Below are 52,186 nucleotides of genomic sequence, written 5' to 3'. Positions count from 1 at the left end.
CTGATCTCTTTTACAAGAATAGGGTGGTCACTTTAAACCGGAATCAACTGATCTCTTTTACCGGAATGGCATGCTCACTTTTGCCAGAATTTGCACTAAAAAATGATAAAAAATTTAGTATTGTTGATTTAAGAGATTTTTCTGTTGCTTTAAGAGTAATTACTAATTTTTTTGATAAATCCAATTTTGATAGCAAGCTAATTGTGAGTTATATGGAGAATATCCTAGAGACATATAAAAACAATGATTATGATGCCAAAATAAGGTGGTAATTAAGCGCCAGCAACTAAAATTTCAAATAAAATTATTGATGATTTAAATAAATAATAAAGTGAAAAATTTAGTTGTAAAAATAATGTTTCTATTGATTTTAGGGACATATTATGTAAATGCTCAAGTAGTGTCAGACTCGATTAAAATTACCAATGATAACTGTGCTACAAGATTAGCAAAGGAGTATATGCTCAAAATGGGTACAATAGAACAAGACCAAAAACAAAATCCTTTATTAAGGTCTTCTGAATTACTAAAGGGGACTGATTTTGAAAAAGAAGCAAACGGTGTTTTTCTAATATCAACATTTAATACACATCGTCGCAAATTAATTGTTTTAAAGAAAGGAAATCAAATTAAGTTACTAACCTTTAGCAATTTGAGAGAATCGTTAATAGAATTGGTTGCATTTCTTGATGATATTAAGTCTAGCAGTGATGAATTATTGAATTATGTAGACGCTATTCAGACCTATCTAAAATACTCTAAAAAGACAATCAAAGCCAATAATAAAATAGGCGATAGTGATTGGCTCAATTGTAATTAGAATCTAAACAACCAACTAATAATTCAAATGGGATTTTTTATGAAACTATAGAACTTTTTTTGTTCCTATTTATTCAATATCTAAAAACTAACTATTTAAATTATTTTGAGTTAGTTATATTTCCAAATACCACAATTTGGTCCCAACCAGTCTTATAGACTGGTTTTTTTTAAAGGCAAATTCTCCAAACTGACCCGTATTTATGTGTCTATTTGTCATTTTACGGCTTCCTTCCTATTGCCTTAGAACAAAAAACGCTTTTGTAAATCAAAGCGTTTTTTTATTCCCAAATGTGACGCCAGATGATTACCTGAAATTCACTCCTTGATTTATAAAAATTTATTTACTGCTCAAAATTTACTCCCTATATGGCCATTGAAAGCCAAATATCCACTCTATGTGCCATTTTAATATGGTGACAAGAAATGCTACAGAACTTCGCACTGGCATTTAACGAGATATGATATATGAAGATGATGAAAGATGATATAAACGAAAAGATAAGCCCAGAAAAAGCAAAACAGCTTCTTCACGAGGATGGGTTTGAGGTTACAATTGACCAAGCTGTGATGATACTTGATTTTTTTTATTTAATGAGTGAAATAGTAGTTGATCAATACCTAGATACCAATGATTCTTTGTAATTTTGTAGCTATAATATTGTTAATTAAATGCTTAGCATAGATGTTTTATGAATTTAAATCTATTTAATAATGAATATAGCAGATTTATATATTAGAGTAAGTACTGATGAGCAAGCCGATAGAGGATACTCACAACGTGACCAAGAAGAACGTCTTCGCAAATATTGTGAACTAAATAATTTACAAGTACGCAAAGTTATTTACGAAGATCATTCTGCAAAAACTTTTAAACGTCCCGCATGGAATACGTTGCTTCAAGAATTGAGAAGATTAAAAGGACATTCTCACCTCGTTTTATTTACTAAATGGGATAGGTTTAGCAGAAATGCCGGTGATGCTTATCAAATGATAAGCACTTTACGCAGATTAGGTGTCGATCCTCAGGCAGTGGAGCAACCATTAGATCTGTCAATACCTGAAAACAAAATGATGCTAGCATTTTACCTTGCTGCACCAGAGGTTGAAAATGATCGTAGGGCATTAAATGTTTTCCACGGAATGCGAAGAGCTAAAAAGGAAGGTCGATATATGGGATTAGCTCCATTAGGATATATTAATAAGGTTTCAGAAGATGGTAAAAAATACATAGCCATTAAAGATGACGAAGCTAAAATTATGAAATGGGCTTTTACAGAGCTTGGCCGTGGAAATTTAAATACTGAGCAGATATGGAAAATAGTACGAGAAAAAGGTATTAAATCGAGCAAGAGCAATTTTTGGTATACCATTCGGAACCCCATGTATTGCGGAAAAATATTTATCCCAAAGTACAAAGATGAGGATAGTTATCTAGTACCAGGGCAGCACGAGCCATTAATAACTGAAGAACTATATTACACTGTACAAGATATTCTAGATGGTCGAAAAAAAATAATGAGAACTAAGATATTTGTGGATAGTAACCTCCCGCTTAGAGGCTTCCTTCTTTGTTCCAATTGTGGAAAATTGCTCACTGGAAGTGCATCGAAGGGACGTAATCAATACTATCGTTATTACCATTGTACTTCTGCATGTGGGGTGAGGTTTAAAGCAGAGATCGCAAATGAAACAATTATTGAAGAAATCAGAAGATACGTTAGACCTTTAGCTGGATTAAAACTGTATAAAGAGACAATTTTGTCAGTTTATAAAAGTAGAACGAAAGGCCAAAAGTCAAGAGTTCAAGAATTAAGATCACGGCTGGAAGATGCTAACACTAGATTAAATAAAGCCCGAGATCTATTACTTTCTGGTGCTATTGAAGCTGACGACTATCGTATTATGAAAGCAGATATCGATTCAAAAATACAAAGAGATGAAGCAGCACTGACTAGTAATTCAACTCCGGATGTTAATATTGAACCACTTCTAAGTCTTGCTATTTCGAATATTTCCCAACTTGATAGTTTATACGAAAATGGCACGGTAATACAGCAAAGAAAGATAATTGGTTCGATGTTCCCTGAAAAATTGACATTCGACGGATTTGCATATCGAACCGCCCGTATCAATGAAGCGTTAACTCTAATGATCTTGATAAGCAAGGAATTATCCTCAAAAAAAAAGGGACAAGTCAATCATTTGATGACTTGTCCCAAAAGGTGCGGATAATAGGACTCGAACCTACACGCCTTGCGGCACCAGATCCTAAGTCTGGCATGTCTACCAATTTCACCATATCCGCTCAATTGTGGGTGCAAAGATAAGCATAAGTTCCAATTTTCAAAGTAATTTTGAAAAAAAATATTAATTCTATTTTTTGTATTTTTGAAATTCTATAAAAATTATTTAAATGGAAACTATTAAGTCGTACGTTCAACAACATAAAGATCGGTTTATCAATGAATTGATCGAATTATTAAAAATTCCTTCGGTAAGTGCCGATACTGCATATTCGCAAGATGTTATCGATACTGCCGAGGCTGTAAAAGAAAGTTTATCAAAAGCAGGCTGCGATTTAGTCGAAGTTTGCGATACTCCGGGTTATCCAATTATTTATGGAGAGAAAATAATCGACCCAAATTTACCAACGGTTCTTGTTTACGGACATTATGATGTTCAGCCACCAGACCCAATGGAATTATGGACTTCACCACCTTTTGAACCTGTTATTAAAAATACTGAAATTCACCCTGAAGGCGCAATTTTTGCTCGTGGCGCCTGCGATGATAAAGGTCAAATGTATATGCACGTAAAAGCTTTAGAGCTTATGATACAAACGAATACTTTACCTTGTAATGTAAAATTCATGATCGAAGGTGAAGAAGAAGTTGGTTCAAAAAGTTTAGGCTGGTTTGTAGAACGTAATCAGGAAAAACTGAAAAACGACGTTATTTTAATTTCAGATACGGGAATGATCTCAAATCAACAACCATCAATTACGACAGGTTTACGTGGTTTGAGTTATGTTGAGGTAGAAGTTACAGGTCCAAATCGTGATTTGCATTCCGGTTTATACGGTGGAGCAGTTGCAAACCCAATAAATGTTTTGGCAAAAATGATCGCTTCACTTCACGACGAAGACAATCATATTACGATTCCTGGTTTCTACGATAAGGTTCAGGAATTATCTACAGAAGAAAGAGCTGAAATGGCAAAAGCGCCTTTTAGTTTAGAAAAATATAAAAATGCCTTAGCCTTAAATGATGTTTATGGCGAAAAAGGATATGTAACCAACGAACGCAACTCCATTCGTCCGACTTTAGACGTAAACGGAATTTGGGGTGGCTATCAGGGTGAAGGAGCAAAAACGGTTATTGCGAGCAAAGCTTTTGCTAAAATCTCAATGCGTTTGGTTCCAAATCAGGATTGGGAAGAAATCACAGAGCTTTTCAGCAAACATTTCGTAAGTATTGCACCAGCCGGAGTTACTGTAAAAGTAACGCCGCATCATGGAGGTCAGGGTTATGTAACACCAATTGATAGTATTGGTTATAAAGCAGCAAATATGGCGTATACAGAAACTTTTGGAGTTCCGGCAATTCCCGTTCGTTCAGGTGGAAGTATTCCTATTGTAGCTTTATTTGAGAAAGAACTAAAAAGCAAAACGATTTTAATGGGATTCGGTTTGGATTCTGATGCAATTCACTCTCCAAATGAGCATTTCGGAATTTTTAATTACTTAAAAGGTATTGAAACTATTCCGTTGTTTTACAAGTATTTTGTTGAATTAAGTAAATAAGATTTTGGCACTAAGGCGCGAGGGCGCAAAGTTTAAATAAATACAATCCGTTCAGAAATGAGCGGATTTTTTTATGGGCGTTCCCTCCGGTCGGGCTTTCGGCTATATCTTTCATTCCGTTCCACTTCATAAAAGGATACCGCCTCAATCCCTAACGCAAAAATAACTTAGCCGATTACTATTTTAAAAACTATGAAGCTTTTTTCTTGTTTTTAAAAAAAAATAACTCTACATTTGTAGAGCAACATCTATAGATGTAGAGTTAAATGCTTATGAAAAACTTTATCTTTTTTCTTTTATGTGCCCTACTGATTTCTGGATGCAAAAGCAAACCGATCAATCAGAAAATCGATAAGAAAAAAGAAGGTGTTTGGATAGACGATTATACGCAAGACAATGTCAATTATAAATCGTTTGAATATTATAAACACGATCAACCCGTCAAAAAATGGAAATCTTACATCAACGGTAAAATCTATAAAACAGAAAAATACAAAAACGGAATCTGTGTTGTAAAATATTACTATGAAAATGGGAAAGTGCAATCAAAAGGAAAAACAAAATTAGAAGTCAACTCAATAGAAACACATTGGTTTTATTATGGAGATTGGAAATTCTATTCGGATAAAGGAAAACTAACCGAAATTAAAAATTATAGTAATGGCGAATTGATTTCGGAACAAAAAATAAAATAACCACTAATACATTTAAATCTATGAAAAAACTGATTGCTTTCTTTTTGATTACATTGAATGTTGGTTTAATGCAAGCACAAAACTATAAAGATTATGTTGCAAAAGCCAATAGTTATTATACAAATAAGGATTATAAAAGCGCTGTCGAACATTATGAAAAGGCATTTAAAATCGAACACAAATCATCTTCAGATTTATACAATGCAGCTTGTGCGGCAGCTCTAAATAATGAAGATAAAAAAGCTTTTAAGTGGTTGGACTTGGCAATTGACAACGGATACGAAAATATTGCTCACATAAAAATCGATAGTGATTTAAAATCTTTGCATGATAAAAAAGAATGGAAATTGACAATTGATAAACTCCAGAAGAGAATGGATATATTGAGTGCTAATTACGATAAACCGCTGCAAAAAGAACTTTTGGATATCTATACAGAGGATCAAGGTATTCGCGGACAATTCATGAAAATTTACAGAGACCCTAATTCGGATAAAAAGAAAATCGACAGCATTGGTAAATTAATGGCAAAAAAAGACAGCATTAATCTAATTAAGGTGATAAAGATTTTAGACGAAAAAGGATGGGTTGGAAAAGATATTGTTGGAGCGCAGGCTAATCAAACGTTGTTTTTGGTTATTCAGCACTCTGATTTAAAATATCAGCAAAAATATTTGCCAATGATGAGAGAGGCAGTTAAGAAAGGTAATGCAAATCCGGGAAACCTGGCATATCTTGAAGATAGAGTAGCCTTAAGAGAAGGAAGAAGACAAATTTATGGAAGCCAGTCTTCGAGAAATAAAACGACTAATAAATTGTACATATCGCCGATGATAGATCCGGATAACGTAGATAAGAGACGTGCTGAAGTTGGGCTTGGCACTATGGCCGAATATGCGGCAAAAATGAATATTGAATGGAATTTAGAAGTTTATAAGAAAGAGTTACCTGAAATTGAAAAACTTGAAAACATCAAATAATGGCACAACTATCAAACTCAGAGGAACAATTAATGGAACATCTTTGGAAGCTTGAAAAAGCTTTTATGAAAGATTTGCTCGAAGCATATCCGGAACCAAAGCCTGCAACAACAACTGTTGCAACGCTTCTAAAGCGTATGATTGATAAGAAATTTGTGGCTTATAACGAATTCGGAAATTCAAGGGAGTACTATCCGTTAGTCAAAAAAACGGTTTATTTTTCTAAACACGTCAACGGATTAATTAGCAGTTTTTTTAATAATTCGGCCTCCCAATTTGCTTCCTTTTTTACGACGGAAACTAATTTGTCAACTTCGGAACTGGAAGAACTTAAGAAAATAATCGATTCAGAAATTCAAAAAAAGAAATAATGATCAACTACCTTTTAAAATCAGGAATACTGCTGTTGGTTTTTTATGCAGTTTATAAATTATGGTTAGAAAACGAAAAAATGTTTCGTTTCAATCGTGCTTATTTACTTGGAAGTTTAATTTTTAGCTTTATTGTTCCGTTGCAATTGTTTTCATTTAAATCTTTATTTGAAAATAAATTGATTACAATTCAATTAGAAGGAATTATGATTAAAACGAGCGATACGGTTTTAGATAAAAACAATATAGACCAAGCGATATCTTTTGTTTTAATTGGAATCTACGTTGCTGTTACGTTGCTTTTAATTTGTCGTTTTTTTTTGAATTTATATTCATTTCATAAAAAATCAAAGCGCAACGAAATGCAACTCATAAATGGAGAAAAAGTGATCCTGATTCAGGAAGCTATTTTACCGCATTCATTTTGGAAATCTATTTTTATCAATAAAAATGAATTTAAAAATGGTAAAATTCCATTAGAATTATTAGCGCACGAAAAAGCGCATTTGCAGCAAAAACACACTTTAGATATTCTTTTTATAGAAGTGTTGCAAATTGTTTTTTGGTTTAATCCGTTAATTCTATTCTACAAAAAAGCTATAAAGCTTAACCACGAATTTTTGGCAGATGAAGCGGTAAATAAGCAATTTGATTCTGTAAAAAGTTATCAGAAACTTCTACTGGATTTCGCGTCGCAAAAAACTACGATTCCTCTTGCTAGTAACATTAATTATTTAATCACTAAAAAACGTTTACTGATGATGACGAAAAAAGAATCTCCGATTAAAATGGGGCTAAAAATAATTGCAGTAACAACAGTTTACATTTTATCATTATTTATTTTTAGCACTGAAAGTATAGCACAAACCAACGATGCTGAAAAAAATATATTAACCAATAATAATGCAATTGCAACGACACCTGAATTTCCGGGAGGAATTGAACAATTTTACATGTTTGTTGGTCAACGTTTTAAAATACCGGCAGAAGCGTCAAAGAATAAATTGGAAGGAAACCTTCTTATGGAATTTATGGTCGAAAAAGATGGAAGCTTGTCTGAAATCAAAGTTTTAAAAGATTTAGGATATGGATTAGGAGACGAGGCAATTAGAGTTCTGAAACTTTCTCCAAAATGGAATCCTGCGTCTGAAAATGGCCAGCCAGTTCGTGTAAAGTATAGTTTACCAATAACCATTCAGACTGATAAATAAGTTTTAAGAAGGTACAAAGGAGCAAAGGTATAAAGCGACAAAGATTTAAACCTATGCGCCTTTGCAACTCTGCACCTTTCAAAAAAAAAAAAATCCGCTTCTCGTAAAAGAAGCGGATCAATTAAAAACTAAAAAAAATTCTCAAAAAAAAACTAAATCAGAACTAAAATAGGTCTGGATTGTAACCAAAATAGGGAACGGTTTGCTCGTTAAAAATTACCCCATATTCTTCTAACTCTTTTAAAATGGGAACATACACTTCTTTATTTATCGGAAGCTGTACGCCCGGAGTTGTGATTTTTTTATTTAATATTAATAAAGTCGCCATTGCAACTGGTAAGCCAACAGTTTTTGCCATTGCGGTATAGGTCTGATCGTCGCCAATGCAAACCATTTTAGAGTCTATTTGTGCTTTTTTACCATCAAGCACATATCCAAATTTATGATACATTACAATCATATCTTTATCGTCAGGTTCAAGCGACCAACTGTCAGAAAGTATTTTTTCTAATATTTGCGCAGGAGTAGCATTCGGTAAATTCACTTTTTTATCAGGATTGAATAAATCCAGTTCTAAAAGTTTATCCCACATAATATCATCCTGATCGATTTTTAAAATCAAACGCATTTTAATCTCCACAGAATCTGTTGGATGATAAGGCAAAAATGAGTTTGTAAACTGACGGTAACTCATTTCTTCAGAATCTTCCATAATATAACTGTCATCCGTCATTCCGAGTTGAACAAACATATTCCAGGCTTTCGAAAAACCAACTCTTCTGATCGTTCCTCTGTACAAGGTCAGAATGTCATCTAAACCATAAATAGAACGGTATTTTAACGAATCACGATTAGAATAAGCTTCGAATTTTCCGTAATCTTCAACTTCCAGAAATTCAGTTCTGCGAAATACGGTTCCGTACGGAATATATTTATAAGTACCTTCCTGAATGAATTTTGCCGCGCCGCCTTGTCCCGCTAAAACAACATTTCGCGGAGCCCAGGTAAATTTATAATTCCACAAATTATTATCAGATTCCGGAGCTACAAGACCGCCGCAAAAAGATTCAAAAAGAAGCATTTTGCCGCCTTTCGATCTAATTTCATCAATTACTTTCATTGCGCTCATATGATCGATTCCCGGATCAAGACCAATTTCGTTCATGAAAATTAGATTGTTTTTCTTCGCTTCTTCATCAAGTGCCTGCATTTCATCGCTTATATAAGAAGCCGTGACAAGATGTTTTTTGAATTCTAAGCAATCTTTGGCAATCTCGATATGCATATAAGCCGGCAACATCGAAATAACAATTGATGCTTTTTCTATAACCCACCTTCTTTCTTCTGTATCAAAAATATTTAAAGCAATAGGAGTTGCATTCGGATGTTTTTGCGTTTTTTTCTCGGCTAAAGCCAAAGATAAATCGGCTACAACAAGATGTAGATTTTCACTTTCTGATTTTGATAGTAAATAACGTATCAATGAAGATGCTGATCTTCCGGCTCCGATAATTAAAACGCTTCTCATATTTTAAATATATAACACAAATGTATTAAAATGTTATAAATATAACAACGTAAATGATTCAAAAAAATGAAATCTTTTTTAATTCAGATAAAAATGTAAAGATTTCCTTTTCCCGAAAAGATTTTTAGAAAGTAAAATGCATTTTAAATAGTTTGAAGTATTTTTGTTTTCAAATTGAAAGTATAGAAATTATGAAAAAAAGAATTATCCTTACTGGTGTCTTTATCGGAATGTTCGCTATTATTTTAGGTGCCTTTGGAGCGCATTTGCTAAAGAAATGGTTATCGGTTGAGCAGCTTGTCACTTTCGAAACCGGAGTTCGTTATCAAATGTATCATGCTTTCTTTTTATTTTTTCTTTCAACCAGAAAAGAGCTTGCACCAAAAACAGTAAAAACAATTTATAACCTGGCAGTTGCAGGTGTCATTTTATTTAGCGGTTCGATCTATTTATTAGCGACAAAAAATCTTACAGTTTTTGATTCTAAAATTATCGTATTCGCAACACCTTTGGGTGGTTTGTTATTAATTCTTGCTTGGTTGGTGTTATTTGTTAGTATTTTGAAACAAAAATCATAAAATCCCGAATAAAAAATTTTATCTAAAAATTAATCTTTAATTTTGTCTCATAAATAACATATAACATTGGTTATGTGAATTTTTATTGGATTTTATCTGTATTGATAAAAAATATAACAATTCATAATTTAAGAGTAAGAGCTTAAAAATCAAAGTTTAATGTTTGTTCACTAAAAAACTAAAAACATACACAACAACAAATTTATGGACACTAACACACTTTTCACGCAATCGATTTCGCTAAAAGATTTAGGAATTGAAAATGCCAAGGTTCGCTACCAGTTATCAGCAGACGAATTGCATGCGATTACGGTGCAATCAGGACAAGGTGTTGAGAACTCTACAGGAGCATTAGCAATTAATACGGGTGAGTTTACAGGACGTTCTCCACAAGATCGTTTTATTGTAAAAGACAGTATTACAGAAGATAAAGTTTGGTGGGGAAATGTAAATATTCCGTTTTCATCTGAAGCTTTTGAAAAACTATATAATAAAGTAACACAGTTTTTATCAAATAAAGAAGTTTTCGTTCGTGATTCTTACGTTTGCTCTGATGCAAATTACAGATTAAACGTTCGCGTTGTAACAGAGACGGCCTGGTCGAATTTGTTTTGTTACAATATGTTTTTAAGACCAGAAGAATCTGAGTTAGCTAATTTTACTCCGGAATGGACAGTAATTTGTGCACCAAGTTTTATGGCAGATCCTGCTGTAGACGGAACACGTCAGTCTAATTTTGCTATTCTAGATTTTACTAAAAAAGTAGCTCTTGTTGGTGGAACAGGATATACAGGAGAGATGAAAAAAGGAATTTTTTCTGCTCTGAATTTTATTTTACCGGTTTTCGAAAATACATTACCAATGCACTGTAGTGCTAATGTTGGTGAAGCTGGAGATACTGCGATTTTCTTTGGTTTATCAGGAACAGGAAAAACAACTTTATCTGCAGACCCTGCACGTAAATTAATTGGTGACGACGAACACGGTTGGACAGCAGAAAACACAGTATTTAATTTTGAAGGTGGTTGTTACGCAAAAGTGATTAATTTATCAGAAGAAAATGAACCGGATATTTTTAGAGCAATTAAAAAAGGAGCTCTTTTAGAAAATGTAGTTTTTAAAGCAGGAACAAACGAAGTTGATTATGATGATGTTTCTATCACGCAAAATACACGTGTAAGTTACCCAATTTCTCATATTGATAATATTCAACCGGGTTCTATCGGACATAATCCTAAAAATATTTTCTTTTTAACAGCAGATTCTTTCGGAATTTTGCCTCCAATCTCTAAATTAACTCCAGGTCAGGCAGCTTACCATTTTATCTCAGGATATACAGCGAAAGTTGCAGGAACAGAAGCAGGAGTTACAGAACCACAGCCTAATTTTTCAGCCTGTTTTGGTGCGCCATTTATGCCTTTGCACCCAACACGTTATGCAGAAATGCTAACTAAAAAAATGAAAGATGCAGATGTAAAAGTTTGGTTAATCAACACTGGTTGGACAGGTGGTGCTTACGGAACAGGAACTCGTATGAAACTAAAATACACTCGTGCCATGATTACCGCTGCATTAAACGGTGAACTGGATAACGTAGAATATAAAAATCATGCAGTATTTGGAATTGCAAAACCGCAATCTTGTCCAAATGTTCCAACAGAAATTTTAAATCCACGAAATACTTGGGAAGATCCTGCGTTATATGATATAAAAGCAATTGAATTGGCTCAGAAATTTAAAGCTAATTTTGCCAAATTTGAAGAGTTTGCCAATGCTGAAATTTTAGCTGGTGCGCCAAAAACAGAATAAAGGAAGTTACTAATTCAAATTTAAAAAAGCTGTTCATCACTGAACAGCTTTTTTGTTGTTTAAAGTTTTAAAGTTTGAAGTTTAGTGTGTCAGGCTGAGCGAAGTCGAAGCCCACGCAAAGGACTTCGACTTTTTTTTTGACGTATTGAAATGTTATTAGTTTGTGGCTGCTCTTTTGCGTGGGCTTCGACTTCGCTCAGCCTGACAATCTCGTGTCTAAAGTTGAATGTGAAACTTGAAACCTGAAACTAAAAAACTTATTTCTTCGCTTGGTCTATACGTTTCTGCATTAAATCCCAGGCATAATAATGAAATGTCATTCCGTTGCTCATGGCTACGAAAAGTCCGTTTTTATATGATCCGCCTAAATTAATGCTGGTAACATCGGCACCATCGCATTCGATGGTTGAAGTTGGTATTTCGGCTAATAAAGGGTAATTGTTTGGATTACCGTTGGTGCCTTCTCTCGGATAAACCATAAATGTATTCGCTTGTTGATTCGATACCAAAATATAACCCGTAGAATCTGTTTTTTTGTAAATCGCGATTCCTTCGTTATCAGCCTTAAAACCGGTTTTTCCGAAAAGAGCGATTTCTTTGTTGTCATTTAAAGCCGGATCTGCTTTGTATTTTCTAATGCCGAATTGTTCGTCGCAATATAAAATGGTTCCCAATTCGTTATCAACTGCAATGGCTTCGATTTCTTTCTTTCCGCTGTAAGCACCGAATTTTCTAACTACTTTTCCGACAGCAAATTTTCCTGAACCATAAAGCTCATATTGCCATAAATAAGTGCCAGAAGGCCCTGATTTTCTTCCTACAATAGCAAAAATTTTACCGTCGCTTTTTCTTGTATATAGCGCAATTCCCATTGGGTCGCGTAGTTCTTCGCCTTCAAAAACAGCAATTCCGCCATTATCAATAGCTTTTAAATCCGGTAAACTAAAGATTCTTATTTTGTTGCTTTCGCGTTCTGTGGTTACGGCAACGTCTGTTTTTTTTCCATCAATTACTAATCCGTAAGCGATATCAACATTGTTCGGACGTTTTAGAACTTCTGATTTAGCAACAATTTTTCCTTTTAAATCAAAAGCATACAGACCTCCGTCTGTGTCTTTATCAGTTCCCACAATAATACTTTTTGAAGCATCAGTTGCGTGAATCCAAATAGAAGGATCATCAGTATCGTGAGGCAAAGCTTCGGTAACCGTTGTTGGTTTCACTGCATTTGCGGCAATAGGAGCTAGTTTATCATCTTTACAAGCACTGAATAAAACGCCTAAAAGTAAAAAAGCCAATATAGAATTATTTTTCATTCTGATTTTCATTTTAATAAAATTAGACAGAACCGTTAAGTTCTGTCTAATTTAAGAATTTTATAATTTGATTATTACAAGTCAAACTTCAAACCGAAATTATATCTCGCCTGATAGAATTCTGCTTGCTTGGTATGCGCTTCAATTCCTTGATAATAACGCAATGGTTGGTTGGTTAAATTGTTGGCTTCGGCAAAAATGCGAAGATGTTTTGTAATTTTAAAAGAAGCATTTGCATCTAAGAAAAATTGCTTGTCATAATAACTGTCTTTATAAGATTCTGAACCTAATTCATCTAAATAATCTGAAGTGAAATTAGTCGAGATTCTAGCAGAAAAACGTTTGTTTTCCCAAGATAAAGATCCGTTAAACATATGTGGAGTCGTTCCCGGAAGGCTGATGTCGTTTCTTTCGTTTCCGTCTTCATCAGCAATTCCTTTTGCTTTTGATTTAGTGTAAGTATAGTTCAAATAAATACCAAATCCTTTCAAAAATTTACCTGGCAAGAAATCTAGCTGACGTTGAAAAGCAACTTCAAAACCATAAACATCAACGGTATCTCCGTTTCTTGATTGAATGAACGACCAGTTTTCTCCTGCCGGAATTGGGTTTGCCTGATTTGGGAAATCATTTGCAAACTTGGCATCAGTATATTGATTGTCGCTGTAATTATAAATAAAGTCGTTTAATCTTTTGTAGAAAACACCACCCGAAATTAATCCAACAGATTTGAAATAATTCTCAGCCATAAAATCATAGTTGTATGAATAAGTTACGTCAAGATCCGGATTTCCTGCTGTAATTTCTTTATCAGCAGCAATGTTATTTACATAAGGCGCTAATGCATAATAGTTTGGTCTTGCCAAAGCAGTTGTTGCAGCCGCTCTTAAGACTAAATCTTTGGTTGCATTATATTGAAATGAAATGCTTGGTAAAACATTCGTGTAAGCATTCGTAGTGTTGATTTTGCTTTCTAATTCTTCTTCATCCAAAACGCGATTTCCTGTATAATCAATATGCGTGTTCTCTACACGGAAACCTAAAACCATCGAAAGTTTATCATTAAAGTCCTGATCCCATCTTACGTAAGCAGCATAAATATTTTCTTTGGCATTATAATTTACAGCTAAAAATTCTGCTGGATTTGCTTCTTTATCAAATAATGCTGAATTATTCAAATCAAGGCTTCCTAAAAAGCTTGCAGATGCAAAACTTCCCGGAACATATTTGCTGCCCGGATTAAAATCTTTCCCGTCAAAAGAACTTGTAGAAATGTCAGATAGTAAATCCATTCCGCCATTTACCGATTCGTAAGAGAAGAAATTATTGTTTCTTTCTTTTTCTTTCATTCTTAAACGAAGTCCGGTTCTGATTCTTCCTTTTTCAGCAGGAATAATAGAGAACGGAAAACGGATGTTTATTTTAGCGCCAAATTCACTTTCGCTTGTTTCGTCTGTATTTTCGGTAACTGAATCAAATTCGAATTGATCTACAGCTTCTCCGGTTGTTGTAACCAAAGGAAATCTCAAATCAGATAAATCCTGAGTCATTTCTAAACCTGTCTGACGGTATTCGATATAACGTTCTCCCGGACGATATTCTCTCGCTTTTGCATAGTTTGCAGACCAGTCTAAATCTAGTTTTGAGTTGATTAAATGTTCTCCGCGAAGCGAATAATTCTGAACTCTTTGATCTTCTAATCTTCTGTTTTTGTTTCTGCTATTATCAACTCCGCCTTTAGTCTGACGTTTTACACGACCTTCAAATCCTGTAATGTTTTCACCGTCATAAATCGCTTCAATATCATCATAAGTCGTTCTAAAGCGGTTTTCTCTATCATCTCTCCAGTTGTAAATGGCATTGGCAAAAACCGTATTATTTTCATCAAATTTATAATCTAAAGCTACAGATCCGCTGCGGCGAATACGCTGTACATCATATTTTCTAACTTCAGATGCCTGAACAAATTCATTTCCGAATTCATCTTTTACCCATTCGTTTTCTACATCATCAGAACCATAATCTACATTATTATAAGATCCGCTAAAAACAGCTCCTAATTTATTATCGAAGAAACGATTTCCGTATACAAAACCAGCTGTGTAAGTTGCATTTTCGCGAATTGGCATATAACCTCCGGCAAGTGTTGCCGAGATTCTTTCCCCATTTGGTGTTGCTCTGGTTACTAAATTTACAGAACCACCAATGGCATCAGCATCCATGTCAGATGTCAATGTTTTATTAACTTCGATAGTCGAAATCATATCAGACGGAATTAAATCCATTTGTACATTTCTGTTATCACCTTCTGCAGACGGAATTCGGTCACCATTTAAAGTCACCGAGTTCAATGACGGAGCCAAACCTCTAATGATGATATTACGCGCTTCTCCCTGATCGTTTTGCATTGTAACACCTGGAACACGTTTTAAAGCATCACCCACGTTAGCATCCGGAAAACGCCCCACCTGATCTGATGAAATCACGTTTCCTATATTTTTATTATTTTTTTGTTGATTTAATGCTTTGGCCTGACCTTTTAAGATGTCTCCAACAACAACTTCATTCAACTCAGTTCCTGAAGTTTTAAGAGCAAAATCCAAAACATTATTTTTTCCTTGTTCAACCGTTATTTCGTGAGTTATTGCAGTATATCCAATATACTTTACTTCAACTTTGTAAGTTCCAACATTTATATTTAATAATTCAAAGCGGCCATTATAGTCAGAAACAGTGTATTTGTTTTCTCCAACAATCTGAATCATTGCTCCAGGTAATGGAAGTTTATCATCTACATCAAGCACTTTTCCGGATATTATCGCTTTTTGCGCATAACCCGAAAAGGCTAATAAAAAGAATGTTACTACTAAATAAATTTTTTTCATTGTGTTTTGGTTTGATTTAGCTGCGAAACTAGAACCTGTGTGTTATTAAACGCATTAAAAAAAATTAACATAGTGTTATGATTCCTACATTAAAATCAAAAGTGAATAATGTTTTAATAACATCTAGATAGCAAATAATTGATACACAAGTAAAAACAAATCAACTATTTACATCAGAATTAAATTTTTGGCGCTAAATTTGCCTTATCAATCACAATCAAAAATCATCAATCATGTTAAAACAATTTTTTATCCTGTGTTCCGGCGCAGACCGCGATCTTCTTGAAGGCTGCTCAGAAGGCGAACAAACCAAATATGTTGGTATTGGCGCCACCGTTTTTTTTACCGCAGTTATGGCTTTTCTTGCCAGTGCTTATGCGCTTTTTACTGTTTTTGATTCTATTTATCCGGCTTTAATTTTTGGATTTGTATGGAGTTTGTTAATCTTCAACTTAGACCGATTTATTGTTTCGACTATTAAAAAGAGAGATCGTTTTATGGATGAATTCCTGCAAGCGACTCCCAGAATTATGCTGGCAGTTATTATTGCGATCGTAATTTCGAAACCATTAGAAATCAAAATCTTCGAAAAAGAAATCAATACTGTTTTATTGAAAGAAAAAAATGAAATGGAATTAGCCAATAAAAAACAAGTTGGTAATTATTTCAAATCTGATTTAGATAAAAATAAAGGAGAGATTGCTTCTTTAAAAGCTGATATTCTGAAGAAAGAAAAAGAAGTAAATGCGCTTTATTCGACTTATATTACCGAAGCCGAAGGAACTGCAGGAACTAAAAAACTAGGAAAAGGTCCGGTTTATAAAGAAAAACGTGAAAAGCACGATGCATCTCTAAAAGAACTGGCAGCTTTAAAAACAGCCAACGAAGCTAAAATTGCTGAAAAAGAAAAAACAGGCAAACAATTACAAGCCGACTTAGATAAAAAAGTATCGCAAACGCAACCTATTATCGAAGGTTTTGATGGTTTAATGGCGCGTATTAATGCATTAGATAAATTGCCTTGGCTGCCTTCATTTTTTATTATGTTGTTGTTTTTAGCCATAGAAACTTCTCCAATTATTGCCAAATTACTGGCTCCAAAAGGTGAATTTGATTTTAAACAAGAAGAAGCCGAAACAGCAATGAAAGCAACTTTAGCACAAAATAAATACCAACGTGATTTATTAGTAAAAACCAGTGCCGAAATGCACGATAAAGTTTATGCTGACATAGCAGAAGATAAAAACCTTTACGATCTACAGCGTAAAAAAGCAACCGAATTATTGGAACTACAAGCGCATAATTTCGTAGAAAAACAGAAAGCGACGTTTTAGTCTTAAAGTTGGAAAGTCCAAAGTCCAAATTCAATTAATTAGATTCTATAAAACTAAAAGCCAGAATAGTATTTCTATTCTGGCTTTTTTATTTGACTTTATGACTTTCGACTTTCCAACTTTAAGACTTAAATTACATATAACTTAAAATCTCTTTCTTATAAGCATCATATTCGCCTTGCATGATTAATCCGTTATCAAGGAGTTTTTTGTAATTCTGTAATTTATCAAAAAGCTCTTCTTTAGATAATTCGCTTAGTTTACGATCTCCGGTTGAAGTAGAAGTTTGAGTTGGCTGAATTGGCTCATAAGTTTCATATGAAGAAGTTGTAGCCGGTAAAATTTCAGCATAATTGGTTACTTCTTCCGTTTCAACTTCTTCAATTTCATCTTCAATATCATCAACTGGCTGAGCAGTTTCTATTGTTGGAGCTGATATTGTAACCGGATTTTTAAGTAAATCTAATTGCTCTTTAGCGTAAGTATAAATTTTTCTCGCTTGAATTTTCGGGATATAATCAATCGAAATTGATAAATCAGTATTCGTATTAAATGAGAATTCAGAACCCAGAATATTTTCTTTTACAAATGCACCTGCAATATCATCCCAGGTATAATCTGTAAAATCCATAGAAAGACCTAAATTTTTAGGTTTACAGATAATAATTCGTTTGTTTGTTAAAACTATACTATCTGGAAAAACAGTAATTGCAGGTTTTTTTTGCACTGCTATATATCCAATTTCTTCGCCTTTCATCAATAAATCGTTGAGTTTTGAAGTGATTTTTTCAATCGCTTTTGGATCTTGTTCTTCGTTCAGAAATTTTTTAAATTGTTCTTTCATGGTTCTATAAGTTGCTAAGTTGCAAATTAATTGAGTTGTTAAGTTTTTATCTTACCGTGCAAATGTAATGCCTAATTTTCTAATTCGATAATTTCATTCTGAATTTTCTTTGTCAAACTTTTGAACACCAATTCATACGAATGATCAATCAGTTCTTTTACGAATTTCGCCGGTAAATTTCCGTTTAATGCGATTGTATTCCAATGCACTTTACTCATATGAAATCCGGGTTTTATCTCGTCATATTCGGCTCTGAGTTCCTGTGCGCGGTCCGGATCACATTTAAGATTTACCGAAGCTTCATTTTTTTCCCATTGTGATAAAGACGATAAAGCAAACATTTTTCCGCCCACTTTAAAAACCAAAGTATCTTCATCAAATGGAAAATGCTCACTCACGCCTTTTTTTGAAAGACAATATTCGTAAAATGTTTCTAAATTCATATCATTATATTATTTACCAACTTCACCTAAATGTGTGTATTTAAAGCCTTTTTCATACTTTAAACCGTAACCAAAGATTCGATCCATTGCAGAATGTGAAAATAAAATAATTCCGGCTAATTGCAATAGTTCATTGTTTAAATAAGAACCTAAAATATATAATGAAACAGCAATTCCTTTATGATGAAATACATTATAAAAAAACGCACCGCTTTTATTCCCAAATAAATACCCAAGCATTGACAAATCAGGCGCTAAAATTAAAACTAAAAACCACCACCATTCAAAATTCAAAAGGCTGAATAAATAAATTCCGAGAAAAAACAAAGCTGTTTCTTCGAGCTTAATAATTGTTTTCATAATACTATTTTTTCCATCATTTTTTCAGGATGATTTAATTTTGTAAAACCGAATTTCTCATATAAAAAGTGCGCATCACTTGTCGCCAATCTCCAAATTTTGATATTTTTAAGCTGTGGCTCGTTCATCATATTTTCAATTAAAATCGATGAATAACCTTTTCCGCGATGTTCTTCAGTAATAAAAACATCCATTAAATAAGCAAACACTACATAATCTGTAATAACACGCGCAAAGCCAATTTGTTTGTCATTTAAATAAATTCCAAAACAAACCGAAGCATCAATTGTAGTCTGCACTTCTTCCATAGTTCGTCCCGCCGCCCAATAAATGTCTTTCAAAAAGTTTTGTATAAACGGAACGTCAAGTTTAGTTTTATCGGTTGAAACGTTAATCATTTTAATTTTAGATTTTTGATTTCAGATTTCAGATTTTTGATTTTCGAAGTAGTAGAAATCTAAAATCTACATTCTAAAATCTAAAATTCTATATAATATTGGTTTGCTTGGACTTGCGTCATTTTCAAACGAAGCGATTTGAAGGTTTAATATATAATTTCCGTCTTCAATTTCGTCTGGAACATAAATCATTTCGGTAATTGTTGCATTCAATCTTGCATCAGGATTTAAATTCACGATGTCTTTTACATTCCAAAAAGCTTTGTGTGCCAATAATTTACCTTCGTCGTGTTCTTTGTCAACACTAGGTAAATCTATTAATAAATGTTGAATTTCGCTTTCGCGGATGAAAATCGCAGCTTCTTCAGACAAATATGGCGGATTTGTATTAGAGTATTTTCTAGATTTTTTTTCCTTTTGATTTGGAAGTGTTTTGATTATTAAAGCTTCAGTTTTTCCATTAATTAAAGTCGAAATGCTTTCTTTAGTAATCACAAAATCATCTCCAATTTTTTCAGGTTTAACTGTAATCAATTTTGCAAAAAAGAAAAACTGTTTTAAAGATTGATTGATGCTGTAAAAATCATTTGTAATATGACCTAAACATTCCGTGTGCGTGCCATGCCCATGCGGATTGAAAAAAATATTATTGAAGTTGGTTGATGATTTTCCTTCCGAAACTTTCCCAATCCAATCGCCAAAAACAACAGGTTCAATAACCGGTTTTTCGATATACCAAGCAATTGGGTTTTCGTCTGTATTCGTTAATGGAATCGAAATATCAATGGGTTTAGATAAGTCGATTTCGAAGTTGTTGATTTTAGCTAGCACAAATTTGGGTTTTATGCCGCAAAGACGCTAAGTCGCAAAGTTTAAATAATTTGCGCCTTTGAGCCTTCGTGGCTAATTTTATTCTTCCAAATTTAAATAAAATAAGTCTGAAGCAATTCCATCTGTTAAAAATTTTCCTTTTGGAGTTGGTTTTAAGATGTTATTTTCAATAAAAACCAATTCATCATCTAAGAATTTTTGAGATTGTTTTTTTAAATAATTCAAATAATCTAAACCAAATTCACTTTCAATTCGTTCTAAAGAAACACCCCAAATTGTTCGTAATCCCGTCATAATATATTCATTATAGCGATCAGATTTTGTTAGGATTTCAGTTTCAATTGGCAAAATATCTTCCTGAATCGATTTTAAATAAAGTGAATTATTTGCCACATTCCAGCCTCTTTTTTCGCCGTCATAACTATGTGCCGAAGGCCCGATTCCGATATATTTTTTGCCTAACCAATAAGCCGAATTGTTTTTCGAGAAATAATTCTCTTTCCCAAAATTCGATAATTCATAATGAATAAAACCATTTTGCTGAAGAGTTTCGACCAAAATCATAAAATGATTCGAAGCAACTTCATCCTGTGGTTCAGCAATTTTTCCGCTGTCAATAAGTTTTCTTAAAGCTGTTTTTGGTTCAACTGTCAAAGCATAACTCGAAATATGTGGAATACCAAAACTCAACGCCGTTTCTATATTTTGTTTCCACATTTCGTCAGTCAATCCGGGAATTCCGTAAATTAAATCGAGTGAAATATTATCAAAATATTTAGTTGCTTCTTGTAAACATTTTATGGCTTCCGCCGAATTATGAGCGCGGTTCATCATTTTCAAATCTTCTTCATAAAAAGACTGAATTCCGATGCTTAAACGGTTTATTGGACTTTTAGATAACTCATAAAGTCGCTCCGTAGATAAATCATCCGGATTCGCTTCGAGCGTAATTTCCGGGTTTTCGGCAACATTATAATTTTTATAAACTTCAGCAATTAAAAAGTTTATTTCTTCATTTGTTAGAACAGAAGGAGTTCCACCGCCAAAATATATTGTCTCGACAACCTCATTATCAATCTCATTTTTGCGCATGAAAATTTCTTTAGCTAAAGCCGAAACCATTTCGTCTTTCTTTTTCATCGAGGTCGAAAAATGAAAGTCGCAATAGTGGCAAGCCTGTTTGCAAAAGGGAATATGAATGTAGATACCTGACATAATAAAAAAAGAGCAAGATAAATCTTGCTCTTGAATAATCAATGTTAATTATTGATAATATTTCTTAAAATAATGGTGCTTTTTCTTTGAATGTACCAGCAGTAATTACAATTTTAGCTTTAGTTTCAGGGTGTGTTGCCGTTAAACTAAATGTACCAGCAACTACAGAACTTGTTAAAGTAGTATAAGTTACAGTCCCAGAAACTTCATAATCTATATAATCATGAGTCGCAACATCATATTTTTGGAAAGAAATTCTGTTAGCAGAAGTAGTTGTAAAAGTAAAAGTTCCGGTCTTTGCACCAGAATTAGGGTACACGATTTCAAACGTATATTCTCCGTCGTTTTCAGCATAAAGAATTTTTGATTCCAGATTTTCGATAGAGCCACTCATTACAATACCATGCCAGTCTTTTCCGTCTAATTTTGCAAAAGTTCCCTGTCCTTCGATTTCTGGAGTTATATCTTTATACTGAACTTTAAATGAACCGCTTACAACAACAAAATCTGATTCGGAATCGTATGCATCTTCATATACTTTTCCAGAAAATTTTACCTGAACTGTTTTGTTTGTAGTATTAATATTTTCTAAAGTAAAAGTAAAGGTATTAGCAGTAAAGTTTTCTGAAGCTTGTAATGCAGGAACATTACTGCCAGCTTTAGTAGGCACAGTAGATGCTTCGTATAAATTTCCATAAACATTAAATTTAAAATCGATTGCAACCCCATCTTCAGTTGTTCCAAGAACTTCTATGAAATCGCCTTGTTTGTTGGCTTCCCAAGATTTTACTTTTTTTACCTGATTGTCGTATGTTAGGTTAAAAGAAGTTTCTACTGATGGGTTTTCGTTACCGTTTCCATTTGTGTTATCATCCGTATTTTCGTCTGACGAACACGAAGAAATAAGAGCAGTAAAAAGTAAAAAGGCAATAAATTTAATTCTTGTCATTTGTTAAATTGTTAGGTTAATTTTTAACAAATATAATTATTTTCGTATCTTATCTTCATTTTGTTTTACAAAAGCATCCCAACCTGTATAACTTTTTCCGGCCACGATTTTTCCTGAATTAAAAAAATGACAAACCGCTGCTGCCAAACCATCTGTAGAATCTAGATTTTTAGGTAGTTCTTTTAAACCTAAAAGCTGTTGCAACATTTTGGCAACCTGTTCTTTACTAGCATTTCCGTTTCCGGTAATCGCCATTTTTATCTTTTTTGGTTCATATTCTGTAATCGGAATATCTCTTGAAAGTCCCGCAGCCATGGCAACGCCTTGTGCACGTCCAAGTTTTAACATCGATTGTACATTTTTACCAAAGAAAGGCGCTTCAATCGCAATTTCATCAGGATGATGTGTTTCTATTAATTCTATGGTACGTTCAAAAATTATTTTTAGTTTTTGGTAATGATTGTCATATTTGGACAATTGCAATTCATTTAATTGCAAAAATTCCATTTTTTTATTGATAACTTTTATCAATCCAAAACCCATAATTGTGGTTCCCGGGTCGATGCCTAATATGATGCGTTCTTTTGTCATTATTTTGTATGGTTACACAAAGCTGCGCTAAGTTAGCACAGAGATTCACAAAACTATTTTCAATCTCTTTGTGTGGCTTTGTGACTTCTTCGAGATTCTTTGTGAAATAGCTTTTTCGCAATAGTTTCCTTTACTTTGCAGCATGATTTCAATTCCTCACAAAGCTAAACAATTCCTAGTTCTTCTAGTCAAACTTTTGATTATTGGTGGTGCATTTTATTTTATTTACAACCAATTGGCTAACAACGATAAACTCGACTGGCATAAATTCATTACATTATTTCGTAAAAATCAATCGGTTTTAGGAATCAGTTTTATATTGCTTTTGAGTGTTTTAAATCGTTATTTCGAAATTTTGAAATGGCAAAATCTGGCTAAAGTAATTCAGGAAATTTCAGTTTATCAGGCTACAAAAGAAGTTTTGGCAGCTTTAACGGCTGGGATTTTTACACCAAACGGAGTAGGAGAGTACGCTGGAAAAGCATTGTATTATCCAAAATCTGAAGCCAAAAGAGTGGTTTTTCTGAATTTGATTTGCAACGGAATCCAAATGATCTTAACGGTTGTTTTTGGCATTTTCGGATTGTTGTACTTTAATGCAAAATTCAATGTTATTACAACCAAAACGGTCGGGATTTTATTTGCGCTTTTTGTTTTGATTTTTGTGATTTTCTTCTTTTTGAAAAAGATAAAAATCAAAGGATATTCTATCGAAAAACTATTTCATAAAATTAACGGAATTCCAAAACCAATTCATCAAAAAAACATCTTTTTAGGCACATTGCGTTACATTGTTTTTTCGCATCAATATTACTTTTTGTTTTTAGCTTTTGATGTCGATTTGCCTTATTTTACATTGATTGCAACAATTGCTGTGGTTTATTTTTTAGCTTCATCTTTGCCTACTTTTCAGTTTCTGGATTTTGCTGTAAAAGGAAGCGTAGCTATTTATTTCTTCGGAATTCTGGGTGTAAACGAATGGATTGTAGTTTTTATCAGCACTTTGATGTGGTTTTTAAATGTAGTTCTGCCTGTTATTTTAGGAAGCTATTTTGTGCTGAATTTCAAAACTAAACCAACAGCATGATTTTGGTTCTGTTCGTCATATTAAGCATTTATATCATTAGTATTGGCTTACTTATTTTCGGTTTTACTAAAGTAAAAATATACCTGAAAACAGATTTAAAACCTCAAACAAGTTTTACAATTATAGTTCCGTTTCGAAATGAAGCAGAAAATTTACCAGTGCTTCTTAAGAGTTTTTCAAACTTAAATTATCCAATTAATTTATTCGAAGTGATTTTGGTAAATGATTCTTCCAAAGAAAAATTTCATATCTCACATTTCGCATTTCACATTTCACAAATTAACAATATTCGGGTTTCGAATTCTCCTAAAAAAGATGCCATTTCAACAGCAATGCAGTACGCAAAATCTGATTGGGTAATTACGACGGATGCTGATTGTATAGTGCCAGAAAACTGGCTTTTAACGTTTGATAATTATATTCAGGAAAACAAAGTTTCAATGTTAGCCGGAGCGGTTTCTTATAAGTGCGGAAACTCTTTTTTAGACCATTTCCAACAATTAGATTTAACAAGTTTACAAGGCGCAACCATTGGAAGTTTCGGGCTTAAAAAAGCGTTTATGTGCAACGGAGCCAACTTCGCTTACACTAAATCATTATTCGAAAAACTAAACGGATTTGAAGGCAACAACAAAATTGCCAGCGGAGATGACGTTTTTTTATTGCAGAAAGCGGCAAACTTATTTCCTGCAGAAGTTCATTATTTAAAATCACAAGAAGCAATTGTAATAACAAAGCCAACAGAAGATTGGAAATCATTATTTTATCAGCGAGTACGCTGGGCAGCCAAAACAAGTTCGTATCAAAGTACTTTTGGAAAATTTCTAGGCTTAATTGTTTTCTTTGGAAATCTGACTTTTGTAATTGGATTTGTCTTTTTTATTTTCGGATTTTTTTCCTGGAAGCTTTTGCTTGTGTTAGCCCTTTTAAAATTCGGAATTGATTTTATTCTGCTTTATAGCACAAATGAATTTTTAACAAAAGAAAGAATTAAATATTTGTTTTTAAGCAGTTTACTTTATCCCTTTTTCAGTTCATCAGTGGCTCTATACAGTTTGTTTGGTTCTTACGAATGGAAAGAAAGGCGATTTGGGAAATAGTATGAAGCTAAATTCCAAAGAAAAAATTCCAAATTCCAAGCTAAAGAATTCCTCAATTATTTTACTTTTTTCGCTTTTATAATTACTGGTAAAATAAATTGTGTTTTTACCGGAACTCCACGTTTTATTGCAGGATTCACTTTAGGAAAATCGACCAAACGTGCCTGTAACATACTATCAACTTTAGTGGTGTCATATTTTACAGAATCTTTAGAAAACTGAGGCTCGAATTTCATAGTAGCGTTAGGAAACACAGTCACTTTTACATCGATAGTGTCAAGTTCAGGATACATTATCGACAAACTGTCAATGTCTAATTTTTGCTGAATAAGTTGCGCCATTACTTCAAAGAAACATTTTTGGCGCTGTTTTTTATCACTAATTTTTTCGCAATCCAAAACAGATGGATATTCGTCAACAACTTTCCAATTAATCGATTTTAGTTCTTTTTGAAGTAATTCTTTTTCAGACGGAACCTGCTTCTCAAAATATTGACAAGAATTGAAAAATAATAAAACTAAAAAAAAAGGAAACTGCTTCAATGATATTGTGTTGGAGTGATTATAATATAAAAATACGACTATTTTTTTTGACTTTCTTTGTATTCCAGATATTCTTTGTAGTTTTCAGACAGCCATTTTTCTTTGTTTTGCGCAGCAACTTCTTTTTGATCGGGATATAATTTTGCCAGGCGATCTGAAAAAGTAGCAATTTGAACCGTATAATTATAAAACTCCGTTTTACTTAAAATAATGTCCGGATTGTTTTTGCGGGTAAAATATTCAAAAAAAAGAGTATCAAATTCTTTCATTGAGAAGTTTAATACTTTTTTCTTATTACTTTTATATATACTGTCTTGCAGCAACTGGTCATTTACAGACAGTTTTTTAGTTTGTCCGTAAGTAGAACTATTGATTGCAAGGATCAAAGAACAAAAAATAATTAATTTTAAAGCACTTTTCATTGTCTAATTTTTCTGACGATTTAAGAAACAAATTTACAAAAAAATATATGGATTTACTATTGTTAACACTTGGTTTTATATGCATGATAGTGGGCGTTTTTGGTAGTTTTTTACCCGTTTTGCCTGGTTTAACAAGTTGCTGGGTTGGTCTTTTATTGTTGTACTTAACAAAAGCGGTCGAGAATAATTATTGGATTTTGGGTATTACTTTGGTTATTACCATCGTAATAACAATTCTTGATTATGTAATTCCCGCTCGCGGAACAAAAAAATTCGGTGGCAGTTCATACGGAATCTGGGGAACTAACATTGGATTAATCGTTGGCATTCTTTCACCAATACCATTTGGAGTAATTATCGGGCCATTTGTTGGTGCATTTGTGGGAGAAATGATTTATGATTCTAAAAATCATACTCGTGCAATAAAAGCGGCTACTGGTTCGTTACTCGGTTTTTTGGCTTCCAGCTTCATTAATTTTATGTTTTGTATAGTTTTTCTTGGAATTTTCTTAACTATTGTCTGGCAAAACAGAAGCTTGTTGTTTTAAATAAAACATATATGTTAATATTTTTCTTATATTTTGATTTTTTTTAAAAAAAATAACACTTTTTTCAAATATTTTTTTCACTTTATTTTGATAACGAAAGTGTTATATTTATTGGGACTTTGAAATTTTAGCTTTGCAAATGGTCAAAATTACCCTTTAAGTTTTTAACTTAATTTTTGGAAATGTTAAAATATTTTATATTTTTATCCTGATAAACGACAAAAAGCCCCACTTAGTCGATTATTTAGAATGGATTTAAATAAATTTTAAAACTATAACATATGACTCCTAACCTACAAATTGAACTTAGACGTTTTATTTCTTCTAATGTTGTTTCAAAATTAAATAAATTTTATTTCGAGAATGATGCCCTGCTAATAAAAGGAATCGATGTTTCAATCGGTACAGTTTTAATGGGATTGTATAATAAAGCTGAGGAGTCGGGTTTTTACAAAGACATTATTTCGCTAATAGCCGATGATTCTGCGTTTTACGGAGAAGTTGATTTTACTTCAGGAAGAATCTTATCTGTAGATGATTGTTACCGTATCGAAGGTAACGAATTATTAAAAGAAATCTTCAGCAACAAAAAAGGAAGGATTTCTGAAATGATTTCAAATGAAGTTGGAATCAAAAGCGAAACAGCAAGAGAAATTCTTAATTTTTCAGCACTACTAGTTGTTTCCTATCTAAAAAATAACACTCAGTTATTAAAAAATTTAAAGCTTTTGTTAGAAGAGCAAAAAAGAGATATTCTAAACAGTATTCAGCCTGGAATCAAAATCATTCTTGGATTTTCTTGCCACGAAACTGTAGAAGATAAAAATCAAGCCATGGGCAGATCTGTTTTTACACTTTTCGGGCACAACTTTTTTTAGTACACAACTTCTTTAAAATAAAAAATCCCATTTTACAAAAGTAAAACAGGATTTATATTGCTTAATTTGAAGCGTTTCTTAAACGTTTTTCAAATTGATAATTTCTTGTTCGGTCAAAAAGCGCCAGTTACCTCTTGGTAAATTCTTTTTGGTTAAACCAGCAAAAGATACACGATCGATACGTAAAACATCATAGCTAAAGTGTTCAAATATTGCACGAACTACTTTTACGTTTGATGAACGTAATTTTAAGCCAATTTCACTTTTAGGTTCATTATCAATATAACTCACTTCTTCAACAAACACACGGTGTCCGTCAAGAACTAAACCTTTACTGATTTTTTCTAAATCCTCATATTTCAAGTTCTTATCTAAAGAAACCTGATAAATTTTAGATGATTTCTGACTCGGTAAAGTAAATTTACGAATCATATCAGTATCGTTTGTAAACAACAATAAACCAGTTGTATTTTTGTCCATTCTTCCAATCGGAGCAATTTTTGCATTGGTAGAACCACGAACCAACTCCAAAACATTACGATATTCCTGACCTTCGTCAAGAGCTGTAGTAAAGTTTTTAGGTTTGTTCAACAAGATGTATTCTTTCTTTTCAGGAGTCAAAGTAACACCGTCAAAATTTACGACATCATTTAATTTTACTAAATAACCCATTTCAGTTACCGGAACGCCATTTACTTTTACGTTTCCAGACTGAATGTATATATCAGCATCACGACGAGAACAAACACCAGAATTAGAGATGTATTTGTTCAAACGAATTTCGTCTGCAGCTTTTTGTCTTTTTGGAGCCTGATTCTGTTTTTTAATTTTTTCCGCCTTTTCTTCTTCGGCAGCCTTAACAGCAGGTTTTACTTTTTTTGGCCCTTGAGCGCGCTTCGCCATGGCAGGTTTTGGCTTGTTAGAGTTTGGTCTAGAGCTATTTGGTCTAGCACCGCCTCCTTTATTATTGCCTTCCTTATTGTTCATAAATTCTGTAATTTGTGCAAAGATAGTTTATTCTTGCTAAATAATCCTAAGTTGATTGTTCTTAGATTAATAGCTATAAATTTTAAGGGCTGGAGGAGCATCACAATTAGCTTTTTTTTAGGCATGGTTTCCCGCTTTCGGCTATATCTTGTTCCGTAAACTTCACAAGGATACCGCCTCTATCGGGGCTAAAATCAAACAATAGGCTTCTTTTAAACATTTAGAAGAAAGTTATTTCGCAAAGATTCACAAGTTAACGGGGAGTGACACAAAGCTTTTTAAATAAACTTCAGTGTATCTGCTAAAACTTCGTGAATCTCTATGTATAATTAATTTAAAATCGGATAAGCAAATTTTTCCCATGCCACAAAACACTAGGATTAATCAACACAATGCAAAAAACGCCCGAGACGATCAAAAATTTCAACACATTATGAAGTAACAAATATTGTTCTTTCGAATTCGATTTCCAGAGATAAAGCAAGAAAAATAAAAGCGCAATAAAACAGGCATAAAAGTAAACATCCATATAACCCACATCATAAATGTTGATTAATACATAAACAGGAATGACCGTCATGAAGATTAAAACAGTAATAATTTGTTTTGAAACCGTTTCGCTATATAATATTGGAATTGTCTTATAATCGTTTGCCAAATCTCCTTTTAAATTCTCCAGATCTTTTATCATTTCACGAATCAGCAATAACAAAAATAGGAACATTGCATGTGCTGAAATTACTGCAAAATGGCTCATATGATTTTCTAGTTCCTCAAATAAAATCTTGTTATAAAAATACAATAAAATAGCAAAAAACGGTACAACAGCTAATAACGCCGATGTAAGATTGCCAATTATAGCATACTTTTTTATTTTATGAGAGTAAAACCAAATCAGAAAAATATAAGCCGAAAAGAATAGAAAAGCGCGCCAGGAAACAATCAACGCCATTAAAACAGCCAAAAAATTCAAACTAAAATAAACCGAAAGTTTTGTTCTCTGACTTACCAAACGATCCAGCATAGATTTATTGGGCCTGTTGATTAAATCTTTCTGACTGTCGTAAAAATTATTGATAATATAGCCAGAAGCAATGGTAATGGCCGAGGCAAAAACGATCAAAAATAAATTAAAATCAAGTAAAATATCCAGAGCTCTTTTTTCTGGAGCCAGTATAAAAATGGCCGATAAATATTGTGCCAGTACAATAATCGGAATGTTGTAACCTCTTACGACAGAGAACAAACTAACAATTTTCATTACTAAAAGTTTGTGCTGTCTGCTTAACATTTTTTATTTAAGTTTTTTGATTTAGGTCTAATTTATGATTTTTTTACTGAAGGAACAGAAAGATCAAAGTTTATTTTTTAATAATGCTGCAGAACCGTAACCCAATTTTCTAATACAAGCTAAAGCTTCTTTTTGTGTAATTTCAACTTCTTTAATATCTTTTTTTTCTACAAAACAAACAGAACCACTCCACGGATTTGGAGCATCCGGAATAAAAACGGCAAAGTTATTTTCATTAATTTGTTCCACCACAAAAGCAAATTGAAGGCCCGCATCTGTAGGCACCAAAACCACTTTTAAATCTTCATTCGATTCAAGACCCATGATATTTTCATTCGTTTTTTTCATGAATGAATAACCGGGAACAAAACTTAAAACTCCGTCTTCTAATCTTTTTACAAGTTTTTGAGCTCTTGCCGTTCTTGAAAAAATTCCCGCTATCAGGCAAATAAAGATAATTATGATTATGCCGGCTAATTCTTCCAGCGCTAATCCCAAAACTTTTATCCGGGGTAAATGACTAACCAGAGGAAGCGTAACTTTTTGAATGATGACATATCCTTTCTCTAATAGAACAATCAGTACAATTAACGGAACTAAAAAAAACAGGCCACCTAAAAAAGTTGTTTTAATTATCTTTAAAAAGCTTTTCATAGTCAGTAAACTTTAGGAAAATGATTTTAAAAGAGAAGTTTAAAATAACTGTCGTAATATAGATAGAAATTTAAAACTGATACACCACTTCTAACTTGTAGTCTTTTAAAGATGCTTTAGCGCGTTCTAAATCTTCTGTAAAACCAAGAATATAGCCGCCACCACCAGAACCACAAAGTTTTAAGTAATAATCGTTGGTGTCAATTCCGTTTTGCCAGATTCCATGAAATTGCTCCGGAATCATTGGTTTAAAGTTATTTAGAACAACTTTCGAAAGCTTTTTAGTATTGGTAAACAACGATTTCATGTCGCCATGTAAAAAGTTTTCTACACAGGCGTCAGTATATTTTACGAACTGGTTTTTAAGCATTGCACGGAAACCTTTGTCTTTTAGGTTTTCCATGAAGATGTTTACCATTGGAGCCGTTTCGCCTACAATTCCAGAATCTAATAAAAACACAGCGCCTTTTCCGTCAAAACTTTGAGTCGGAATACCCGTTGCTTCAATATTATCTTTAGAATTAATTAAAATCGGAATACTCAAATAACTGTTTAAAGGATCTAAACCAGAACTTTTTCCGTGGAAAAAACTCTCCATTTGAGCAAATATATTTTTTAGTTTCAACAGTTTTTCACGAGTTAAATTCTCTAAAACTGTAATTTTATGTGTAGCATATTTATCGTAAATAGCAGCAACCAAAGCGCCACTACTACCAACTCCGTAACCTTGAGGAATACTAGAGTCAAAATACATTCCGGTGTCAACATCATTTTTTAAACTTGTCAAATCAAAAGCAACCAATTCTGGCTGTTCTGTTTGTAAAGTTTCAAGGTAAGTTGCAAAACGTTTTAAACTTGCGTTTGATGCAATGGCTTCTGCCGAAGGATCTTCGATTTTCTTTAAAGCACCATTGTAAAAATTATAAGGAATAGAAAGTCCTTTAGAGTCGCGGATAATTCCGTATTCTCCAAAGAGTAATATTTTTGAGTAAAATAATGGTCCTTTCATATTTGTTTTAGTCTGTGTCTAGTTTTTAATATATAATCCAATAATCATCATCGCCAATGCAAAGAATAGGCCAACAAACCATTTTATCATATCATTTTTGGCATCTGTAATTTCTTTTTTCACAAAATATTTAGATGCAATTTCGTTTTTATCTTGTCGAATTTCTTCGCTTATAGTTCTGTCAATTGCTTCAACAAATTCCTTAGCCTTACTCTCATCAAGATTAAGTTCTTTTCTAAATAAATCGTAAAGTTTTATAGTTGCACTATTCATATTCTTAACTGAAGAATATATTTTAGATATAAAGATACGCAAAATTATAATGCAATTGCGCCCTCTCCAATTTTGTCGCAAATGTACTGACGATTCTGACAAAATACAACTAATTCGTCCTGAATAAATTGTAATACTTTCTCGCTAACGTTTTCGGGATAAAGCACGTGAACATTAGCACCGGCATCAAGCGTAAAACAAACTGGAATTTGTGTTTCATTTCTGAATTTCCAAATTGCATTTATGATTTGCAGTGTATTAGGTTTCATCAAAATAAAATACGGCATTGAGGTCATCATCATCGCGTGCAAAGTCAAGGCTTCGCTTTCCACTACTTTAATGAATTCGTCTAAGTTTCCATTTTCAAAAATGGCAATTAACTGATCCAGATTTTCATGTGCCTGGGCAAAACGTCTTTCAGCATAAGGATGATTGTGCATTAAATCGTGGCCAACTGTACTCGAAACTTGCTTTTCGCCTTTGTCAACCAATAAAATGGTATCCTGATAATTCTTGAAATTGTCATGAATAGTGTACGGAAATTCAACTCCAAATAAATCCGAGCTTCCTTTAATATTTGCCTGATTTCCCCAAACAACTACTTTTCCTTTTACGCTTCGGCAGGCACTTCCTGAACCTAAACGGGCTAAAAATGAAGCTTTTTGATAAAAATAATCATCGGTCATTTCTGGATTCAAAACTTTTTCTAAACTCATAAAATTCATTGCCAAAGCAGCCATTCCCGAAGCCGAAGATGCAATTCCGGAACTGTGCGGAAAAGTATTTTGTGTATCGATTGTAAAGTGATACTCTTTTAAAAAAGGCAAATAGGCGTCAATTCGTTCTAAAAACTTTTGAATTTTCGGTTTAAAATCTTCTTTTGGTTTTCCTTCAAAAAGCAAATCAAAAGAAAAAGAATTTGTCACATTGAGCGAAGTCGAAATGTCTCTTTTCTCAAAACCCAATTTCGTGATCGTTTTGCAATTATTCAAAGTAAAACTAACCGATGGATTTGCCGGAATTTGATTGTCTTTTTTCCCCCAATATTTTACTAACGCAATATTGCTTGGAGCGCTCCATTCAAAATTTCCGTTTTCGATCGTCGAAGTATATTTTTTAGGAATAAAATCAGCTGCTGTAAACATGAATTATAAATTTTGGCAAAGATAGTTTTAAAATATTTCACCATATAAGTTATATAAGAAATTATAGGTGTTTGATAAAATGAACTTATATAACTTATATGTTTAAAACTTTCTTTTTGACTATTTTTGACTAAAATTAAAATACAATGAGTAAAATCGTTAAAATCGCAATAGCATTAATCGTTTGTTTAGTCGTAGGATATTCTGCGAGTATTGTTACAAGACCGAGTGTTGAGAGTTGGTATCCGACAATTATAAAACCAAGTTTTAATCCGCCGAATTGGATTTTTATGCCTGTTTGGACATTTCTTTATATTTTAATGGCGGTCGCTGCAGGTTTGGTTTGGGATAAAATAAAAGAACAGACTGAAGAGGTAAAAAAAGCTTTGGGTTTCTTTTTGATTCAATTGACTTTAAATGCAATTTGGTCGTATTTATTTTTCGGATTAAAAAACCCGATGTTGGCTTTAATCGAAATTGCGATTTTATGGCTAATGATTTATGAAACGTATCTAAAATTCATCAAAATAAATAAAATTGCAGGTTATTTATTAATTCCGTATTTGGCTTGGGTAAGTTTTGCTGCAGTTTTGAATGCTAGTATTTGGTGGTTGAACAAGTAGACTTTTTGTTTCAGGTTTTTTAGTTTCAAGTTTCCGGTTTAATCAATTCGTTTACTTTATGAATAAATTCAAGGCTTTTGTTGTTGTTTTAGTTTTAATTTCTTTTAAAACTTTTGCTTGTTTGAATGGTGATACTAAAACATTAAAAAATGGATATTTAATTTATATTGATTATAGAGGAATTGTTCCCCACGGTCATAATTTTGATGCTAGAGTTTCTTCTGGGTTAATTTTTGAACTTGATAGTATCTATAAAAAGACAAAGGATATTGATTATTTGTCTGATAAAGGATATGTTTTGATTGTTCTAAAAAAATACCAGGAGGCTTTAAAGCTATATTTAACTATCGAGAAAATTAAACCAAATCGATATTCTACAGCATCAAATCTAGGAACTCTTTACGAATTAATAGGAGAAAATGAGAAAGCTTACAATTGGATTAAGAAATCAATTCAAATAAATTCTGAATCTCATGAAGGATCAGAATGGATACATTTAAAAATATTAGAAGCTAAAGTTAAAAAATTAAAAGATGTTTCAGGTGAGTTTTTAATAGGTACAAGTTTTGGAACAGATGAAATTCCTAAAAGTAATTTATCTAAATCTGAATTAGAAAGATTAAGTAAGTCTATATATTATCAGCTAAATGAGCGTATGAGCTTTTTAAAGCCAAAGGATAAAATAATTTCAATTTTGCTTTTTGAATTGGCAAATATTGTCAAAATAATTGATAAGAATAAAACGGCAATTGAAATATTCGAACTTGCAAAAGAATATGGATTAGATAATGAATTGATTAATAAAAGACTGCAATATTGTTACCAGTTTGAGATCAATTATTGTGAAGATCGAAATATGAGACTTTATAATGCAAATAGTAATTTAAAACATAGTATGAATGGAATTGATAAAGACTATGTAAATCAAATCGAAATAATTTTAATTATTTTGTCTATTGTTATGGCAATTTTAATAATTGCTTTAATCGTATTTTATATTAAATGGAAGAGTCTCAAAGATTACATTTTTCTTAATGATTTAACTAAATAGCATTAGCCAAAATAAACCCACTAGTCCAGGCATTTTGAAAATTAAATCCGCCCGTAATAGCATCAATATTTACAATTTCCCCAGCAAAATATAGGTTTTGATGCAATTTGCTTTCCATGGTTTTAAAGTTGATTTCTTTTAAATCAATTCCTCCGGCAGTTACAAATTCTTCTTTAAAAGTACTTTTTCCATTTACTTTAAATTCAGCTTTTGTAAGTTGTAAAGCTAAATTTTGTAATTGAATTTTAGACAAATCTGCCCACTTTGTTTCTGTTTCAATTCCCGAAGCTAACACCAAACTTTCCCACAAACGATTCGGAAAATCAAACGGAGATTTTTTAGACACTGCTTTTTTAGCATGTTCCTGTTTTAAGTCTTTCAGAATTTTTTCGGCATCTTCACTATCAACGTCATTTAGCCAATTGACGAAAATGGTAAACTGATAATTTTTATCGAATAAAGTTCTCGCGCCCCAAGCCGAAAGTTTTAGAATCGCAGGTCCGCTCATTCCCCAATGCGTGATTAACAAAGGTCCGGTTGATTCTAGTTTGGTATCTTTTACGTTTACGGTAACTTGCGCAGCAACGCCTGGTAATTCTTTTATGCGGGAATCTTTAATGTTGAAAGTAAATAGGGAAGGAACAGGACTTACGATTGCGTGCCCTTGCGATTGAAGCATTTCCCAGATTTTTGGGTTGCTTCCCGTTGCCAAAACTAATTTTTCTGTTGCGTAATTTTCATCTTGTGTATCAATTTTCCAATGATTTTCTGCTTTGAAAATCGATTGTACACTTTGACCTGTCAAAACTTTTATGCCTAATTTTCCGGTTGCTTCTAAAAAACAATCAATAATGGTTTGCGATGAATTCGAAACGGGAAACATTCTTCCGTCGTCTTCAATTTTAAGTTCAACGCCATGTTTTTCAAACCATTCGATCGTGTCGCCCGAACAAAACTGATGAAACGGTCCGCGAAGTTCTTTTTCGCCACGCGGATAAAATTTTACCAGTTCATTTGGCTCAAAACAGGCGTGCGTTACGTTGCATCTTCCACCACCGGAAACGCGGACTTTAGAAAGGACTTCTTTTCCTCTTTCTAAAATAGCAATTTTTAGTTTCGGATTTTTCTCTGCAATATTAATCGCTGTAAAAAAACCTGCAGCGCCTCCGCCAACAATAATTATGTCGAAATTTTTGATCATATTTTTTTTGTTTGCCACGAATTACACGAATTGGCACTAATTTTTTAACCTAGGTTTTTTTCTTTTACCACAAATTGTACAAATTTTCGCCAATTTAAAATGCTTCAACTAATTTGTGGAAATTTGTGGCAAAAAAACTTTTAATCTGTGGACTAAACTTATATTTTATCTGGAAAATCAGAGATAATTCCGTCTACATTGTAACTTTTTATTTTTTTAATATCTTCTTCATCATCAACTGTCCAGGGCAAAACAAGAAAACCCTGCTGTTGCATTTGTTTCACATTTTCACAATTCAATAACTGGTAATCCGGATGAATGGCGCGCGCTTTTATCAATTCGGCAAAAGCCAAAGCCGACTCAAGATCTGTTTCTGTTAAAACGCCAATCTGAATTTTTGAATTTAAATTCGATGTTTCCTGAAGTAAATTCCAATCGAAACTTGAAACAATGAAATCTTTATAATTCCAGTTTTTTTCTGTAATATATTCTTCAATTAAAGCGACAACTTTACTCGCAGTTCCTAAACCTTTTAGTTCGATATTGATCAGACATTTTTTGTCTACCAAATCAAAAACCTCATTTAAAGTTGATATGTGGTGTTTTCCATCAATCAAAAATGATTTTAGTTCAGATAAAGAAAACGTATTGACAAACCCTTTTCCGTTAGTTGTTCTGTCAATCGTTTCGTCGTGAATTACTATAATATGTCCGTCAGAGCTTAAGTGAACATCTAGTTCAATTCCGTCAGCATTAAGATCTAATGCTTTCTGAAAAGCTTTTAAAGTGTTTTCGGATTCGTATCCTTTGGCACCGCGATGTGCTATTTTTAGCATTGTTGTGAGTTTTACCGCAAAGGTCGCAAAGTTTTACGCAAAGGTCGCAAGGATTATAAAAAAAGTTAGCCTCAGATTATAGGATTGAAATGATTTTTGTTTCACGCAGATTTTAAAAAGATTTAAGCAGATTCCGCAGATGATTTTTAAAATTTAAATCTGTTCAAATCTGCAAAATCTGCGTGAACAAACTTTGCGACTTTTTTTCTATTAGGCAAGTTCTAATAAAACAAGTCCGAATTCAGAATCAATAATTGCTTTTCCGTTTTGAACTTCAGTTTCTTTTCCGGAGAAAGCATCTTTTAGTTTGTTTCCATTTTCAAAAACAGATTCTACCAAAAGTTCTTTTCTTCCAACTCCTAAATCCAAGCCAATTATAACTTCATCAGAAAAATTTTCTTTGTGAAATGTTCTTGAAAAGATATAGGGTTTATCTGAAATCATATTGTGTATTCCTGCACCAACTGCGGGATGATTTCTGCGGAATTGCCCTAATTTTTGCCAATGCAAAAGAATTCTCTGGGTTTCTGAATTCGAATCAAGATCTTCCCAATTCATGAATGATCGTAAAGTCGCATCGCCTTCTGTGCCTTCGATAACCAGAGAACGGCCTGATTCATCACCATAATATACCTGAGACATTCCGGGCGAAAGTAATAATTTGGTTCCTGACTCAAAAGTTCGGTCACGCTGGGCATCAAAAGGATCAGGATCATCGTGCGAGGATATATAATTGAGGATGCTGTAGCCTTTTAATTCATTTTGAAGTTTGCCGGAATATTTTGAAAATATAATTTCATAATCGTTTTGCACATCCAGCTTAAACTCAAAATTGATCAGGCTATTAAAGCCATTCTGAAAATAATTTACTTTTCGGTCTCCAAAATCATAATCTTGCCCGCCACTGATTCCGTAGCCATAAACCTCAGCAATCGTATAAAATGGATTTTGATCCAGAACTTGCAAAGGATGATGTTTTTTCCAGGTTTCGAAGGCATAATCACATTCTTTTTTAAAATCAATCCAAACATTTTCTTCGGTATGTTTTACGGTATCAGCTCTGTAGCCGTCAATCCCGAATTCTAAAATATAATCTGTCAGCCATTTTATGATGTAGTATTTTGGAGTTCTTGGATAATTTGTTCTTTTAAAGAATTCATCTAGAGAAGTAACTTCTTTTTCATAACGGCCTTCTTTTTTCCATTTTTCTGTTAGAAAATGAGGCAATTCAACTTCCTGATTACTTTCGGTTCTAACATCCGGAAGATTATCTACCAGCGTACACATTGTTGTGTTTTCGAATGATTTGTAATCGCAGACAACGCCGGTTCTTACCCAATCTTCCGGCCAAATAGGATCTTCGGGAGTTACGGGGCCGGTATGATTGATAACGCCGTCTAAAATTATTCTAATGCCTTTTTCATGTGCTTTTTTAACGAGACAAGCTAAATCTTCTTTTGTTCCGAAATTAGAATCTAAAGCCGTCCAGTCTCGTGCCCAATAACCGTGATAGCCGTAACTTAAACCAGTTCCTTCGTCAACGCCATCGTGAATTTGCTCTACAATTGGCGTAAGCCAAATGGCATTTATTCCCAATTGATCAAAATATCCTTCGTCGATTTTTTTTATAATTCCGATGATGTCTCCGCCTTCAAAGCCACGTAATTTTCCAGGAGTTTTGGTTCGGTTAAAGTTTAAGTCGTTAGAAGGATTTCCGTTATAAAAACGATCGGTAAGTAAAAAATAAACATTTGCGCCTTCCCAAATGAAAGGTTTTTTGGAAGCATTTTCGGTATTCATTAAAACTGATTTTGAGTTTCAATAACTCATGATTATTAGTATTAAAGATAAAGAAAGGAAAGTTTATTTTGTTCTTTATTTCAAATTTAACAAGCATTTATAATTTGTTTAAAACAAAATTTCCGCCAAGAATTACGAATTTTTTATTTTTAAAGTTTATCAAAAATAATTCGTGAATTCGTAGCGGAAAATCTTTGTGTAGACGCACTGCGGTGCGTCTCTACATTACACAACGTACACGTAGAGACGCACCGCAGTGCGTCTAACATTTGCAATATTTCTATTCCAGTTCTAGAACCAAAGCTGATTTTGGCTCTAAAGTAATTTCAGAAGTTAAATCAAATGTTTTTCCTGTCAAAACATCTTTTCCTGATTTAAAGTTTTTGATGTTTTCTTTGAAACGATTTGTCTTAACAAGCTGCTCTTTTGCATTGTTATTGAAAACGACCATAACCGTTTTAGCATCAGTATATCTGAAATAAACATAAGTGTTATTCTCCGGAATATAATGTGTCATTTTTCCGAAATGAACTGCTTCATTCGATTTTCTCCACGTAAATAATTTTGAAGTAAAATCGAAGAATTTAGCTTGTTCTGGAGTTCTTCCTTCTTTGGTAAAAGCGTTGTTTTTGTCGCCAGCCCATCCACCAGGGAAATCCTGACGAATATCGGCATCGCCTTTGCTTTTATCACCGCCCATTCCAATTTCTGAACCATAATAAACCTGTGGAATTCCACGAACCGTAGCCAATAAAGTCATAGCCAGTTTGTATTTTGAAAAATCATATTTAAACTTATCATTCATACGATCTGTGTCATGGTTTTCGGCAAAAACCAAAATGTTATTCGTATTTGGATATAAATAATCCATTGCAAAATTGTTGTAGAATTTAATTAACCCGTTATCCCAGCTTGGTTCATTTTCGTTGAAAGCAGAAGTAACCTGACTTTGAAGTGTAAAATCCATTACACTTGGCAAATTCGAATTGTAATTTTCAATAGCGCCAATTTTACTGTCTTTTTGCCAAAAAGCTAAATTTGCCTGATTGTGCATCCAGATTTCTCCAACGATATTGAAATTAGGATATTCATTTGTGATTGCTTTTGCCCAATTTGCCATGGCTGTTTTATCCGAATAATTATAAGTATCCACTCTAAAACCGTCAAGATTAGCGAATTCAATCCACCAAATGGCATTTTGAGTTAAATATTTTGCAACTAATGGATTTCTTAAATTCAAATCCGGCATTGAAGGTACAAACCATCCGTCAACACAAACTTCCTGATCTAATTTTGAGGCATGAATATCGGTAATAACTTCGCGTCTGTGGTGCGTTTGTGTATAATTTTCGAATTGATTGATCCATGATTTTGTTGGTAAATCTTTGATCATCCAATGCGTAATTCCCCAGTGATTCGTTACATAATCCATCACCAGTTTCATGTTTTTTTTGTGCATTTCTGAAGATAAACGAACGTAATCTTCATTAGTTCCGTAACGAGAGTCTATTTTGTAAACATCAGATTGTCCATAACCATGATAGGAATGCTGTTTGTCATTGTCTTCGCATAAAGGCGTGCTCCAGATTGTTGTTGCACCCAGAGACGAAATATAATCTAAGTTCTTGATAATTCCTTCGATATCACCACCGTGACGACCGCCCGGTTCTGCACGGTTTCCTTTTTCTGTTAAAACGGCATCGCTGTCATTTTTAGGATTTCCGTTTGCAAAACGATCCGGCATAATCAGATAAATCATATCCGATGCATCGTAACTTTTTCTTTCAGCGGAATTTGCTCTTCTTTCTTTAAGAGAATATTTCTGCGTAAAAGCAACTTTGTTTTTAGTTTTAAATGAAAAAACCAATTCAGAAGCTTTGAGGTTTTGCGTATCGATTGTAACGAAAAGGTAATTTGGGTTTTCTGTTTTTTCTACATTTTTAATAACAACATTATTCGAAACCGAAGCTTCGTGTTGTGCAATGTTTTTTCCGTAGAACATAATTTGTAGCTCAGGATTTTTCATTCCTGCGTACCAAAATGGCGGTTCTACTTTCTGGATTTGCGCTTTCGCAGAAGCGGAAAATAATAAAGCCAATAGGATTAATTTACAGATATGGTGGTTTGTCTGAAATAATGTTTTGTGGTTTTTCATAATCTATATTTTAAATGGATAAAGATTTTATTTTTTTATAATTGGAGGCGGTGGCGGAGGCGGTGGTAAAACTCCTTTTGTACTTTCAAAATTTACATTTTTTTGGATTTTCTTCAGTTTTAAATTTCTTTTCATACTGCCAATCCAATGTGAGATTGAATCAATTTCTTTTGGAGCTTGATGACTATGAAGAAATATAGTTTTGCTTTTAGAATTTTTTTGGATGTTCATTCCATAAGAACTTCCATCGGAATAATTTTCAAAGTATTCAGATTTGTATTTAAATAGATTTATTTTTTCGATGTAATCATAAAGTTCTATTCTTTCTTCAGAATTTAAAATTCCATAATAATTTACATTCTCTTTTGGTTGAGAAATAGTGTCATCGATATTTCTTCCAATCCAATGATAGCGAAGATAAACCGTGTCAGATTGAGTAAATTTCATAGAATAGACTTCAGAGAAAGTTCCTCCATAAGAATAATCAAATGAATCGAAAACTTTCTTTTTTTCAGTACAGCTCAAAAAGAATAAACTGAAAAAAAAGATTATCACTAAATTTTTCATCGTTTTAATTTATTTCTATTCCGTGCAATGTTTTGGAAACATTGTGATACTAAATACCTAACAGGTTTTCAAAACCTGTTAGGATAGCTAATATCAGATTTAAAAAAAAGACAAGCAATCTTGGGGATGATTACTTGCCTTTCAAAAAAAATTATTTGGTTTCAATAATACTTATTGCATAACCTCCACCCGGGGCAGAAAGCTGCGATAATTTTGATTTATTTGTCACCTCAATTTTCTTGATGGTATAAGCTTGCGGATTTGTTTTGTAATGTGCATCTTTTGCATCAGCATAAATAGTTGCCGTGTATTTTTTGCCTTTTTCAAGGAAACTGAAATCGATGTTTGAGGTACGAGGCGTTTCTCCGTTTACATTTCCAACAAACCAATTGTTTGTTCCTTTTGCTTTACGGGCAACAGTGATAAAATCTCCTGGTTCAGCTTCGATATATTTACTTTCTGACCAATCTACAGCCACATCTTTAATGAACTGGAATGCATCTGGAAAACGGTTATAATTCTCTGGAGTATCAGCCGCCATTTGCAACGGACTGTACATAGTAACATACAAAGCCAATTGATTTGCAATTGTACTGTTTACATGAGATTTGTTGTCCGGATTCATTTTGCTGATATCCATTTCGAAGATTCCCGGAGTGTAATCCATTGGACCTCCAATTAAACGAGTAAATGGTAAAACCGTAACGTGATTTGGTTTAGAACCTCCAAAAGCCTGGTATTCTGTTCCTCTTGCTGCTTCGTTTCCAATTAAGTTCGGATATGTTCTTGCAATTCCGGTTGGGCGAACCGCTTCGTGAGCATTTACCATAATTTTATAATCAGCCGCTTTTTCAATTGCATATTGATAATGGTTTACAATCCACTGATTGTAATGATTTTCGCCGCGAGGCAAAATATCTCCAACGTAACCGCTTTTTACAGCATCGTATCCGTTGTCCTTCATGAATTGGTAGGCTTTGTCCATGTGGCGCTCGTAGTTACGAACAGAACCGGAAGTTTCGTGGTGCATGATGATTTTGATTCCTTTCGATTTTGCATATTCGTGTAAACCTTTTACATCAAAATCCGGGTAAGGCGTTACGAAATCAAAAACGTAATCTTTTGAATGTCCAAACCAGTTTTCCCAGCCTTCGTTCCAGCCTTCAACCAAAACAGCGTCGAAACCATTTGCAGCAGCAAAATCAATATATTTTTTTACGTTCGCATTGTTAGCGCCGTGCGTTCCGCTTGGTTTTGCTTTTGAGAAATCAGAAACACCCAATTGAACTGTTGGAAAATCGTTTGTGTACGACCAAGAGCTTTTTCCGGTAATCATTTCCCACCAAACACCGATGTATTTTACAGGTTTGATCCAGGAAGTATTTTCAATTTTTGATGGATCGTTTAAGTTATAGGTCATTTTTGAAGCTAAGATTTCTCTGGCATCATCGCTTACCATAATCGTTCTCCAAGGCGAGTGACTTGGTGCCTGCATATAACCTTTATCGCCTTTTGCATCTGGAGTTAACCAAGAGGTAAAAGTCATGTTTTTATCGTCTAAATTCAAGTGCATACAAGAATAATTGATCAGAGCTGCTTCGTGAAGGTTGATGTAGATTCCGTCATTTGTTTTCAACATCAAAGAAGTCTGAACTCCTGTTGGTGAAAAGTTCTTTTGCGAAACGTTTGCCGTATATGCTTTTTGAGATAAACCTCTAATTTCAGATAATTTCGATTTTGTATAATCGTATTCCTGCGTATCATAATCTCCCGGAATCCAGAAAGCAGTATGATCTCCAGTCATGGCAAATTGAGATCTTTCTTCTTTAATTATGAAATAAGTCAGGTTTTTTTGTGCTGGAAATTCATATCTAAACCCAAGTCCGTCTTCGAACAAACGGAAACGAATTATGATTTGTCTGTCAGTTCCTTTTTGGTTTAAAGTAACAGCCAATTCATTATAATGATTTCTAATTTGATCTACTTCTCCCCAAACCGGTTTCCAGGTTTCATCAAAAGTGGATGTTTTTGTATCTGTAACCGTAAAATCATTCAACAAAGATTTTTTGTCATCTTTAAGTTCAAGACCTAATTTACTGGTTTTTACAACTTCTTTATTTTTGTATTTTAAATTGTAAGTTGGAGTTCCGTCGTTTTGAAGCGAAAATTCCATTACGAACTTTCCTTCGGGCGATTTTAACTGCTGCGCTTCAGCAATAGTGCTGACTGCGAACAAAATTAAACTTGCGAAAAATAAGTTTTTCATGTTTTTTAGTTTTATGTAATTAATTTATTTGTACAAATTTACTTGCAATTTCAGGATTTCCATTTACGATAATTGTTAAATCTTGATCGTCGTCTACAGTAAAAGTGGTTTCGTTATGATTTACATCAACTTTTAGAATTTGGTTTCTGAAATTGATTTTAAAAGAATACCCTTTCCATTCTTTTGGAATTTTTGGAGAGAAATGCAACTGATCATTTTTAACACGCATTCCTCCAAAACCTTCAACAATACTCATCCAGGTTCCGGCCATTGAGGTAATGTGACAGCCTTCTTCCACCTCTTTATTATAATCGTCCAAATCAAGACGGGAAGTTCTTAAATAGAACGTGTACGCCATATCCATTTTGTCTAAAACGGCAGCCTGAATAGAGTGTACGCAAGGCGAAAGCGAACTTTCATGAACGGTAAATGACTCGTAAAAATCGAAATTGCGTTCTAGTTCTTCTCTCGAAAAATGATCTTCGAAGAAATAGAAACATTGTAAAACGTCGGCTTGTTTGATGTATGGTGAACGTAAAACGCGATCCCAAGACCATTTTTGGTTGATTGGACGCTGTGCTTTATCTAAATCTTTTACAGGAACTAAATCTTTGTCTAAGAATCCGTCTTGCTGTAAATAAATTCCAAGTTCTTTCGAAGTTGGGAAATACATATTATCAGCTACTTTTTTCCATTCCTGAATTTCATTCGCAGAAAGTGTTACTTTCTCTAAAATGCGTTTGTGATCTAAAGGATATTCTAAAGCGACTTTAGCAATTTGTTCTGATGCAAAATCGATACACCATTTTGCAATATAATTGGTGTAGAAATTATTGTTGATGTTGTTTTCGTATTCGTTTGGACCGGTAACTCCCAGAATCACATATTGATTCTTCTCTTTTGAAAAAGAAGCTCTTTGGTGCCAGAAACGCGCAATCCCGATTAAAACTTCCAGACCTTTTTCTGGAATATACGAGTAGTCGCCAGTGTAGCGGTAATAGTTGTAAATCGCAAAAGCAATCGCACCATTTCTGTGAATTTCTTCGTGTGTGATTTCCCATTCGTTGTGGCATTCTTCTCCATTCATGGTAACCATTGGGTATAATGCAGCACCATTTTTGAAACCTAAATTATCTTTGGCATTTTCAATTGCTTTATCCAATTGATTGAAACGGTAGGTCAATAAGTTTCTGGCAACCTGCTGATCTTTTGTCGCCATGTAAAACGGAATACAATACGCCTCAGTATCCCAATATGTTGATCCGCCGTATTTTTCTCCTGTAAAACCTTTTGGTCCAATATTCAAACGAGAATCTTTTCCTAAATAGGTTTGATTTAATTGGAAGATGTTGAAACGAATTCCCTGTTGCGCTTTTACATCGCCATCAATTGTAATATCTGACATTTCCCAGATTTTTGCCCATGCTTCAATTTGATTTTTAAGAAGTGCATCGTATCCAGAATTTACTGCCGATTTTATTACTTTTTCGGCTGCAGCCAAAGTGTTTTCGTGATTTAAAGAAACGGTATAACCACCAACTTTCTGAATTGCTGAGGTTTGTCCTTTTGCGATAATAGTTCCGTAAGTAAACTGAACTTTATCTATTGTTGAATCGATTGTAGAAGGCGAAACATGAATGTTTTCTCCGTTTGCTAAAATCGTATTGTGCATAAAAGTCGTAACTTTAAAATGCGTTTTAAAGGTCTGCGCTGTTACAAAAGCTTCATTTGTGCCTTTTTTTACTTCAAGAGGTTCCCAGAATTTTTCATCCCAGTTGGCATCTTCGTTCGTAACTCCGGCGTCGATGTAGGGTTTGTAAACGATTTTCGCGTCTTTATTTAAAGGCGTAATTTCATATTTGATGATTCCCGCTTCGTCTAAATCTAAAGAAAGAAAACGGCGAACATTTACGGCAATTTCGGTTCCGTTTTTTAGAGTTGCTTCAAAAGAACGATTGTACCAACCTTCTTTCATATTCAGTTCTCTGCGGAAATTTCTAACTTCGGTACACGTATTTAAATCAAGATTTTCTTCGTTGATTTCAACGTCAATTCCAATCCAGTTTGGTGCGTTTAAAACTTTTGCAAAATATTTCGGATAACCGTTTTTCCACCAGCCCACTTTTGTTTTGTCCGGATAATAAATTCCGGCAATATAACTTCCCTGAAAAGTTTCTCCTGAATATTTTTCTTCAAAATTGGCGCGCTGTCCCATAGCACCGTTTCCGATACTAAATAGACTTTCAGACGATTTTACTCTCTCGGCATCAAATCCTTCTTCTATAATTGACCAATTGTCTGGCTTAATATAATCTTGATTCATTTGTTTTTACAGTGTTTTCGTGATTGATTGATTTATGATTGATTTTTATTTTGTGATTAATGATTCAATAAAGCTTTCATCTATTACAGTGAAATCTTTAAAAATGAAATCAGCCTCATGCAAAATTGTTTCCTCACCAATTCCAACACTTACCATTTCTCCTATGTTTGCTGCCTGAATTCCGGCAACAGAATCTTCAAATACGATTGAGTTTTTCGGATCAATATTTAATAATTGAGCCGCTTTTAAGAAAACTTCCGGGTCCGGTTTTGCATTGGTAACGTCGTTTCCGTCAACAATAACATCGAAATACGAAAGGATTCCTGTTTTCTCTAAAATTGGTCTTGCATTTTTACTGGCAGAGCCCAATGCAATTCCTTGGTTTTTATCTTTTAATAGTTGCAGAGTTTTAAAAACTCCTGGAAGAATCTCGCTTTCGTCCATGTCAACTAAATAAGATAAGTAATCTTCATTTTTTTGAATTAACCATTTGTCTTTGTCTTCCTGCGAAGCCTGAACGTTTCCTAATTCAAGAATTATATCTAATGAACGTACACGACTTACTCCTTTAAGCAATTCGTTATTTTCATGTGTGAAATTAATATTTAAGGACTGAGCAATTTTTTGCCAGGCTAAAAAGTGATATTTGGCGGTGTCTACGATTACGCCATCAAGGTCGAATATGAATGCTTTTTTGTTCATTATAAGGGGGATTCTTATTTATGATTTTTGAATTGTATCATCTACATCTTTTACTTTGTAGACTAAAAGAGCGGCTATTAAGAAACTAACTCCACTTGTAATTAAGGCATAAATTGCATCGCCATTGTAAAGGTATTTTACAATTGGACCTCCGATAAGGGCATTTACAATTTGTGGAATAACAACAAAGAAGTTGAAAATTCCCATGTAAACTCCCATCTTTTTTGGAGCAATAGATCCTGCAAGAATCGCGTATGGCATTGCCAGAATACTTGCCCAGGCAACTCCAACTAAAATCATTGGGAGTACAACCCAGTCTTCATTCGGCATAAAATAAATCGAGATTAATCCAATTCCTCCGATGATTAATGAAACTGCGTGAGTTGATTTTCTTCCGATTTTTTTAGCGATGTAAGGCAAGAAAAACAGTGCGATAATGGCAGAAACTAAATTGTAAACTCCAAACAGAATTCCTACCCAGTCACCGGCATCTTGATATTTTTGGCTCGAAGTGTCGCTTAAAGGCAGTCCGTAAATATGATGTGCGATGGCCGGAGTTGTAAAAACCCACATACCAAATAATCCAAACCAGGAAAAAAACTGCACCCAGCTAAGCTGACGCATTGTGGTTGGCATTTTTGCAAAATCGGTAAAAATATCTGTAAGTTTTGATTTTTCATCAGAAGGAACATCAACTTCACTTTGAGGATCTTCAAAATTGGCTAATTCTTCTGGTGAATATTCTTTTGTTGTGAATAGCGTTACTAAAATTGAACCAATTAAAAAGGCTGCTCCAATGATAAATGATAATTTCAGATTTAAAGGAATACTTCCGGGAACGGCATTGTTTGAAATGTGAAAATAATTTGTTAAAACATACGGCAATGCAGAACCAATTACTGCTCCAAAACCAATTAATGAAGTTTGAATACTGAAACCGGCTGTACGCTGATCTGTTCTCAAATTATCGCCAACAAGCGCGCGAAACGGCTCCATAGCAATATTGAAAGAAGCATCCATAATCATTAACATTCCTGCTCCAACCCAAAGGGCAGGCAAAACGGAAATGAAAATATTAGCCTGAGGCATTAAAATTAATCCAACTGAAGCTAAAATAGCACCTATAAGAAAAAACGGCTTTCGTCTTCCAAATCTTCCCCAAGTTCTATCGCTATAGTGACCAATAATTGGTTGCACTATTAATCCCATAAGAGGAGCAATAATCCAAAACCATGATAATTCATGTACGTCGGCACCAAAAATTTGAAGAATTCTGCTGGCATTTGCATTTTGAAGTGCAAACCCCATTTGTATTCCCAAGAAACCGAAACTCATGTTCCAAATTTCCCAGAAACTTAATTTACGCTTTTCCATTATCGTAATTAAAAAATTAATTAGACGATAAGCGCGATGCTTATCAAAACTTACTGTTTTTTCGAAGTAAAAGTAAAAGCTTTGATGGCAGTAAAAGTATAAATTAATTTTAAATAAATACTAACAAAAAAGCCACAAATATTATTTATGGCTTTAGAATATGTTGATTTTAAGAAAATTAGTCAGTAGATTCTCTTTTTATGAGATGGGTTTCTATAACCTCTGTGGTGTAATTTTCGTTTTCTTCTTCGTCGTCATCGTGTTCAGCTTCCAGTCTTTCAATAAGCATTTTAGCCGCTTTATTTCCCATTTTTTCACCACTTTGGCTTACAGTTGTAATACTTGGAGTGGAGTATTTTGAGATGATTCCGTCAGTAAAAGCAATTACAGCAAGGTCTTCAGGAACTTTAAGTCCCATTTTGCTAGCTGTTTTGATAATTGTTACAGCAAAAAGCTCATTTACAGCAAATACGGCATCAAAAGCTCTGTCGTGCAAAAGTTGGCTAATTGTAATTTCGCAGGTATCTACGTCTTCAATTTTTATAATTAAATCTTCGTTGAAAGGTAATCCGTTGTCTAAGAGTGCTTTTTCGTAACCATCAGTTCGCAATTTTCCAACACTTACGTAATCAACTGTTGTTACAAGAGCGATCTTTTTTCTTCCATTATCGATTAAACTCTGAACTGCTTCGTAGGCTGCTGCTTTATCATCAATAATAACTTTATCGCATAAAATATCGTTTGTCACTCGGTCGAACATTACAACAGGCATTCCTTGATTGATAACTTCTGTAATGTGATGAAAATCACCTTTATATTGGGTTTCTTTAGAAAGTGACATGATAAATCCATCGATGCTTCCGTTGGCTAACATTTCCATATTTAAGACTTCTTTATCGAAAGAATCATCAGATAAACAAATGACAACGCTATATCCATTTTCGTTTGCCACCTGTTCGATTCCGTTGATTACTGTAGAGAAAAAATAGTGTACAATTTCCGGAATGATAATACCAATACTTTTGGTTTTTCGATTTTTTAAACTAAGGGCAATATTGTTGGGTTTATAGTTGTAAAACTTTGCAAAAGCCTGCACTTTTAAGCGCGTTTCTTCGCCAATTTCCAAGCTGTTTCTTAGTGATTTTGAGACAGTTGAAATCGATACGTCGAGTTCTCTTGCAATCTGTTTTAGTGTGATTTTACGTTTCATGTGGGAATTTGAAATAAATCTAATTAATAATAAAGGTATGTGAAATTTTGATAATTGATAATTTTTGACTGAAAAGATTACAAAATATAGAAAGTTTTCAACACTATCACGTTTTCGTAACTTATTAAAAATTGTAAAACGTTGGTCATGTTAATAAATTCCTAATTTTGAAATTCGAAGTAAAATTAAAAACTTAACTAACAATCACAAACTCAAACTAATTTAAACAAAAAGTATGAAAACAATTTACAAAAAGTTGTTATTTTTATTCCTATTGTTGCCATTTACTGTACTAGCTCAAAGTACTTTAAGCGGAACTGTCGTTGATAAAGCAACGGGGCAGCCAATACCGGGAGTAAACGTAAATGTACAAGGTGCTCCAAGCGGTGCATCAACCGGATTTGACGGTAATTACCAACTGTCAAATGTTAAAAATGGTAACAAAATTGTAGTATCTTTTATTGGATACAGAACGCAAACGATTGATTTTACCGGACAAAAAACACTAAACGTTTCTTTAGAAGAAGATACAAACCAACTTAAGGAAGTTGTAGTACAAGTAGGTTACGGTACTGTTAAGAAAAAGGATGCTACGGGATCTGTATCGCAAATCTCTTCAAAAGAATTTAATAAAGGTATTAACGTAACTCCGGAGAGTTTAATTAGCGGTCGTATTTCGGGTGTTAATGTAACTGGAGGTGGAGCTCCTGGAGCAAAAGCTGATATTAGAATTCGTGGAGGATCTTCTTTAAATGCTTCAAATGAGCCTTTAATCGTTTTAGATGGATTGCCTTTAAGCAACGCTGTCCCAAGTGGAGCTACAAGTATTCTATCTACAATTGATCCTAATGATATTGAATCTTTTACAGTTCTTAAAGATGCTTCTGCTGCTGCAATCTACGGATCAAGAGCTGCAAATGGTGTAATTGTTATTACTACTAAAAAAGGAACAAAAGGTGCTGTAAAAGTTAACTTTAGTTCTCAGATTGGTATCAATACAGTAGCAAATACAGTTGATGTAATGAGTGCAGATCAATTCCGTGAATTGGTAAACACAAAAGGTACTCCAGCTCAACAAGCTTTGTTAGGTAATGCAAACACAAACTGGCAAGATGAAATTTTCCATACTGCGTTAACAACAAACAATAATATATCTGTAAGTGGTGCTTTATTTAATAAATTACCTGTGAGATTATCTGTTGGAAACGTTGATAATCCTGGAATCTTAAGAAACACTTCTTTTGAAAGAACTACGACATCGTTATCGTTAAATCCTGTTTTATTTGATAATCATTTAAAAATTGATATTAGCGGAAATTTATCTTTTGGTAAAAACCAATTTCAGGATGAAGGAGCAATTATTGGAAGTGCTATCGGATTTGATCCTACACAACCAGTTTATGAAGCAGGTTCTCGTTACGGTGGTTATTTTGAATGGTTAGAGCCAACTGGAAACTTACCATTATTACCGGCTAGAAATCCTGTTGCAAGATTAAACCAGGATAACAGAAGAGCAACTTCTACAAGAAAATGGGGTAATGTTAGATTAGATTATAAACTTCATTTCTTTGAAGATTTAAGAGCTGTTGTAGAAGCAGGTATTGATAGATTTGACAGTAGCGGATTTACTGAAGTAAGTACTCAAAGTGCTTTAGGATATCAGCCAAAACCATTTACTGATCCTGGATATGTAAACTTAGGAAACTATAATAGTTATACAGATGCACTTCAAAATAAAAATTTAAATGCTTATTTTAATTACACTAAAGATTTAGGAAAAATTAAAATTGATGCAACGGCAGGTTATAACTACCAATTATTTCAAAAAGAAAAATACTCTTCAGGAGAGGTTAGACAACCAAATCCTAATGAAGATGTTGCTACAGATCCGGATGTTAATTTACAATCGTTCTTCGGACGTTTGAACTTAGGCTATGACAGCAGATATTTATTGACTTTAAATTATAGAAGAGACGGAACTTCTCGTTTTTCTGAAGATAACAGATGGGGTAATTTTGGTGGAGCTGCTTTTGCATGGAATTTGTCTGAAGAAGAATTCTTAAAAGGAAATGCGACTGTTTCAACTTTAAAATTAAGAGTTGGTTACGGAACTACTGGTCAACAAGATATTTCGGCTCAGTATGACTATTTGCAAAGAGTTACTTTGGGAACAATTAATACGCAATATATTTTTGGTAATACTATTTATTCTACGGCAAGACCAGAAGGATATAACGAAGATATCAAATGGGAAGAATTAGCTGAATCTAACGTTGGTATCGATTACGGATTCTTCAATGATAGAATTACAGGAACGATTAACTATTTTGATAAAAAATCGACAGATTTATTAGCAGATATCGCTGTTCCTGATGGAGCAAATTTGAGAAACCAAGGTTTCTTTAACATTGGTAGTGTAAGAACAAAAGGAGTTGAGTTTAGTATTGCTTCTGACATTGTTAAAAACGATAATTTGACTTGGAATGTAGCTTTTAATACGACTTATATCGATCAAAATATTTCTGAATTAGGAATCACTGTTCCAGGTTTTCAAGGTTATTTGGCTGGAGATAATATCGCTGGTGGAAGTGGGAATAAAATTCTGATTAACTCAGTAGGATATGCGCCAAATTCATTTTTTGTTTACGAGCAGTTATATGATGCAAACAAAAGACCAATTGCCGGAGCATACGCTGATAGAAATGGAGACGGAAAAATTGATACAGCTGATCGTTACAGAGCTGATAAAGCAGCACCGGATTACACGTTTGGTTTGTTTTCTACTTTAAACTACAAAAAATTTGATTTTACAATGAACTGGAGAGCAAGTGTAGGAAATCATATTTTCGACAACGTAAGTTCTAATTTAGGTTATTCTGATGCTGGATTAAGAAGACAAACTGATTTATCTAACGTAAGTTCAGATTATTATAATACTGGTTTTACTTTTGAAGATAACGGAACACAACGTTACTTGTCTGACTATTTTGTAAAAGATGCTTCTTTTATCAAATTAGATAATGTTACGCTTGGGTACACTTTTGATAAAACAGTGATTAAAGCTGCTTCTTTAAGATTCACAGCTGGTGTTCAGAATGTATTTGTTCTTACAAAATACAATGGTTTAGATCCGGAGAAATTCAACGGAATTGATAATAATGTGTATCCAAGAGCAAGAAC

General features: G+C 33.5%; 48 protein-coding genes and 1 tRNA gene (1 of these 49 only partly in view). 19 read left to right on the top strand and 30 right to left on the bottom strand.

What is annotated here, in order from left to right; translation table 11 throughout:
• The 4 genes from EV143_RS21655 to EV143_RS08965 all read left to right on the top strand — a co-directional run.
• Window positions 1–272: hypothetical protein (locus tag EV143_RS21655; RefSeq protein WP_208111260.1), on the top strand; the 272-nt coding region annotated here is incomplete at its 5' end.
• 59 nt (window positions 273–331) lie between these two features.
• Window positions 332–820, top strand: a complete 489-nt coding sequence (locus tag EV143_RS08970; protein ID WP_133507615.1) for a hypothetical protein — start codon at window positions 332–334, stop codon at window positions 818–820.
• 467 nt (window positions 821–1,287) lie between these two features.
• On the top strand, window positions 1,288–1,464 hold the full coding sequence (locus tag EV143_RS21445; protein ID WP_166638124.1) for a hypothetical protein: 177 nt from the start codon (window positions 1,288–1,290) through the stop codon (window positions 1,462–1,464).
• A 69-nt stretch (window positions 1,465–1,533) separates the two neighbouring features.
• Window positions 1,534–3,054, top strand: a complete 1,521-nt coding sequence (locus EV143_RS08965) for a recombinase family protein (protein WP_133507614.1) — start codon at window positions 1,534–1,536, stop codon at window positions 3,052–3,054.
• Here EV143_RS08965 and EV143_RS08960 read toward each other — a convergent pair.
• Window positions 3,046–3,127: transfer RNA gene (locus EV143_RS08960), tRNA-Leu, on the bottom strand. The genes EV143_RS08965 and EV143_RS08960 overlap by 9 nt on opposite strands.
• 108 nt (window positions 3,128–3,235) lie before the next feature.
• Between EV143_RS08960 and EV143_RS08955 the strand changes: the two genes are divergently transcribed.
• The 5 genes from EV143_RS08955 to EV143_RS08935 all read left to right on the top strand — a co-directional run bounded on the left by EV143_RS08955 (window position 3,236) and on the right by EV143_RS08935 (window position 7,881).
• The gene (locus EV143_RS08955; RefSeq protein ID WP_133507613.1) at window positions 3,236–4,624 is read left to right on the top strand and encodes a dipeptidase; all 1,389 of its coding nucleotides are present in this window, start codon (window positions 3,236–3,238) and stop codon (window positions 4,622–4,624) included.
• 272 nt (window positions 4,625–4,896) lie between these two features.
• Complete coding sequence (locus EV143_RS08950) at window positions 4,897–5,319, top strand: toxin-antitoxin system YwqK family antitoxin (protein ID WP_243739824.1); 423 nt, start codon at window positions 4,897–4,899, stop codon at window positions 5,317–5,319.
• Between the two features lie 20 nt (window positions 5,320–5,339).
• Window positions 5,340–6,299 carry a DUF6624 domain-containing protein gene (locus EV143_RS08945; RefSeq protein ID WP_133507611.1) on the top strand — a complete coding sequence of 320 codons (960 nt, stop codon included), beginning with the start codon at window positions 5,340–5,342 and terminating at the stop codon, window positions 6,297–6,299.
• On the top strand, window positions 6,299–6,670 hold the full coding sequence (locus tag EV143_RS08940; protein WP_133507610.1) for a BlaI/MecI/CopY family transcriptional regulator: 372 nt from the start codon (window positions 6,299–6,301) through the stop codon (window positions 6,668–6,670). Before EV143_RS08945 ends, EV143_RS08940 begins: the two co-directional genes overlap by 1 nt.
• On the top strand, window positions 6,670–7,881 hold the full coding sequence (locus EV143_RS08935; RefSeq protein ID WP_243739823.1) for a M56 family metallopeptidase: 1,212 nt from the start codon (window positions 6,670–6,672) through the stop codon (window positions 7,879–7,881). Before EV143_RS08940 ends, EV143_RS08935 begins: the two co-directional genes overlap by 1 nt.
• Window positions 7,882–8,044: 163 nt before the next feature.
• Here EV143_RS08935 and EV143_RS08930 read toward each other — a convergent pair whose 3' ends face one another.
• On the bottom strand, window positions 8,045–9,409 hold the full coding sequence (locus EV143_RS08930; protein ID WP_133507609.1) for a saccharopine dehydrogenase family protein: 1,365 nt from the start codon (window positions 9,407–9,409) through the stop codon (window positions 8,045–8,047).
• A 191-nt stretch (window positions 9,410–9,600) separates the two neighbouring features.
• Between EV143_RS08930 and EV143_RS08925 the strand changes: the two genes are divergently transcribed.
• A complete protein-coding gene (locus EV143_RS08925; RefSeq protein WP_133507608.1) occupies window positions 9,601–9,987 on the top strand; it encodes a DUF423 domain-containing protein in 387 nt (128 codons plus the stop codon).
• A 204-nt stretch (window positions 9,988–10,191) separates the two neighbouring features.
• Window positions 10,192–11,796 carry a phosphoenolpyruvate carboxykinase (ATP) gene (gene pckA, locus EV143_RS08920; RefSeq protein WP_133507607.1) on the top strand — a complete coding sequence of 535 codons (1,605 nt, stop codon included), beginning with the start codon at window positions 10,192–10,194 and terminating at the stop codon, window positions 11,794–11,796.
• Window positions 11,797–12,053: 257 nt separating this feature from the next.
• Here pckA and EV143_RS08915 read toward each other — a convergent pair whose 3' ends face one another.
• Together EV143_RS08915 and EV143_RS08910 are read right to left on the bottom strand one after the other, a co-directional pair.
• Window positions 12,054–13,112 (bottom strand): phytase, encoded by a 1,059-nt coding sequence (locus EV143_RS08915; RefSeq protein WP_133507606.1) that lies wholly within the window; start codon window positions 13,110–13,112, stop codon window positions 12,054–12,056.
• A gap of 74 nt (window positions 13,113–13,186) precedes the next feature.
• The gene (locus EV143_RS08910) at window positions 13,187–15,997 is read right to left on the bottom strand and encodes a TonB-dependent receptor (protein WP_133507605.1); all 2,811 of its coding nucleotides are present in this window, start codon (window positions 15,995–15,997) and stop codon (window positions 13,187–13,189) included.
• A 233-nt stretch (window positions 15,998–16,230) separates the two neighbouring features.
• Between EV143_RS08910 and EV143_RS08905 the strand changes: the two genes are divergently transcribed.
• Window positions 16,231–17,331 (top strand): DUF4407 domain-containing protein, encoded by a 1,101-nt coding sequence (locus EV143_RS08905; protein WP_133507604.1) that lies wholly within the window; start codon window positions 16,231–16,233, stop codon window positions 17,329–17,331.
• A gap of 133 nt (window positions 17,332–17,464) precedes the next feature.
• Here EV143_RS08905 and EV143_RS08900 read toward each other — a convergent pair whose 3' ends face one another.
• From EV143_RS08900 to ruvC, 8 genes are all read right to left on the bottom strand, one after another.
• The gene (locus EV143_RS08900) at window positions 17,465–18,175 is read right to left on the bottom strand and encodes a PH domain-containing protein (RefSeq protein ID WP_133507603.1); all 711 of its coding nucleotides are present in this window, start codon (window positions 18,173–18,175) and stop codon (window positions 17,465–17,467) included.
• Between the two features lie 71 nt (window positions 18,176–18,246).
• Window positions 18,247–18,618 carry an MmcQ/YjbR family DNA-binding protein gene (locus EV143_RS08895; RefSeq protein ID WP_133507602.1) on the bottom strand — a complete coding sequence of 124 codons (372 nt, stop codon included), beginning with the start codon at window positions 18,616–18,618 and terminating at the stop codon, window positions 18,247–18,249.
• A 9-nt stretch (window positions 18,619–18,627) separates the two neighbouring features.
• Window positions 18,628–18,978: a DUF4260 domain-containing protein gene (locus tag EV143_RS08890; RefSeq protein ID WP_133507601.1), complete on the bottom strand. Its 351-nt coding sequence runs from the start codon at window positions 18,976–18,978 to the stop codon at window positions 18,628–18,630.
• Window positions 18,975–19,376 (bottom strand): GNAT family N-acetyltransferase, encoded by a 402-nt coding sequence (locus tag EV143_RS08885; RefSeq protein ID WP_133507600.1) that lies wholly within the window; start codon window positions 19,374–19,376, stop codon window positions 18,975–18,977. The genes EV143_RS08890 and EV143_RS08885 overlap by 4 nt, the downstream gene beginning before the upstream one ends.
• 66 nt (window positions 19,377–19,442) lie before the next feature.
• Entirely contained in the window at window positions 19,443–20,207 is a 765-nt protein-coding gene (locus EV143_RS08880; protein ID WP_133507599.1) for a cyclase family protein, read from the bottom strand.
• A gap of 78 nt (window positions 20,208–20,285) precedes the next feature.
• Window positions 20,286–21,422 (bottom strand): radical SAM family heme chaperone HemW, encoded by a 1,137-nt coding sequence (gene hemW / locus EV143_RS08875; protein WP_133507598.1) that lies wholly within the window; start codon window positions 21,420–21,422, stop codon window positions 20,286–20,288.
• 64 nt (window positions 21,423–21,486) lie between these two features.
• The gene (locus tag EV143_RS08870; RefSeq protein WP_133507597.1) at window positions 21,487–22,371 is read right to left on the bottom strand and encodes a DUF6252 family protein; all 885 of its coding nucleotides are present in this window, start codon (window positions 22,369–22,371) and stop codon (window positions 21,487–21,489) included.
• A gap of 36 nt (window positions 22,372–22,407) precedes the next feature.
• Window positions 22,408–22,962 carry a crossover junction endodeoxyribonuclease RuvC gene (ruvC, locus tag EV143_RS08865; RefSeq protein WP_029271706.1) on the bottom strand — a complete coding sequence of 185 codons (555 nt, stop codon included), beginning with the start codon at window positions 22,960–22,962 and terminating at the stop codon, window positions 22,408–22,410.
• Window positions 22,963–23,104: 142 nt separating this feature from the next.
• Between ruvC and EV143_RS08860 the strand changes: the two genes are divergently transcribed.
• Window positions 23,105–24,049, top strand: a complete 945-nt coding sequence (locus EV143_RS08860; protein ID WP_133507596.1) for a lysylphosphatidylglycerol synthase domain-containing protein — start codon at window positions 23,105–23,107, stop codon at window positions 24,047–24,049.
• Entirely contained in the window at window positions 24,046–25,149 is a 1,104-nt protein-coding gene (locus tag EV143_RS08855) for a glycosyltransferase family 2 protein (RefSeq protein ID WP_133507595.1), read from the top strand. The genes EV143_RS08860 and EV143_RS08855 overlap by 4 nt, the downstream gene beginning before the upstream one ends.
• A gap of 56 nt (window positions 25,150–25,205) precedes the next feature.
• Here the strand turns inward: EV143_RS08855 and EV143_RS08850 are convergent, their stop codons facing one another.
• Window positions 25,206–25,691 carry a hypothetical protein gene (locus EV143_RS08850; protein ID WP_133507594.1) on the bottom strand — a complete coding sequence of 162 codons (486 nt, stop codon included), beginning with the start codon at window positions 25,689–25,691 and terminating at the stop codon, window positions 25,206–25,208.
• Window positions 25,692–25,729: 38 nt separating this feature from the next.
• Window positions 25,730–26,113: a hypothetical protein gene (locus tag EV143_RS08845; RefSeq protein WP_133507593.1), complete on the bottom strand. Its 384-nt coding sequence runs from the start codon at window positions 26,111–26,113 to the stop codon at window positions 25,730–25,732.
• A 47-nt stretch (window positions 26,114–26,160) separates the two neighbouring features.
• On the opposite strand from EV143_RS08845, the gene EV143_RS08840 reads away from it, so the two are divergent.
• Both EV143_RS08840 and EV143_RS08835 read left to right on the top strand, forming a co-directional pair.
• Entirely contained in the window at window positions 26,161–26,661 is a 501-nt protein-coding gene (locus EV143_RS08840; protein WP_133507592.1) for a DUF456 domain-containing protein, read from the top strand.
• 281 nt (window positions 26,662–26,942) lie between these two features.
• Window positions 26,943–27,539 (top strand): DUF937 domain-containing protein, encoded by a 597-nt coding sequence (locus tag EV143_RS08835; RefSeq protein ID WP_133507591.1) that lies wholly within the window; start codon window positions 26,943–26,945, stop codon window positions 27,537–27,539.
• A 78-nt stretch (window positions 27,540–27,617) separates the two neighbouring features.
• Here the strand turns inward: EV143_RS08835 and EV143_RS08830 are convergent, their stop codons facing one another.
• The 6 genes from EV143_RS08830 to EV143_RS08805 all read right to left on the bottom strand — a co-directional run bounded on the left by EV143_RS08830 (window position 27,618) and on the right by EV143_RS08805 (window position 32,898).
• Window positions 27,618–28,526, bottom strand: a complete 909-nt coding sequence (locus tag EV143_RS08830; RefSeq protein ID WP_133507590.1) for a pseudouridine synthase — start codon at window positions 28,524–28,526, stop codon at window positions 27,618–27,620.
• A gap of 334 nt (window positions 28,527–28,860) precedes the next feature.
• Complete coding sequence (locus EV143_RS08825; RefSeq protein ID WP_133507589.1) at window positions 28,861–29,817, bottom strand: geranylgeranylglycerol-phosphate geranylgeranyltransferase; 957 nt, start codon at window positions 29,815–29,817, stop codon at window positions 28,861–28,863.
• 63 nt (window positions 29,818–29,880) lie between these two features.
• Window positions 29,881–30,471: a DUF502 domain-containing protein gene (locus EV143_RS08820; protein ID WP_133507588.1), complete on the bottom strand. Its 591-nt coding sequence runs from the start codon at window positions 30,469–30,471 to the stop codon at window positions 29,881–29,883.
• 70 nt (window positions 30,472–30,541) lie between these two features.
• Window positions 30,542–31,480: a mevalonate kinase family protein gene (locus EV143_RS08815; protein ID WP_133507587.1), complete on the bottom strand. Its 939-nt coding sequence runs from the start codon at window positions 31,478–31,480 to the stop codon at window positions 30,542–30,544.
• Between the two features lie 18 nt (window positions 31,481–31,498).
• Window positions 31,499–31,753 carry a hypothetical protein gene (locus EV143_RS08810; protein WP_133507586.1) on the bottom strand — a complete coding sequence of 85 codons (255 nt, stop codon included), beginning with the start codon at window positions 31,751–31,753 and terminating at the stop codon, window positions 31,499–31,501.
• Window positions 31,754–31,797: 44 nt separating this feature from the next.
• Window positions 31,798–32,898: a diphosphomevalonate decarboxylase gene (locus EV143_RS08805; protein ID WP_133507585.1), complete on the bottom strand. Its 1,101-nt coding sequence runs from the start codon at window positions 32,896–32,898 to the stop codon at window positions 31,798–31,800.
• Between the two features lie 146 nt (window positions 32,899–33,044).
• Here EV143_RS08805 and EV143_RS08800 point away from each other — a divergent pair, with 146 nt between their 5' ends.
• Both EV143_RS08800 and EV143_RS08795 read left to right on the top strand, forming a co-directional pair.
• Window positions 33,045–33,521, top strand: coding sequence for a TspO/MBR family protein (locus tag EV143_RS08800; protein ID WP_133507584.1), 477 nt, complete (start codon window positions 33,045–33,047; stop codon window positions 33,519–33,521).
• A 58-nt stretch (window positions 33,522–33,579) separates the two neighbouring features.
• On the top strand, window positions 33,580–34,572 hold the full coding sequence (locus EV143_RS08795) for a tetratricopeptide repeat protein (protein WP_133507583.1): 993 nt from the start codon (window positions 33,580–33,582) through the stop codon (window positions 34,570–34,572).
• On the opposite strand, the gene EV143_RS08790 is transcribed toward EV143_RS08795, so the two are convergent.
• The 10 genes from EV143_RS08790 to EV143_RS08745 all read right to left on the bottom strand — a co-directional run bounded on the left by EV143_RS08790 (window position 34,565) and on the right by EV143_RS08745 (window position 49,006).
• Window positions 34,565–35,773, bottom strand: a complete 1,209-nt coding sequence (locus tag EV143_RS08790; RefSeq protein ID WP_133507582.1) for a BaiN/RdsA family NAD(P)/FAD-dependent oxidoreductase — start codon at window positions 35,771–35,773, stop codon at window positions 34,565–34,567. The genes EV143_RS08795 and EV143_RS08790 overlap by 8 nt on opposite strands.
• A 158-nt stretch (window positions 35,774–35,931) precedes the next feature.
• Window positions 35,932–36,609: a glycerophosphodiester phosphodiesterase gene (locus EV143_RS08785; RefSeq protein ID WP_133507581.1), complete on the bottom strand. Its 678-nt coding sequence runs from the start codon at window positions 36,607–36,609 to the stop codon at window positions 35,932–35,934.
• Between the two features lie 210 nt (window positions 36,610–36,819).
• Window positions 36,820–38,409, bottom strand: coding sequence for an alpha-amylase family glycosyl hydrolase (locus tag EV143_RS08780; protein ID WP_166638130.1), 1,590 nt, complete (start codon window positions 38,407–38,409; stop codon window positions 36,820–36,822).
• Window positions 38,410–38,689: 280 nt separating this feature from the next.
• Window positions 38,690–40,564 (bottom strand): glycoside hydrolase family 13 protein, encoded by a 1,875-nt coding sequence (locus EV143_RS08775; RefSeq protein WP_133507580.1) that lies wholly within the window; start codon window positions 40,562–40,564, stop codon window positions 38,690–38,692.
• A 27-nt stretch (window positions 40,565–40,591) separates the two neighbouring features.
• Entirely contained in the window at window positions 40,592–41,131 is a 540-nt protein-coding gene (locus tag EV143_RS08770; protein WP_133507579.1) for a hypothetical protein, read from the bottom strand.
• Between the two features lie 151 nt (window positions 41,132–41,282).
• Complete coding sequence (locus EV143_RS08765) at window positions 41,283–43,397, bottom strand: glycoside hydrolase family 97 protein (RefSeq protein WP_133507578.1); 2,115 nt, start codon at window positions 43,395–43,397, stop codon at window positions 41,283–41,285.
• 19 nt (window positions 43,398–43,416) lie between these two features.
• Window positions 43,417–45,720 carry a glycoside hydrolase family 65 protein gene (locus tag EV143_RS08760; RefSeq protein ID WP_133507577.1) on the bottom strand — a complete coding sequence of 768 codons (2,304 nt, stop codon included), beginning with the start codon at window positions 45,718–45,720 and terminating at the stop codon, window positions 43,417–43,419.
• Window positions 45,721–45,765: 45 nt separating this feature from the next.
• A complete protein-coding gene (gene pgmB, locus EV143_RS08755; protein ID WP_133507576.1) occupies window positions 45,766–46,422 on the bottom strand; it encodes a beta-phosphoglucomutase in 657 nt (218 codons plus the stop codon).
• Between the two features lie 18 nt (window positions 46,423–46,440).
• Window positions 46,441–47,796 carry an MFS transporter gene (locus tag EV143_RS08750; protein ID WP_133507575.1) on the bottom strand — a complete coding sequence of 452 codons (1,356 nt, stop codon included), beginning with the start codon at window positions 47,794–47,796 and terminating at the stop codon, window positions 46,441–46,443.
• A 178-nt stretch (window positions 47,797–47,974) separates the two neighbouring features.
• A complete protein-coding gene (locus tag EV143_RS08745; protein ID WP_133507574.1) occupies window positions 47,975–49,006 on the bottom strand; it encodes a LacI family DNA-binding transcriptional regulator in 1,032 nt (343 codons plus the stop codon).
• A 235-nt stretch (window positions 49,007–49,241) separates the two neighbouring features.
• Between EV143_RS08745 and EV143_RS08740 the strand changes: the two genes are divergently transcribed.
• Window positions 49,242–52,186 carry the 5' portion of a SusC/RagA family TonB-linked outer membrane protein gene (locus EV143_RS08740; RefSeq protein WP_133507573.1) on the top strand. Its footprint extends 31 nt past the window's final position, so 2,945 of the gene's 2,976 nt are visible here — the first part of the coding sequence; it begins with the start codon at window positions 49,242–49,244; its stop codon lies off the right edge, out of view.

It is taken from the genome of Flavobacterium chryseum (assembly GCF_004362015.1).
Lineage (GTDB): Bacteria > Bacteroidota > Bacteroidia > Flavobacteriales > Flavobacteriaceae > Flavobacterium.
This window is presented reverse-complemented; position numbering and strand designations above follow the sequence as displayed.

Coding starts and splice junctions, on each gene's coding strand:
- EV143_RS21445 (WP_166638124.1), top strand. CDS start 1,288: ATGAAGATGATGAAAGATGATATAAACGAAAAGATAAGCCCAGAAAAA.
- EV143_RS08965 (WP_133507614.1), top strand. CDS start 1,534: ATGAATATAGCAGATTTATATATTAGAGTAAGTACTGATGAGCAAGCC.
- EV143_RS08955 (WP_133507613.1), top strand. CDS start 3,236: ATGGAAACTATTAAGTCGTACGTTCAACAACATAAAGATCGGTTTATC.
- EV143_RS08950 (WP_243739824.1), top strand. CDS start 4,897: ATGAAAAACTTTATCTTTTTTCTTTTATGTGCCCTACTGATTTCTGGA.
- EV143_RS08945 (WP_133507611.1), top strand. CDS start 5,340: ATGAAAAAACTGATTGCTTTCTTTTTGATTACATTGAATGTTGGTTTA.
- EV143_RS08940 (WP_133507610.1), top strand. CDS start 6,299: ATGGCACAACTATCAAACTCAGAGGAACAATTAATGGAACATCTTTGG.
- EV143_RS08935 (WP_243739823.1), top strand. CDS start 6,670: ATGATCAACTACCTTTTAAAATCAGGAATACTGCTGTTGGTTTTTTAT.
- EV143_RS08930 (WP_133507609.1), bottom strand. CDS start 9,409: ATGAGAAGCGTTTTAATTATCGGAGCCGGAAGATCAGCATCTTCATTG.
- EV143_RS08925 (WP_133507608.1), top strand. CDS start 9,601: ATGAAAAAAAGAATTATCCTTACTGGTGTCTTTATCGGAATGTTCGCT.
- pckA (WP_133507607.1), top strand. CDS start 10,192: ATGGACACTAACACACTTTTCACGCAATCGATTTCGCTAAAAGATTTA.
- EV143_RS08915 (WP_133507606.1), bottom strand. CDS start 13,112: ATGAAAAATAATTCTATATTGGCTTTTTTACTTTTAGGCGTTTTATTC.
- EV143_RS08910 (WP_133507605.1), bottom strand. CDS start 15,997: ATGAAAAAAATTTATTTAGTAGTAACATTCTTTTTATTAGCCTTTTCG.
- EV143_RS08905 (WP_133507604.1), top strand. CDS start 16,231: ATGTTAAAACAATTTTTTATCCTGTGTTCCGGCGCAGACCGCGATCTT.
- EV143_RS08900 (WP_133507603.1), bottom strand. CDS start 18,175: ATGAAAGAACAATTTAAAAAATTTCTGAACGAAGAACAAGATCCAAAA.
- EV143_RS08895 (WP_133507602.1), bottom strand. CDS start 18,618: ATGAATTTAGAAACATTTTACGAATATTGTCTTTCAAAAAAAGGCGTG.
- EV143_RS08890 (WP_133507601.1), bottom strand. CDS start 18,978: ATGAAAACAATTATTAAGCTCGAAGAAACAGCTTTGTTTTTTCTCGGA.
- EV143_RS08885 (WP_133507600.1), bottom strand. CDS start 19,376: ATGATTAACGTTTCAACCGATAAAACTAAACTTGACGTTCCGTTTATA.
- hemW (WP_133507598.1), bottom strand. CDS start 21,422: ATGTCAGGTATCTACATTCATATTCCCTTTTGCAAACAGGCTTGCCAC.
- EV143_RS08870 (WP_133507597.1), bottom strand. CDS start 22,371: ATGACAAGAATTAAATTTATTGCCTTTTTACTTTTTACTGCTCTTATT.
- ruvC (WP_029271706.1), bottom strand. CDS start 22,962: ATGACAAAAGAACGCATCATATTAGGCATCGACCCGGGAACCACAATT.
- EV143_RS08860 (WP_133507596.1), top strand. CDS start 23,105: ATGATTTCAATTCCTCACAAAGCTAAACAATTCCTAGTTCTTCTAGTC.
- EV143_RS08855 (WP_133507595.1), top strand. CDS start 24,046: ATGATTTTGGTTCTGTTCGTCATATTAAGCATTTATATCATTAGTATT.
- EV143_RS08845 (WP_133507593.1), bottom strand. CDS start 26,113: ATGAAAAGTGCTTTAAAATTAATTATTTTTTGTTCTTTGATCCTTGCA.
- EV143_RS08840 (WP_133507592.1), top strand. CDS start 26,161: ATGGATTTACTATTGTTAACACTTGGTTTTATATGCATGATAGTGGGC.
- EV143_RS08835 (WP_133507591.1), top strand. CDS start 26,943: ATGACTCCTAACCTACAAATTGAACTTAGACGTTTTATTTCTTCTAAT.
- EV143_RS08830 (WP_133507590.1), bottom strand. CDS start 28,526: ATGAACAATAAGGAAGGCAATAATAAAGGAGGCGGTGCTAGACCAAAT.
- EV143_RS08825 (WP_133507589.1), bottom strand. CDS start 29,817: ATGTTAAGCAGACAGCACAAACTTTTAGTAATGAAAATTGTTAGTTTG.
- EV143_RS08820 (WP_133507588.1), bottom strand. CDS start 30,471: ATGAAAAGCTTTTTAAAGATAATTAAAACAACTTTTTTAGGTGGCCTG.
- EV143_RS08815 (WP_133507587.1), bottom strand. CDS start 31,480: ATGAAAGGACCATTATTTTACTCAAAAATATTACTCTTTGGAGAATAC.
- EV143_RS08810 (WP_133507586.1), bottom strand. CDS start 31,753: ATGAATAGTGCAACTATAAAACTTTACGATTTATTTAGAAAAGAACTT.
- EV143_RS08805 (WP_133507585.1), bottom strand. CDS start 32,898: ATGTTTACAGCAGCTGATTTTATTCCTAAAAAATATACTTCGACGATC.
- EV143_RS08800 (WP_133507584.1), top strand. CDS start 33,045: ATGAGTAAAATCGTTAAAATCGCAATAGCATTAATCGTTTGTTTAGTC.
- EV143_RS08795 (WP_133507583.1), top strand. CDS start 33,580: ATGAATAAATTCAAGGCTTTTGTTGTTGTTTTAGTTTTAATTTCTTTT.
- EV143_RS08790 (WP_133507582.1), bottom strand. CDS start 35,773: ATGATCAAAAATTTCGACATAATTATTGTTGGCGGAGGCGCTGCAGGT.
- EV143_RS08785 (WP_133507581.1), bottom strand. CDS start 36,609: ATGCTAAAAATAGCACATCGCGGTGCCAAAGGATACGAATCCGAAAAC.
- EV143_RS08780 (WP_166638130.1), bottom strand. CDS start 38,409: ATGAATACCGAAAATGCTTCCAAAAAACCTTTCATTTGGGAAGGCGCA.
- EV143_RS08775 (WP_133507580.1), bottom strand. CDS start 40,564: ATGAAAAACCACAAAACATTATTTCAGACAAACCACCATATCTGTAAA.
- EV143_RS08770 (WP_133507579.1), bottom strand. CDS start 41,131: ATGAAAAATTTAGTGATAATCTTTTTTTTCAGTTTATTCTTTTTGAGC.
- EV143_RS08765 (WP_133507578.1), bottom strand. CDS start 43,397: ATGAAAAACTTATTTTTCGCAAGTTTAATTTTGTTCGCAGTCAGCACT.
- EV143_RS08760 (WP_133507577.1), bottom strand. CDS start 45,720: ATGAATCAAGATTATATTAAGCCAGACAATTGGTCAATTATAGAAGAA.
- pgmB (WP_133507576.1), bottom strand. CDS start 46,422: ATGAACAAAAAAGCATTCATATTCGACCTTGATGGCGTAATCGTAGAC.
- EV143_RS08750 (WP_133507575.1), bottom strand. CDS start 47,796: ATGGAAAAGCGTAAATTAAGTTTCTGGGAAATTTGGAACATGAGTTTC.
- EV143_RS08745 (WP_133507574.1), bottom strand. CDS start 49,006: ATGAAACGTAAAATCACACTAAAACAGATTGCAAGAGAACTCGACGTA.